The 57,671-nt window shown below is 36.2% G+C and carries 51 protein-coding genes (2 of these 51 cut by a window edge); 35 read left to right on the top strand and 16 right to left on the bottom strand.

The annotated features are described in order from the left end of the window. From ACOH2D_RS06825 to ACOH2D_RS06805, 5 genes are all read left to right on the top strand, one after another. Nucleotides 1–726 carry the 3' portion of a glycosyltransferase family 2 protein gene (locus ACOH2D_RS06825; RefSeq protein WP_449534796.1) on the top strand. Its footprint begins 264 nt before the window's first position, so the window shows 726 of its 990 coding nt (coding positions 265–990); its start codon lies off the left edge, out of view; the stop codon is at nt 724–726. Between the two features lie 100 nt (nt 727–826). Next, on the top strand, nt 827–1,798 hold the full coding sequence (locus ACOH2D_RS06820; protein WP_449534795.1) for a glycosyltransferase family 2 protein: 972 nt from the start codon (nt 827–829) through the stop codon (nt 1,796–1,798). 40 nt (nt 1,799–1,838) lie between these two features. After that, nucleotides 1,839–3,062: a glycosyltransferase gene (locus tag ACOH2D_RS06815; protein WP_449534794.1), complete on the top strand. Its 1,224-nt coding sequence runs from the start codon at nt 1,839–1,841 to the stop codon at nt 3,060–3,062. 56 nt (nt 3,063–3,118) lie between these two features. After that, nucleotides 3,119–4,012: a glycosyltransferase family 2 protein gene (locus tag ACOH2D_RS06810; RefSeq protein ID WP_449534793.1), complete on the top strand. Its 894-nt coding sequence runs from the start codon at nt 3,119–3,121 to the stop codon at nt 4,010–4,012. 32 nt (nt 4,013–4,044) lie between these two features. Next, nucleotides 4,045–5,058, top strand: coding sequence for an alginate O-acetyltransferase AlgX-related protein (locus tag ACOH2D_RS06805; RefSeq protein WP_449534792.1), 1,014 nt, complete (start codon nt 4,045–4,047; stop codon nt 5,056–5,058). A gap of 16 nt (nt 5,059–5,074) precedes the next feature. On the opposite strand, the gene ACOH2D_RS06800 is transcribed toward ACOH2D_RS06805, so the two are convergent. The 5 genes from ACOH2D_RS06800 to ACOH2D_RS06780 form a co-directional block, all read right to left on the bottom strand. After that, nucleotides 5,075–5,395: an LB_356 family protein gene (locus tag ACOH2D_RS06800; protein WP_449534791.1), complete on the bottom strand. Its 321-nt coding sequence runs from the start codon at nt 5,393–5,395 to the stop codon at nt 5,075–5,077. A 74-nt stretch (nt 5,396–5,469) separates the two neighbouring features. Next, nucleotides 5,470–5,724 carry a hypothetical protein gene (locus ACOH2D_RS06795; protein WP_449534790.1) on the bottom strand — a complete coding sequence of 85 codons (255 nt, stop codon included), beginning with the start codon at nt 5,722–5,724 and terminating at the stop codon, nt 5,470–5,472. Between the two features lie 323 nt (nt 5,725–6,047). Further along, nucleotides 6,048–7,052, bottom strand: coding sequence for a hypothetical protein (locus ACOH2D_RS06790; RefSeq protein ID WP_449534789.1), 1,005 nt, complete (start codon nt 7,050–7,052; stop codon nt 6,048–6,050). 2 nt (nt 7,053–7,054) lie between these two features. Beyond that, complete coding sequence (locus tag ACOH2D_RS06785) at nt 7,055–8,491, bottom strand: MBOAT family O-acyltransferase (RefSeq protein ID WP_449534788.1); 1,437 nt, start codon at nt 8,489–8,491, stop codon at nt 7,055–7,057. A 138-nt stretch (nt 8,492–8,629) separates the two neighbouring features. Next, the gene (locus tag ACOH2D_RS06780; protein WP_449534787.1) at nt 8,630–9,403 is read right to left on the bottom strand and encodes a class I SAM-dependent methyltransferase; all 774 of its coding nucleotides are present in this window, start codon (nt 9,401–9,403) and stop codon (nt 8,630–8,632) included. Between the two features lie 268 nt (nt 9,404–9,671). On the opposite strand from ACOH2D_RS06780, the gene ACOH2D_RS06775 reads away from it, so the two are divergent. The 9 genes from ACOH2D_RS06775 (at nt 9,672) to ACOH2D_RS06735 (ending at nt 19,722) form a co-directional block, all read left to right on the top strand. Further along, nucleotides 9,672–10,484, top strand: a complete 813-nt coding sequence (locus ACOH2D_RS06775; protein WP_449534786.1) for a hypothetical protein — start codon at nt 9,672–9,674, stop codon at nt 10,482–10,484. A 295-nt stretch (nt 10,485–10,779) separates the two neighbouring features. Then, nucleotides 10,780–11,709 carry a glycosyltransferase family 2 protein gene (locus ACOH2D_RS06770; protein ID WP_449534785.1) on the top strand — a complete coding sequence of 310 codons (930 nt, stop codon included), beginning with the start codon at nt 10,780–10,782 and terminating at the stop codon, nt 11,707–11,709. Between the two features lie 172 nt (nt 11,710–11,881). Beyond that, entirely contained in the window at nt 11,882–12,784 is a 903-nt protein-coding gene (locus ACOH2D_RS06765) for a glycosyltransferase family 2 protein (protein ID WP_449534784.1), read from the top strand. 19 nt (nt 12,785–12,803) lie between these two features. Next, nucleotides 12,804–13,571: a class I SAM-dependent methyltransferase gene (locus tag ACOH2D_RS06760; protein WP_449534783.1), complete on the top strand. Its 768-nt coding sequence runs from the start codon at nt 12,804–12,806 to the stop codon at nt 13,569–13,571. Between the two features lie 238 nt (nt 13,572–13,809). Continuing rightward, on the top strand, nt 13,810–15,198 hold the full coding sequence (locus ACOH2D_RS06755; RefSeq protein WP_449534782.1) for an asparagine synthase-related protein: 1,389 nt from the start codon (nt 13,810–13,812) through the stop codon (nt 15,196–15,198). Between the two features lie 74 nt (nt 15,199–15,272). After that, complete coding sequence (locus ACOH2D_RS06750) at nt 15,273–16,385, top strand: glycosyltransferase (protein ID WP_449534781.1); 1,113 nt, start codon at nt 15,273–15,275, stop codon at nt 16,383–16,385. 59 nt (nt 16,386–16,444) lie between these two features. Further along, a complete protein-coding gene (locus ACOH2D_RS06745) occupies nt 16,445–17,629 on the top strand; it encodes a glycosyltransferase family 4 protein (RefSeq protein ID WP_449534780.1) in 1,185 nt (394 codons plus the stop codon). A gap of 415 nt (nt 17,630–18,044) precedes the next feature. Next, nucleotides 18,045–19,253: a glycosyltransferase family 4 protein gene (locus tag ACOH2D_RS06740; protein ID WP_449534779.1), complete on the top strand. Its 1,209-nt coding sequence runs from the start codon at nt 18,045–18,047 to the stop codon at nt 19,251–19,253. A 187-nt stretch (nt 19,254–19,440) separates the two neighbouring features. After that, nucleotides 19,441–19,722 carry a hypothetical protein gene (locus tag ACOH2D_RS06735; RefSeq protein WP_449534778.1) on the top strand — a complete coding sequence of 94 codons (282 nt, stop codon included), beginning with the start codon at nt 19,441–19,443 and terminating at the stop codon, nt 19,720–19,722. A 76-nt stretch (nt 19,723–19,798) separates the two neighbouring features. Here the strand turns inward: ACOH2D_RS06735 and ACOH2D_RS06730 are convergent, their stop codons facing one another. Then, nucleotides 19,799–20,623, bottom strand: a complete 825-nt coding sequence (locus tag ACOH2D_RS06730; RefSeq protein WP_449534777.1) for a glycosyltransferase — start codon at nt 20,621–20,623, stop codon at nt 19,799–19,801. A 1,009-nt stretch (nt 20,624–21,632) separates the two neighbouring features. Between ACOH2D_RS06730 and ACOH2D_RS06725 the strand changes: the two genes are divergently transcribed. The 10 genes from ACOH2D_RS06725 (at nt 21,633) to ACOH2D_RS06680 (ending at nt 32,458) form a co-directional block, all read left to right on the top strand. Beyond that, entirely contained in the window at nt 21,633–22,718 is a 1,086-nt protein-coding gene (locus ACOH2D_RS06725) for a glycosyltransferase family 4 protein (protein ID WP_449534776.1), read from the top strand. A 5-nt stretch (nt 22,719–22,723) separates the two neighbouring features. Further along, nucleotides 22,724–24,049, top strand: coding sequence for a glycosyltransferase family 2 protein (locus tag ACOH2D_RS06720; protein ID WP_449534775.1), 1,326 nt, complete (start codon nt 22,724–22,726; stop codon nt 24,047–24,049). Nucleotides 24,050–24,485: 436 nt separating this feature from the next. Further along, on the top strand, nt 24,486–25,583 hold the full coding sequence (locus ACOH2D_RS06715) for a glycosyltransferase family 4 protein (protein WP_449534774.1): 1,098 nt from the start codon (nt 24,486–24,488) through the stop codon (nt 25,581–25,583). Next, a complete protein-coding gene (locus tag ACOH2D_RS06710; RefSeq protein ID WP_449534773.1) occupies nt 25,580–26,704 on the top strand; it encodes a glycosyltransferase in 1,125 nt (374 codons plus the stop codon). The genes ACOH2D_RS06715 and ACOH2D_RS06710 overlap by 4 nt, the downstream gene beginning before the upstream one ends. Before the next feature lie 133 nt (nt 26,705–26,837). Continuing rightward, nucleotides 26,838–27,593 carry a transglutaminase-like domain-containing protein gene (locus ACOH2D_RS06705; RefSeq protein WP_449534772.1) on the top strand — a complete coding sequence of 252 codons (756 nt, stop codon included), beginning with the start codon at nt 26,838–26,840 and terminating at the stop codon, nt 27,591–27,593. A gap of 89 nt (nt 27,594–27,682) precedes the next feature. Beyond that, the gene (locus tag ACOH2D_RS06700) at nt 27,683–29,047 is read left to right on the top strand and encodes an O-antigen ligase family protein (RefSeq protein ID WP_449534771.1); all 1,365 of its coding nucleotides are present in this window, start codon (nt 27,683–27,685) and stop codon (nt 29,045–29,047) included. Beyond that, complete coding sequence (locus tag ACOH2D_RS06695; protein WP_449534770.1) at nt 28,998–30,014, top strand: glycosyltransferase family 4 protein; 1,017 nt, start codon at nt 28,998–29,000, stop codon at nt 30,012–30,014. Before ACOH2D_RS06700 ends, ACOH2D_RS06695 begins: the two co-directional genes overlap by 50 nt. A 282-nt stretch (nt 30,015–30,296) precedes the next feature. Beyond that, nucleotides 30,297–30,644, top strand: a complete 348-nt coding sequence (locus tag ACOH2D_RS06690; protein WP_449534769.1) for a GIY-YIG nuclease family protein — start codon at nt 30,297–30,299, stop codon at nt 30,642–30,644. Nucleotides 30,645–30,862: 218 nt separating this feature from the next. After that, nucleotides 30,863–32,254: a sugar transferase gene (locus tag ACOH2D_RS06685; protein WP_348062826.1), complete on the top strand. Its 1,392-nt coding sequence runs from the start codon at nt 30,863–30,865 to the stop codon at nt 32,252–32,254. A gap of 15 nt (nt 32,255–32,269) precedes the next feature. Then, nucleotides 32,270–32,458: a hypothetical protein gene (locus tag ACOH2D_RS06680; RefSeq protein WP_449534768.1), complete on the top strand. Its 189-nt coding sequence runs from the start codon at nt 32,270–32,272 to the stop codon at nt 32,456–32,458. A 259-nt stretch (nt 32,459–32,717) separates the two neighbouring features. Here ACOH2D_RS06680 and lnt read toward each other — a convergent pair whose 3' ends face one another. Together lnt and ACOH2D_RS06670 are read right to left on the bottom strand one after the other, a co-directional pair. Next, complete coding sequence (gene lnt, locus ACOH2D_RS06675) at nt 32,718–34,304, bottom strand: apolipoprotein N-acyltransferase (RefSeq protein ID WP_449534767.1); 1,587 nt, start codon at nt 34,302–34,304, stop codon at nt 32,718–32,720. Nucleotides 34,305–34,345: 41 nt separating this feature from the next. Then, the gene (locus ACOH2D_RS06670; protein ID WP_449534766.1) at nt 34,346–35,416 is read right to left on the bottom strand and encodes a putative type IX sorting system protein PorV2; all 1,071 of its coding nucleotides are present in this window, start codon (nt 35,414–35,416) and stop codon (nt 34,346–34,348) included. A 659-nt stretch (nt 35,417–36,075) separates the two neighbouring features. Between ACOH2D_RS06670 and ACOH2D_RS06665 the strand changes: the two genes are divergently transcribed. The 3 genes from ACOH2D_RS06665 (at nt 36,076) to ACOH2D_RS06655 (ending at nt 38,141) form a co-directional block, all read left to right on the top strand. After that, on the top strand, nt 36,076–36,837 hold the full coding sequence (locus ACOH2D_RS06665) for a CDP-alcohol phosphatidyltransferase family protein (RefSeq protein WP_449534765.1): 762 nt from the start codon (nt 36,076–36,078) through the stop codon (nt 36,835–36,837). A 56-nt stretch (nt 36,838–36,893) separates the two neighbouring features. Next, nucleotides 36,894–37,769 carry a DUF808 domain-containing protein gene (locus ACOH2D_RS06660; RefSeq protein ID WP_449534764.1) on the top strand — a complete coding sequence of 292 codons (876 nt, stop codon included), beginning with the start codon at nt 36,894–36,896 and terminating at the stop codon, nt 37,767–37,769. Between the two features lie 126 nt (nt 37,770–37,895). Continuing rightward, nucleotides 37,896–38,141 carry an addiction module protein gene (locus ACOH2D_RS06655; RefSeq protein WP_348036559.1) on the top strand — a complete coding sequence of 82 codons (246 nt, stop codon included), beginning with the start codon at nt 37,896–37,898 and terminating at the stop codon, nt 38,139–38,141. A 300-nt stretch (nt 38,142–38,441) separates the two neighbouring features. Here ACOH2D_RS06655 and lptB read toward each other — a convergent pair whose 3' ends face one another. The 4 genes from lptB to ACOH2D_RS06635 all read right to left on the bottom strand — a co-directional run bounded on the left by lptB (nt 38,442) and on the right by ACOH2D_RS06635 (nt 41,401). After that, entirely contained in the window at nt 38,442–39,182 is a 741-nt protein-coding gene (lptB, locus tag ACOH2D_RS06650) for an LPS export ABC transporter ATP-binding protein (protein WP_348036557.1), read from the bottom strand. Nucleotides 39,183–39,256: 74 nt separating this feature from the next. Then, on the bottom strand, nt 39,257–39,607 hold the full coding sequence (locus ACOH2D_RS06645) for a carboxymuconolactone decarboxylase family protein (RefSeq protein ID WP_348036556.1): 351 nt from the start codon (nt 39,605–39,607) through the stop codon (nt 39,257–39,259). Continuing rightward, nucleotides 39,600–40,436, bottom strand: coding sequence for a twin-arginine translocase subunit TatC (gene tatC, locus ACOH2D_RS06640; RefSeq protein WP_449534763.1), 837 nt, complete (start codon nt 40,434–40,436; stop codon nt 39,600–39,602). The genes ACOH2D_RS06645 and tatC overlap by 8 nt, the downstream gene beginning before the upstream one ends. Beyond that, nucleotides 40,436–41,401 carry a KpsF/GutQ family sugar-phosphate isomerase gene (locus ACOH2D_RS06635; RefSeq protein WP_348035054.1) on the bottom strand — a complete coding sequence of 322 codons (966 nt, stop codon included), beginning with the start codon at nt 41,399–41,401 and terminating at the stop codon, nt 40,436–40,438. The genes tatC and ACOH2D_RS06635 overlap by 1 nt, the downstream gene beginning before the upstream one ends. Nucleotides 41,402–41,489: 88 nt before the next feature. On the opposite strand from ACOH2D_RS06635, the gene recQ reads away from it, so the two are divergent. Next, nucleotides 41,490–43,691, top strand: a complete 2,202-nt coding sequence (gene recQ, locus ACOH2D_RS06630) for a DNA helicase RecQ (protein WP_348035053.1) — start codon at nt 41,490–41,492, stop codon at nt 43,689–43,691. Between the two features lie 447 nt (nt 43,692–44,138). Here the strand turns inward: recQ and ACOH2D_RS06625 are convergent, their stop codons facing one another. Continuing rightward, nucleotides 44,139–44,690 carry a hypothetical protein gene (locus tag ACOH2D_RS06625; RefSeq protein ID WP_449534762.1) on the bottom strand — a complete coding sequence of 184 codons (552 nt, stop codon included), beginning with the start codon at nt 44,688–44,690 and terminating at the stop codon, nt 44,139–44,141. A 371-nt stretch (nt 44,691–45,061) separates the two neighbouring features. Here ACOH2D_RS06625 and lplA point away from each other — a divergent pair, with 371 nt between their 5' ends. Then, nucleotides 45,062–46,060, top strand: a complete 999-nt coding sequence (lplA, locus tag ACOH2D_RS06620) for a lipoate--protein ligase (protein WP_449534761.1) — start codon at nt 45,062–45,064, stop codon at nt 46,058–46,060. 192 nt (nt 46,061–46,252) lie between these two features. Here the strand turns inward: lplA and azu are convergent, their stop codons facing one another. Beyond that, nucleotides 46,253–46,756 carry an azurin gene (gene azu / locus ACOH2D_RS06615; RefSeq protein ID WP_449534760.1) on the bottom strand — a complete coding sequence of 168 codons (504 nt, stop codon included), beginning with the start codon at nt 46,754–46,756 and terminating at the stop codon, nt 46,253–46,255. Nucleotides 46,757–46,964: 208 nt separating this feature from the next. Between azu and ACOH2D_RS06610 the strand changes: the two genes are divergently transcribed. Beyond that, nucleotides 46,965–47,897 (top strand): peptidylprolyl isomerase, encoded by a 933-nt coding sequence (locus ACOH2D_RS06610; RefSeq protein ID WP_348035025.1) that lies wholly within the window; start codon nt 46,965–46,967, stop codon nt 47,895–47,897. An 896-nt stretch (nt 47,898–48,793) separates the two neighbouring features. On the opposite strand, the gene ACOH2D_RS06605 is transcribed toward ACOH2D_RS06610, so the two are convergent. Together ACOH2D_RS06605 and ACOH2D_RS06600 are read right to left on the bottom strand one after the other, a co-directional pair. Beyond that, nucleotides 48,794–49,030: a hypothetical protein gene (locus tag ACOH2D_RS06605; RefSeq protein ID WP_449534759.1), complete on the bottom strand. Its 237-nt coding sequence runs from the start codon at nt 49,028–49,030 to the stop codon at nt 48,794–48,796. Then, the gene (locus ACOH2D_RS06600; protein ID WP_449534758.1) at nt 49,023–49,478 is read right to left on the bottom strand and encodes an SRPBCC family protein; all 456 of its coding nucleotides are present in this window, start codon (nt 49,476–49,478) and stop codon (nt 49,023–49,025) included. The genes ACOH2D_RS06605 and ACOH2D_RS06600 overlap by 8 nt, the downstream gene beginning before the upstream one ends. Before the next feature lie 349 nt (nt 49,479–49,827). Between ACOH2D_RS06600 and ACOH2D_RS06595 the strand changes: the two genes are divergently transcribed. The 5 genes from ACOH2D_RS06595 to ACOH2D_RS06575 form a co-directional block, all read left to right on the top strand. Then, the gene (locus tag ACOH2D_RS06595) at nt 49,828–51,783 is read left to right on the top strand and encodes a peptidylprolyl isomerase (protein WP_449534757.1); all 1,956 of its coding nucleotides are present in this window, start codon (nt 49,828–49,830) and stop codon (nt 51,781–51,783) included. Beyond that, a complete protein-coding gene (locus tag ACOH2D_RS06590) occupies nt 51,758–52,630 on the top strand; it encodes a peptidyl-prolyl cis-trans isomerase (RefSeq protein WP_348035021.1) in 873 nt (290 codons plus the stop codon). The genes ACOH2D_RS06595 and ACOH2D_RS06590 overlap by 26 nt, the downstream gene beginning before the upstream one ends. After that, nucleotides 52,614–54,041, top strand: a complete 1,428-nt coding sequence (locus tag ACOH2D_RS06585; RefSeq protein ID WP_449534756.1) for a peptidylprolyl isomerase — start codon at nt 52,614–52,616, stop codon at nt 54,039–54,041. Before ACOH2D_RS06590 ends, ACOH2D_RS06585 begins: the two co-directional genes overlap by 17 nt. 4 nt (nt 54,042–54,045) lie before the next feature. Next, nucleotides 54,046–54,999: an AAA family ATPase gene (locus ACOH2D_RS06580; protein WP_449534755.1), complete on the top strand. Its 954-nt coding sequence runs from the start codon at nt 54,046–54,048 to the stop codon at nt 54,997–54,999. Between the two features lie 500 nt (nt 55,000–55,499). Next, on the top strand, nt 55,500–57,671 hold the 5' portion of the coding sequence (locus ACOH2D_RS06575) for an aconitate hydratase (RefSeq protein WP_449534754.1). Its footprint extends 93 nt past the window's final position; 2,172 of the gene's 2,265 nt are visible here — the first part of the coding sequence; it begins with the start codon at nt 55,500–55,502; its stop codon lies beyond the right edge, outside the window.

Here is a 57,671-nt window from a genome sequence, read left to right as displayed (position 1 = left end):
GAGTATGTGAATTGGTTTGATAGTGATGATTTGATGCAACCAGAGTTTTTGAATTCAAAAATGATTGCTTTTACAGAAAAGCTAGAACTAGTTATCTGTTCTGGTTGGTACGTAAGGAATAATTTATCTATTATAAAAGATATTGATATCAATGTAAATACGAGTTTATTTAAGGATTACATTTTAAAGAATGCAAAAATATTTACTCCTTCTGTATTATTTAGAAAATCATTTTTATTAAAAAAGCCCCTTTTCTCATGTAAGCTAATTCGTAGTCAGGAAGCAGAATTTTTTTCAAGAGTTTTTTTTAGGATTTCTGATAATGACTATAAAATAGTTAATGAACCTTTGTTTCTATATAGGCAACATCTAGCAACTAAGACAGGCTTAGATAAGGTTTATGATTTTAATTTTAAATATGCTCATTTCTTTGTGCATTTAGCTAATTTTAAACGTGGTGTTGAAATAAATGATCAAGATATAATACAATCTTGTTATGAAAATATCATTTTAATTTTAATTGAAGCCATCAAGAGTAACGACAAACGTTTAGTTAATGTGATTTTTGATTTTTTAAAAAAGTACATAATAAAAAAGCAATTTGTATGTATTAAAGTTGTGGTATTTCTCATGAAATCCACAAAATTCGCACGTTATAGGTGCAAGGCTTATTTAACTGGTTTAAATGTCGTGGTAAATCGGAATATTTTAATTGAGTTTAGTTAGTATATTGTAGAAGTTGTCAGTAAAATTTTATGTTGTCGTAGTCAGTATTTTAGTTTCTTCACAATAAATCCAACTTTTTAGGATGTTTTAAACAGTAATTATGAGTCAGCCCCTAGTAAGCATTATCATTCCAAGCTATAATTCTAAATCCTATTTAAAGGAAGCAGTAGCTAGCGCTTTAAATCAAATTTATAGGCCCATAGAAATTATCGTGATTGATGATGGTTCAACAGATGATACGAGAGACTTGTTTCCTCAATTTGAAACCCTAGGGGTGAAGTGTTTTTGTATAAACAATGGAGGTGCCTCCAACGCTCGAAATTATGGATTGGAAAAAGCTATTGGAGACTATATTCAATTTTTAGATGCTGATGATATTTTGTTGCCCTCAAAAATAGAAAAACAGCTCACACTGATGGGAATCCATAAAGCAGACCTTTGCTACACACCATGGGTAAACTTTAATCATAACATTAACGATGCTCAAAAGAAATTTAGATTTTTGCATTTAGACCATTCATTAAAAAGAACCGGCAAGGAATTAATGATGAGTTATGGTATGGACAATTGGTTTATACCTACATTGGCATGGTTGGTTAAAAAAGAATTGATAGTAAAAGCAGGATATTGGAATCCAGCCAAATGCCCAAATGATGATGGTGAGTATTTTTCAAGGGTACTGTTTTGGGCTAAACAGGTAGTTTGCTGTAATGAGGTTCTAGCCTATTACAGAGTAACATCAAATGATAGTTTAAGTAAATTAAACAGTCCAGAAAAAATAGACGCTTCTTATAAAAGTTTCCAGCAAATAGAAGCATTGTTGCTAACAGGTAATGAGATAAGTTTATTGAGCTATCCTAAACGTTTATATTATATGCAATATAAATTAGTCAAAAAGATGCATCCCCAATTAGCAAAACGTGCTGCCCGAAATTTTGATCGTCTAATAGCACCTAGTTTTTTAAGTAATAAAGTCTATTATTGGTGGTTTATTAATAGGTTTGGCTTGTACAACGGTACCAAGATGTATAAACTTCTACAACCCATTTGGGGTCTGTTAAAAAGAAACTAAAGCTCATAATTATAGAATAGTAAAAAATCATATCCACCTAATGAAAACCATTTGCTTTGTTGTTCCTATATTTCCATCGGTTTCTGAAACTTTTGTGACCAATCAGATTATAGGTGCCAAAAAGCAAGGCTATTCTGTTTTTGTTTTAACAAACAAGCTAGGAAATATAGAAAAGTCGTCGCAACGGGATCTCATTGAGAAATACGATTTATTAAAGGATACGATTGTTATTGATTATGGGATTCCAAAATCGATATGGAAACGATTAGTAGTTGCATTAATCCTGATAATTAGGTATTTTGGATATTGGATTAATCCCGCCAGAATACCATTGAAGCATCGCATTTTAAATTGGCCATTTCTACTTAAGTTTTATGGAGAATTGCGACACATAGATGTTTTTCATGTGCAATTTGCTATGGGAGGTCTACGGATTACAGAAATGAAAAAGTGTGGTTTATTAAAATCCAAATTAATTATTACCTTCCATGGACATGATGCACACTTTAAAAATGAAAAGGTATTTAAACAGTTACAGAATCATTATAAGATATTGTTTGATGTTTCAGACTTTATAACAGTAAATACGACTTACCTGAAAAATATAGTAGTTGCACTTGGATGTCAAGAGGAGAAATTGTGTGTTATTCCGATGGGGATTGATATTGATTATTTTAAAACTAACGTAACAAAAGAATTATCAAATCAAAACAATGTAAAACTCATTTCAATTGGTCGACTTATTGAGATAAAAGGCTTTGAATATGCCATTCACGCTGTGAGATTATTAGTGGATCGAGATGTCAGTGTGAACTATACCATTGTGGGGGACGGGGTTCTTTTGAAATCTTTGCAGAATAAGATTGAAATATTAAAACTTGAGAATCATGTAAAATTGGTAGGAGAAAAAAGTCAAACCGAAATAAAAAGGGCTTTGGGAGAGCATCATATATACTTAATGAGTTCAATTACTGACTCTAAAGGTAGTTCTGAAACGCAGGGTGTCGTTACTGCTGAAGCACAAGCAATGGGATTACCAGTTATTGCATTTAATATTGGCGGTATTCCTTATACAATACGTGATGGTGAAACGGGGATAATGGTTAGGGAGAAGGATGTTGAAGCTTATGCACAAGCGATATTAAAATTGATAAACCATCCTGATCGTTATCAATTGATGAGTGAACAGGCTCGGAAATTTGTGGTTACGAATTTTTCAAATAAGATAATGACTGCGTGTTTTACGTCATTATATGAAAAGTGATTTGAGTAAAGTAATAGGTATTCAGTTTAAATACCATAAAATAGTTGTTAAAACAGATGGTTGGTAATCCGTTAGTATCTATAGTCATTCCTGTTTTTAACAGGCTTGAATTGTTGAAAAACACTTTATCGTCAGTAAAAAGTCAAACATTTACCAGTTTTGAAGTATTGATAATTGATGATGCTTCAGATTTAGTTTTCAACATTAACGAACTTCAAGATATTCTCGAAGGGATTCCTTTAAGCTATTATAAATTAACTAAAAATGGTGGACCAGGAAAAGCCCGATCGGTTGGTCGAGGTTTGGCCAAAGGTACGTATGTTGCTTATCTTGATTCAGATGATTTATGGAAGCCTACATTTTTAGAGAAAACTGTTTCGGTACTTGAAAAAGATAAAACTGTTTCCATAGTTTTCACAAACTCACTTTTAAATAAAGCCAATGGATCTTCTTCTAAACGATTGACTTTGGATGAGGGAATATACGATTTTTATGATTTATTTTTTAAAATGAAAAAAAATTGGGCTACAGGTGCTGCTTTATGGCGAAGCGATATTAGTTTAAGTTTGAATTGGTATGGCTTTAGAGATCATGAAGATTATGTACATGATATTCTAAGTTTATTGCCTTACCCAAAGATTTATTGCATTTCAGAACCTTTGTGTGTTGTAAATAAAAATGAGGCTCTAGGAATTCCGCGCTCTAATATAGAAATGTTTAAAAGTTTGATATTAATTTCAAAATCTGAAATTGTATATCATGTCATGGCTACTAGCAAAAGAAAAGTAGATTTCTTAAGTTTTATATTATGGCGATTGTCTAAACGACGTTATAATAAAAAGGAATTTTTGTTATTTTTTAAATTATATGTTAGTTTGATTAGATGGTCTGATAATTTTAAAAAAATTAGTATCACTTTTATGAAGTTGTTAAAGAATAAGTTTAATTAAACATTGTTGTCTCCTTGTGAATTTAATTTTCAATGAAAAAGTTTATTTCCAAATACATTATATTTATACTTCCCTTAATAGGTCTGTTATCTGGGGATATCTTTTTGTCTGTTGATGCCTTCTCTTACAGACCATGGGAGGCATTGCTTTTCCAGTCTAATAAAAATATGTTTTTTTATCCTAATCAAATATTGGATATTCAATCGGTTGGCGATTTGTGTTACCGTACCCAGTTTGCTATTAAAAAGGATGAATTGTGGATTACGGATGAGTTAGGTTATAGGAATAATATATTTATTAAAGAAGCTGATATTCTGTTGATAGGTGATTCATTTGTTGTAGGTTCAAGTATCCCACAAGATTCGACTATGACAAATTCACTAAAAGAAAAATTAGATAAACACGTATATAATATTGCTCCGGCGGAATTCGTAGATTTTATTGAATTATTAAATCAAGGTATAATTAAGAAGCCTAAAATTGTTATTTACGCATTAGTTGAAAGAAGTAATCCAAAAACGATAAATATTTCGACCGAAGAAAGGTTTGCAGAAAATGTGTCAACATTTACGGTTTTTAAAGATAAAGTGGAGCGATTGTATTCCTTAGAATATTTAAAAGCTAGAGTTAGTGGGAAACAAGGGAAAGGAATAAAGGGAGAGATGGATTCACGGATGTTTTTTCTTAACGGAAAAAAACAAAAATATCATTATGATAAAATTTCAGATATCGCTAAAACTATTCAATCTTATAAAGAATATTGCGATTCAATAGGAGTCGATTTTATATTTTTACCTCTACCTAATAAGGAAACAGTTTATTTTGATGAAATTGCCTTAGAAGCGCAGCCTGATTATTTAATAAAGCTAGATTCAGTACTTATAGAAAATAAAATAGGAACTGTCAATACTTTGGGATTATTTAATAATTTTCGAAAATCAAATTCTGATATTATATACCATCTTGACGATACTCATTGGAATGGTAGAGGGATAGAGCTGGTTGCAGAAAAATTGACGGAATATATAAGAACAAACCGTAAATGAAATTTTAAAGGCTATATCATTGGTTTATAAGTTTTTCAAACCATATAGAAAATTTGTTGGCACCTTTATAATTCAGATGTTGTAAGTCTGCAAATTCAAAATTTTCAATCTCAAAATCTTTGCAATCCAAAAAATCAATATTTTCAAAATTCTCTTTTCTATACATTTGAAATAGACTTTCATATTTCCGACCAATGAATTTTTCATGATACGGACTTCTTACAAAGACTACTTTGACGTTGTTTTTTTTACACAATTCGATCATCTTTTTAAGATATAAAATGTCATAATTCGATGTTTTTTTTCTGCTCAGGTTTATATTGTGCTTTGTAATCATAAGTAAGTGTATCTAAAATAACTTCTGTATGACTCCAATCATTATAACGGTATCCTTCAATAGAATCAATAAAATTATAATGGTTCAGTGTCATTTCGTTTTAGATTTGTTTTGAGACCTTTCAGAATTGACTGCTGATAACCAATGGTGTTTTTAATAGCCAATAATTTATGTTCGGTGAGATCGAAAAACGCAAGATTGTTAGGTGCTTGATGCTTTATAAAACGGTCTTCCCAAATTTTATCGTCCTCTCTAATCAGAATAGTGGTTGGGTTAAACTCGATGTAAACGGTTTGGATTTGTGAGTTTTGTTTTAGGACCTGATTCAATTTCTGATACCCATAAAAATAGGATTCTCAGGCTCTTGCTAAATTTTTGAAATTTGAAATCAAAGAATCATTAAAGTTACCTTGTGGTTGTGAGTTCCCGATAATTATTTTGTTGATATCTGGTGATAGCTTAAAATACGCACCTCTATTGATTATATAGTTGCTTATTAGTGTGAGCACCAATACGCTGGAGTATAGTAATGCGAAAAAATAAAAAGATTTCTTAATAAAAAGTTTCATGCATTAAAATTGAATGTTGTGGCTTTTTAATTTTACATAATTGGAGAATCTAAAAGACATTTATAATATTTTAAACTTAGTAATTAAGGTGTTTTATTGGAGTGATTAATCATATTCTTTTCTTCTTCAATTTTAAGCAGATCGTGAGCTAGTAACTTAGAGAATATTTCTGAACCTGTTTTATTTAAATGGGTTACGTTATAAAAATTGTCTTTATTATAGCTTATACTGTTTTGAGAATAGTCTAAAAATGGAATATGATATTTTTGAGCAAAAGATTTGAATATCTTGATTGATGATTCTCTGCTTTTTATAAACTCTTGTCCTCCATTATATTCTGGAGTGTAAACTAAAGTCACTGATATGTCGCTTTGCTGACATTCCAGCAGAAATGCATCAAATAATTTGACTGAAGCAGGGTCTGATTTCTTATTAGCATTTCTAATTCTTTCCTTTATTTCATTTGGATTAATATTGCTTGACCATTTTAAATTTCGTGCCGTATAGCCCTGTACTCTGACTGGTAAATTTATATCATTGTGGGAGTATGATTTTAAAGATTTCCTTATTACTCGTGATTTTCCAATATACCTTATCAAGGGAATATCATAATCATAAAACCGAAAGCCTTCGTAAGACTCTGTAAAATGTTTTATATTCTTATTCCATAGCATATATGGTAGAAACTGCTCATATCGGTATAAATTATCTCTTTTATTCAGGCTTCCAAAATCGACAGCCAATATTATTTGCTTTGGTTTAGTGTTGTATTTTAAATATTCTAAATGTCTCATATATTCTAACCAAAAATTATGACCATTTAAACCTAAATTGTAGACGTTCGTATTTAGTGAATCCTCTAAAATTTTTGGACTGATGTTCACCCAAGCCCTAGATGAACCGGTAATTAGCATATTGGCTTTTAAATTGCCGTCATAGATATCATTCCAAACCTCAAATTCACCATCCAGCTCACTATTGATTATCTTCGATGTTTTCAAGCAATCAGAAATATATAAATCTAGAGGGTATGAAATAAGCAGTATGGGTAAGCTAAAAAATAAGATTTTTTTTAAAAATGAAAACATAGTTAAAATTGAAAATAGATAAATGTTTGTTCGTTTCTGCTAAACCAAAATATGATAATAATTAACCCATAATAAAAAGCAAGTCTAATGGGACGTTTCCATTTAAAGCCTAATCTTTCAATGGCGTATAAGTTACGTCTGCCAGCCCATTCTAACGTAATAAATAAAACCAAAAGCACTAGTATGTTTGTTGGCCTTATTTCTGGGATGGAGAAAAGGGACCTATTGAAAATGCCTTCAATGAATAAAAATGCATGATTGATGTTTTCAGACCTAAAAAATATCCATGCCAACGTGGTTAAGCCAAAAGTCAGGATAATATTTAAAAATGATTTTAAAGACGGTAAACATCTGTCTTGGGCAACGACTTCTAAATGATGCCTGTTTTTATTGGTCAATAAGAGCGGTAAAAAGTAAATTGCATTCAAGGCACCCCAAACAATAAACGTCCAGTTGGCACCATGCCAAAAGCCGCTGACTATAAATATGATGAACACATTTCGTATCACTTTGCTTTTGGTGCCACGACTGCCTCCTAAAGGGATGTACAGATAATCCCTAAACCACGTAGAAAGGGAGATGTGCCACCTGCGCCAAAACTCGGCAATATCTCTAGAAAAGTAAGGGAAAGCAAAGTTTTGCATGAGGTTAAATCCAAAGAGCCTGGCTGTTCCAATGGCAATGTCAGAATACCCAGAGAAATCGCCATAAATCTGAAAGGCAAAAAATACCGCACCCAATACAAGAGTACTCCCTGAATAGTCTTGATGGTTGTCGAATATGGTATTCACAACAACCGCACAATTATCGGCGATGACCATTTTTTTAAATAGCCCCCAAAGGATCTGGCGTAAACCATCTACAGCATTACTATACTTAAAGTTTCTTTTTTTATAAAATTGAGGCAATAAATTGGTGGCACGCTCGATGGGACCAGCAACTAGTTGAGGAAAGAAGCTCACAAATGCAGAAAAGGCGATAAAATCTTTGGTTGGTTCTAATTTGTAGCGATAAACGTCTATAGAATAACTTAAGGTTTGAAAGGTATAAAAACTAATCCCTACTGGTAAAATAATGTTTAAGGAACGCACACTAATTTCGGTCCCAAATAATGAAAAGGCTGAAATAAAGTTATCTAAAAAGAAATTATAATATTTAAAAAATCCTAAAAACCCGAGATTGACCAAAATGCTAGTCCATAATAATAGTTTCCTTTTGGATGCGTTATTTTCTTTGCCCAAATAGTAGCCAATTGTATAATCTACAAGCGTGCTAAATACAATCAAAGAAAGAAAACGACAATCCCACCAGCCATAAAAAACATAACTGGCGATGACTATCAATAGATTTTGAAGTTTTAGATTCTTATTGGTGGCAAACCAATATAACGAAAACACAATAGGCAAGAAAATTGCAAAGTCTATGGAATTAAATAGCATTTGGTCGTGTTAGTGGTTTTAGGTGCTATAAAGCTAAAATTAAAAAGGAAAGAATGATTTTTTTTCGGATATTATTCGTTGGTGAAAATTATTTTATAAAATGGCTGTCGGCTGACATCCTTTATATAGTTTAAACAATTAGTGCCCTGTGAGTTTTTTAAACGCTTTTCTAAATTTTTGAATGACGTAATATTGAATTGAGTGCGAATGGGCGTAAGTAATCTTCTTAGAAGCTGAATTTCTGGTTTTTTGTGCCCACACCCAATCTGAATCTTCTTGAATAATGAAATTCTTATAATCTGGATGTTGCATAACCAGCAATTCGAAAACCGCTTTGATGTGTGGGGTATTTAGTTCGTCATCAGAAAGACTTCTGTGCGTGATGCCATCGGTGGCTTCTTTTCTTAGGTCTGCCCTAGAATAGGTCCACTTATAGTCATCCCAAATGATCCATCCATTTTCGTTGAGCAATTTGTCACAAAGAAAAAATGAACTACTATCAATGGTCCAGTTTTTTGGGCCATCAATGATGATCAAATCATATTTAGGTTTACAGATATTATCAGAGTTTTTTGAACTTTCCTTAATATCGTCGTGCAAGAACCAGTTATAGCCTGATTTCATGCGATGTATTTCTACGTTTTTACTTAAGCCTAAACTATCTAACTGTTCTTCAATGGAGGGTTTAAAAACATCCTTCATATCAATCAAATCGACACAGGTAAGGGTTCCTCCTCTTCCTATTTCTTCAAGTGCCGCAGCAATATAACAACTGGCGGTGCCATGAGCAATACCAAGTTCGAGAATATGAGTTGGTTTATTTTTTATAATAAAATCGAATAACGATTTTGCATTGTTTTTTGAGATGTATGGTACATCTTTGACTTTATCATATACGTGGTCAAATTTCATGTAAGATATAATTATAATTGTGGCAAATAAATTTATATGAAGGGCTTTATGTGAATCTCTTTATCAAATCGTCAATCTATATTTTTATAATAATCAACTCTTTTCATGACGCTTTAAAAGGTTAATTGTTTAATCCTGTAATATAGTCAAAATCAAAAGTAAATTATTTTAAAAAGGTTATTCAATAAATTCACTATTTCAGTAATTATGGCAATTAAATACTTTTTAATTTAAAAAAATAATTAAACTGCAATCACAAAAGTTTACGATGGATAGATGTATTAATAAATCACTAGCGATTATAGTAAGGGCGACAGGGGAATCTACAACTCAAATTTTGTTTAATCAATTGACAAGGCAACTAACATCCGCAGACTGCCTGCATCTGATAGATAAAGAGGAATGTTTTGAAGACAAATTGAAACGAGGATTTGAGCTTGGTATACAAGAAGGAAAAGACTTTACTGTTTTTATTGATGCCGATATTCTTTTAAGACGAGATGCCATCAATAAAATTAAAAAACTTGTAGAGAAACTTGAGGATACAGACCTAGGGTTTGGATTGCGTTTATGGGACAGGTTCTACGAACAACCAAAATTTAGAGGGCTGCATATTTATAGAACGGCATTTTTGGAAAAGGCTATACCATTCGTTCCCGCTCATAATTTACAATTACGACCGGAATCATATACAAAACAGAAAATGGAAGAAGAAGGACATGCTTGGCGAAATGGAATCTCATTATATGTAGCAGGAATTCATGATTTTTTTCAGAAGCCTGATGATATCTATTATAAGTTTCTTGTGCGGTCTAAAAGATCAGAACAGGATTTAGACCAATTAAAACAAAAGTTTCGTTCAGATCGTGATACCGATTTTAAAATAGCACTTCAAGGCATAGAAGATGGAGAGGAAATGACAGAAGTTACAAATAACAAGTTATTGTATAAAAATACGAGTAGTAGATTGCTTGAGCTTAGCCAAGAGTCTATATATAATAGTCAATCTATAGACGTTATGGTATTAAAAAGACTTATTAAATACTATCGCTTTAACCGTTTGTTTTGGGGCTCCATTTAGCAAGTATGGAGAGGTAGGTCTTAATGGATTAAGTTTTAGAATTCGCAAGGAGTTGATGCAGGGCTTTAAGACTTCGTTTCGTTTAGTAGTTCAGTTTATTGTTTTAATGAAAATCAGTTGAACTGCCGACGCTAACGGCTAGAAGTTTTTAAATTGCTCTATTTTAGACTTATCCTTGTACTTAAAAGCCTTAGAGGGTTATTGTTAAATTCAATAAAACGTATATATTTGAAATTCGGTATCGGGTTACAATAACAGATATGATTATAATTAAAATCTGCATAAGGAAACACACATGAGTTTAAGTGTTATTACCCCACATTACAATGATTTTGAAGGATTGCAACGACTTTATGGTTGCTTAATTGGGCAGACCTATAATGATTGGGAATGGGTTGTTGTGGATGATTTTTCAGATAGAGCGGTGCTTTTAAATATTGACAAATGGATAACAGCGACTGATGATAATAGAATTCGATTTTTTCATAATGCACAAAAATCTAATGCTTCTGTATGTAGAAATAGAGGTTCCGAAGAAGCATTGTTTGAGAACTTGGTTTTTTTGGATGCTGACGATTTTATTTCTCAAGATTTTGTATTAAGTAGGCACATCGAGTTTAATGAGTTTGTAGTGTTCAAGAACACTGCGGTTATTGATAGGAATGGCACCCAGGAGATTAGGCCTCGATTAAATGAAGACTATTTGGATTGCTTTTTAAATGCTAAATTTATTTGGCCAATTACTGCAACTTTGTGGAAGAAAAAGTTTTTTATAAAGATTGGGAAATTTGATCCAAATTTGCAACGCTTACAAGATGTAGAACTTTCGATTAGAGCTTTGTTTGTTGGTGAAAACTATAAAATCATTGATAATGAGGTTGATTTTTTTTATTGTACAAAACCCATACGTTCAAAAGCTGATATTGTAAGAAAGTCTTGTACCTCAGTTAATTATTTGATTTTAAAGATTAAAAGTGATTACACATTGAGTGCGTATAGACACTCCTTGATCAAGTCCTACTACTATGCTTGTGTAAAGGGATTGCATCGTTGCAAAAACAGAAAGGATGTTGTTTATGTAAAGGAGAGCCTAAAACTGTTTTATAAGGAAAAATATATTAATACCTATGAATATGTTTTGGGGATTACCCTGTTGATTTTTCATCAATACCACCTAATTTCCAATTCGTTATTCATAAAAACAAACCGATATTTTTTTAAATAAGATCGATAGTATTTAGGGCGGATTGTCGAAGACAGATGATTGATTCGTGAAAATAAAAAATGAGACAAATAAAATGTAAATTACGTGATTTTCATTCCTTTCCTAATTTTGATTCAGATAGTAGTATTAAAGACTTTTGTGATTTGAAAGAAGAACCTATTAACATACACCAATGATTCAAGTTTCTGTCATATTGCCTATTTACAATGGTGCAAAAACGCTTTCAAATACCTTGGATAGTTTGCTGGCACAAACCTATAATGATTTTGAAGTTATTGCCTGTATTGATGGTACAACCGACGATTCTGAGTATATTTTAAAACAATATACCTTACAATTTAAAAGCCTCACTATTCTTAAGAATAAAAACAATAGAGGATTGGGGCCAACCATGAACCGTTTAATTTACCAAGCTAAAGGGGATTATATAGCTGTCGCTGAACAGGATGATTATTATTATCCTGAGCGATTACAATTACAAGTTGAATTGTTAAATAAAGACCAATCCATAGGATTAGTTTCAGGAATAGCTGAATTTATGAATGGCACACATGTAAATGGTCAATTTCCAGGTATTTTAGTTCATGGAAAACAATATCCTAAGGGAGTTGAGATGTTTATGTTGAACTATAAACACCATATAAAAGTTGTGAATAGCTGTATGATGTTTCGGAAAAGTGTTCATTTTGATAATGGGTTGTACTTTACACAACATTACCCTAGCATTAGTGTGGATTGGACCTATATTTTACGATTTTCACTTCTTTCTAACATTCATGGGCTAAATCAAGTACTAGTCGGTTTGGATCGTCGCCCTGAAAGAAATTCAGTGACGTCTAATAAAAAGAAACAATACAAAGCAACCAGAGAATTACTTCGATCGTTTGCCTATGAGTATCCAGAAATAATTAAGAAAGAAGATTATAACTATGCTTTGAGAAGTCAATATTTGCTAGAGATTAGCTCAAAATCTGGAATCTCTTATATTATGGTTTGGTTACTTCATTTTATTAATAACCCTCTTGAAAAGCGTTATATTGCTGACATTAAGAAAAGAATTTTGCAAAAGCTATAAATTTATTTTAACTGAGAATATGATGTTTTTAAAGCAATATGTTGTGGATTTGCTCAATAATTACCGTATAGGAAAACATATAAAATCTGATGAGTATTTTAAGAAAACCGCAGAATTATCTGTCCTTGAAAACTTAAAAACTCCAAGACGGACTTTCATCATAAACCATCTCATATCTTTTATAAACGCTCAAAATTATTTAGAAATAGGCGTGAGGAACCCCACGAAAAACTTTGACAGAATCCAGTGCAAAAACAAGTTTTCTGTAGATCCAGGGATTGAGTTTGAGGATAATCCTGTAGATTTTAAAATGACTTCGGATGTTTTTTTTGAAAACCTAAAGCGTGATAAATTGAGTATTAAATCTCATATTAAATTTGATGTGATTTTTATTGATGGGCTACATGTTTCGAATCAAGTTGAAAAGGATATATTGAATAGTCTTGAAATTTTAAATGAAAATGGTATCATAATTTTGCATGACTGCAATCCTCCTTCTGAATTTCACCAAAGAGAGCAATATGATTTCATGTATTCTCCTGCTAGGAATTTCTGGAATGGAACTACCTGGAAAGCATTTTACAAATTTAGACACCATAAGGATCTATTTTCAATTTGTTTTGATAGTGATTGGGGTGTGGGTTTGATCTCTAAAAAACAGTATCCCTTTTTTAATAACATTAAAGATGAAGTCCAAAATGGATTTTATGAGTTTTCAGTTTTAAATGAATTTAGAAAAGAACACTTAAATCTATTTTCTTTTGAGGATTGGGTAGAATTAAGGTGAAAATAAAAATAAACTATAGAGATCCAACTGTTGTTTTAGGAGATTAAATCATATCAATAGAAGTGTAATTTCAAAAATATAACTTTAGATTGATTACCATTGATATGTTTTCGCGTGTTAATTTCTGTGTTTTTAAACCCAAGGAGAACTTGATATTATTGATATTAGAACTTAAGTGTTTGTCAATTAACCTATATGATTGCATGATGTTTTATTATATTAGTCCCTAAATAGCACTATGACGATCACAACCCCAATTATACCTAGTAAGCTGCAGTTTGCTAAGAAACCAGAAACTAAGCACACGCTCAATTTAGAGGCTATTTGCATTTTCGTTGCTACAGGTTTTTTTATGGATGATGATAGCTATTGGCGTGATTTGGTGTGCTTAGCACCTGCTCATATGCATGAATTGGACGCCAATGGATATCTTATAAAAAGTACACCTACATTTCAATGGCATTACACTCCGAGAGATATAAGCTTTGAGACAGCACTAGAGGAATATATTGCTTTACTTACGAAGATAAGTAAGGAACAAGTGGGTAATTCGCGGGTTATATTACCTCTTTCTGGAGGGTTAGATAGCCGAAGTCAAGCTCTTATATTTAAAGATTTACCTAATACCGTGCAGGGTTTTAGTTATTCGTTTCAGAATGGGTTTGCCGAGCATCAGATAGCTGAAAAGATTGCCGCTGTTTGTAATTTTGATTTTCAGGCTTTTATCATTCCAAACGGCTACTTGTGGGATTCCATAATAGATATGTCGCAGCTACTCGATGGTTATTCAGAGTTCACACATCCACGACAAATGGCTATTTTGCCAGAATTGAAACAGATGGAAGGCGTTTTTTCATTAGGACATTGGGGGGATGTGTTTTTTGATAGAGGAGTGCCGGAAGGGATGCAAGAACTTGAGGTAATTCCTTTTTTATTAAAAAAGATGGTCAAACCCAAAGGTTTGAAACTCGCAGAAAAACTGTGGGAGCATTGGGAGCTTGAAGGCGATTTTAAGACTTATTTGAGAGCGCGTATTGGTTCAGGTTTAGACACTATCAAAATAAATGATTTAAGTGCCAAAGTTAGAGCGTTTAAAACCAGTCAGTGGGCTCATAGATGGACGACAACCAATTTGTGTATTTTTGAGGCGGCACATCCCATCACTATGCCCTTTTATGATGACCGTATGTGTGAGTTTATTTGTACCGTACCAGAAGCTTATTTAGCAGATAGGCGTATTCAAATTGCCCATTTAAAACAAGATACCGCCTTAGCAAATATCACTTGGCAAGAACAAAAGCCTTTTAACCTCAATAATTATCATTATAATAGGCCACCTTATAATTTGCCGTATCGTATTTTCAACAAGTTAAAGCGTGTAAAGCAAGGGTTTTTGGGAAACCCTTATATTCAACGCAATTGGGAATTGCAGTTTGTTGGTAATGATAATGCGAAGCAGTTAGAGCGATATTTGTTTGATAGACATTTTAATCAATGGATCCCAAATGATCTCATTAAGGGTTTTTATGAAGATTTTAAACATGGCGATGCTATTACAAGTTCACATGCTGTAAGTATGTTATTGACGTTGTCTTTGTGGCATCAACAGAATCATGTCAATTTTTAAGAGTCATCAATTTATGGCGATCAAACTAAAGCACTTTAATGTGGGAAATGCATTAAAGATATTAAACCGCATAGATGGGACATAAACGCATTAGAATTTTATATACCATTCCCAACTTTAATACGGCTGGGAGTGGGAAATCAGTTTATGATTTGGTGAAGGGTTTGGATAAAACCATTTTTGAACCTGAAATTTGTTGTTTTCATGATAAGGGGGCTTTTTACGAGGAGGTAGAAGCTTTAGGTGCCAAAATCCACATATTTCCTTTTACGACTGACTATAAACCACGATTAGGCTTTTTATCGCGGGTTTTAAGAATTCGCAATTTTTTTAAAACGCATCAATTTGATGTTATTCATTCTTGGCATTGGAGTTCGGATTTCACTGAACCTTTGGCTGCAAAATTAGCAGGAATCCCTTATGTATATACCAAAAAAGCTATGGGTTGGGGAAGTCGCAATTGGAAGTTGCGCTCAAAATTAAGCTCGAAAATTATTGTGGTTAATGAAGATATGATTACCGCCTATTTCTCCAGGATGTTACACAAAGTAGAAAAGTTTCCATTAGCTATCGATGTTAAGCGCTACAAGCCCATGTTACCTTCGGATACCTTGCAAAAGCAATTGGGGTTATTACCTGACGATTTCGTGATTATTTCGGTAGCTAACTTGGTTCAGGTAAAAGGCATTGAGACTTTAATAGAAGCTGTAAAAGGGCTGGAGAATCCAAAAGTGAAAGTCCTTATAGTTGGTGATGATTCTGGTAGCTATGCGCGAGATTTAAAATTTCGTTATGGGAATGAGAATCATATACAGTTTATAGGAAAACAATTGGATGTTAGACCTTATTTGGCCTTGTCAGATTTATTCGTGATACCAACGAAGGATGAGGGACGTCGGGAAGGGATTCCAAATGCACCATTAGAAGCCATGTCTATGGAGCGGATTGTTTTAGGGTCTGATATTTCAGGTGTTCGAGATATTTTGAAAGTGTTTCCAGATTTTATGTTTCAAGCAGATGGTATCTCAGAATTGGGAACAAAATTAAAAATGATAATCAATATGCCAGAGGCGGAACGGAACACTATAGAAAAACTAATGAGAGAACGGGTTGTAGATGTTTTTTCAATAGAAGACTTTATATGTCGACACCAAGTATTATATAAGGAACTAGTAACTGATAAATAATACATCTTCTTCCATACTTTTAATGAATGTTTGATTTCGAGAGCACTAAAATTGAAACTTTGAAAAAACCATTACGTATCGCTATCTATTCCGGAGAAATCCCAAGTACTACGTTTATTGAACGTCTTATTACAAGCGTTGCTGATACTGGAGCGGAGGTTATTCTTTTTGGAGCTCTACATAAGCAACCTAAATATAACCCTCGGGTTAAAGTTGTTGGGTACAGACCAACGCGATTCTCTAAGTTTTGGTGTTTATTTCGATTTACCGTGTTATTGACTTTATTTAAACGAGCAGAAAAAAAACGTTTAGAGACCTATTTAAAACAACAGCAAACTACCGATTTATACACCAAAGTGAAATATTATCCCGTGTTGTGGTATCAACCCGATGTGTTCCATATACAATGGGCAAAAGGACTGGACGATTGGATGTGGGTACAGGATTTTGGAATGAAATTGGTATTGAGTTTACGTGGGGCGCATATTAATTATTCGCCGATTGCCGATTCTAAGCTGGCAGGTATGTATCATAGAAACTTCCCTAAAGTGAATGGGTTTCATGCCGTGTCGGAAGCCATTGCTCTTGAAGCTGGTAAGTATGGTGCGAATAGGGCGGCTATTCGAGTTATAAAAAGTGGATTAAATTTGGAGGACTTCGCATTTAAACTCAAGGAGTTTGATTCAAACACGCCTTTAAATATTGTATCCGTAGGAAGAGACCATTGGAAAAAGAATTACCGCTCGGCTTTAGATGCCATGTTCATCCTAAAACAACAGGGGGTTCCATTCCAGTATCATATCATTGGAGTGGTAGAAAATGAAGCTTTGCTGTTTCAGCGTGCGCAATTAGGATTAGAAAAAGAGGTGAGTTTTATAGAGGCTATGCCTTTCAATAGGGTCAAGGAATTTATACAACAAGCGGATGTATTATTATTACCTAGTGTAGAGGAAGGGATTGCCAATGTAGTGTTAGAAGCTATGGCGTTAGGGACTTTAGTAGTTAGTACCGATTGTGGCGGGATGGCAGAAGTTGTTTTTCCAAACCAAACTGGGTTTTTAGTGCCGGTTCGGGATGCACAAGCTATGGCTATGGCTTTAGTTGAGGTGTCCCAATTGTCATTGGAAGATTATCGGGGAATTACTTTTAAGGCTCGGGAGTTTGTGGAGAGGAATCAGTCGGAGGAGACGATGGTGGCGGGGATGATGGAGGTTTATGAGAGGGTAGTGGGTAGGGGGAAGTAGTTTTCCTCCTTCGCTAAAGCTACGGCTGATAAATGAGGGATGAGGTTGTAGGTTCGAATATAGAGGATAGAAAATAGAGTTGAGAGGAGTGAGTAATGAATAACGAATAACGAATAACGAATGCTGAATAACGAATGATGAAGTTCAAGTTGAAGAACTCTTCTGCTTGCCTGTCCGGCAGGCAGGTCTTTAATTTCTTTTATGAAATCAAATCCAGCTTCTCTTTTTTTCGACAAGCTCAATGTAGAAGGGAAGGAATTTTTAGTATTGTTTTTAAATTAGATATTGCGTGAGTAAACGTTAAAAGAATTCTTTGCGAGGAGTGCAGCGACGTGGCAATCTCATGGAGTTAGAACATAATAACTTACAGATTGCCGCGGTCGTTCCTTCCTTGCAATGACGAAAACAAGGAAATATGACAAATCCTAAACAACATCCCCAGCGCATCGGGCTCGTGCTTTCTGTTGCACCGGGGTATTCCGAGACTTTTTTTAGGTCTAAAATAAAAGGTTTGATGGAGGCCGGGAATGCCGTGGTTTTGTTTTGTAGTGCGAATACTCAGAATTTTGATTTGTGTTCGGTGGTTTTGTTGCCTAAGCCCTCTAAAAACGTTTTCAAACAGATATTGAGGCTTATTTGGATTTATATTGGATTGGTGCCTTATTTAAAAACGGTATTGAGGTTTATACATTTGGAACGTAAGGATGGTCTAACCTGGCTTAATATCCTAAAGAGACTCTACACGCATGCACCAGTTTTTAAACATAATTTGGATTGGTTGCATTTTGGTTTTGGAACCTTGGCTTTGGGGTGTGAGAACCTGGCAGGAGCAAAAAATGCTAAAATGGCCGTAAGTTTTAGGGGCTTTGATATTGGTGTGTATCCTGTAAAACATCCCGATTGTTATGACAGACTTTGGAATAAGGTTTCTAAAATTCATGTGATTTCAGATGATATTACCGAATTGGTCTATAAAAATGGATTCAAAGATCAAGCACCCATAGTTAAAATTACTCCAGCTATTGACGCCCAATACTTCTCTGTATCCAATCAAAGCGTATTTGAAACCCCTATTCAAATAGTAACCGTCGCCAGATTGCATTGGAAAAAAGGCTTGGATTATACCATGGAGGCCTTGGCTTTATTAAAGCAAGCAGGTGTTTCTTTTGAATATCGGATCATCGGAACAGGGCCTGAAGAAGAGGCGTTGAAATTTGCTCGTTATCAGTTAGGGCTGGAAGCTGAGGTGTTTTTTTTAGGAAAACTTGAGCATGCCGATGTCAAGCAGCAATTAGAGAAATCTCATGTCTATATTCAGTACAGTGTGCAGGAAGGTTTTTGTAATGCTGTTTTGGAGGCGCAGGCTATGGGCTTATTATGTTTGGTGAGTGATGCGGAAGGGCTGTCGGAGAATGTGATACCTAATGTCACTGGTTTTGTGGTTCCTAAGAGAAAGCCTAGAGAATTAGCAAGCGCTATTGAAAAACTATTATATTTACCAAGCGGTCAAAAATCGAGCATGGCTGAAAATGCAGTAGAAAGAATAGGTCAAGATTTTAATCTCGTGAAACAGGGAGAAGAATTCGTGGATTTTTATTTAGAGAATAATCTTGATGATTTATAAAAGTTTTAGATTGAATGGGTCAATTGGAATAGTCAAATTCATGAAAAAAATATAATTAATCGTTGTGGTTTAGGGGGTTGTACGATTTAACGCCAGTGTGCCAAGTATATAATTGCTTTGACTTATTATAGTTAGACATAAAATGATGTAGATTACCACCGTTTTTCAAATCATAATTAAATAAAATATGCTTAAAAAAATATATTCAGGAGTTAGGGAAACGGTGAAGAAAATCGTAAAAACTAAACAAGAAAGAGGACATTCCCTTGTTGGAGCGCCTAATGTGTGGAAATATACACGCAAATTCCAATTCCAATTTCTGTTAGATCAAGGACTACAAAAAACGGATAAACTGATGGGTATTGGTTGCGGTACTTTAAGAGGCGGTATTCCCATGATTCAATATCTCAATACGGGTAATTATTATGGCATGGATGTAAGAGTTGGATTGCAAAGATGGCAGAAGTGAACTTAACGAAAGTAGATTAAACTATAAAAATCCTATCTTAATTTTATTCATTCATTTTGAGTTTGCTATTTTAAACTCACTTTTCAGGCGGGTATATGTTTAGGGTTTCCATCATTCGACTAATAACTTTACTTGGTGCCAATTGATTCTCAAAATATTCTTTAGCATTATTTTCAAGCTTATTGTGGAAATCTTTATCGCATATGATTTCCTTAATTTTTTTGTCCAAATCACTTATAGACCCATCACTAAATACTAAATGATATTTGTCAATTAAAGGTGTTGGTAGCAATCTTGAAAGATCTGTGGATATTATTGCCTTACCTAAAATTAAGTATTCTGCTAATTTCCATCCATGACAATCCCGAACAGCAGGAGTGTTAAAAGCAATCATTGAGGATTTCATTTTTTGTATGTACTCTTTCATAGGAATTCTGTTCTTGGTGGTAATATCAGAATAATCTTCCATGTCATTAAAAGATCTTGGTGCAAATCCACCTTCGAATCGAATATTTTTGTTTTGTTTGCAAGCCACAATGAAATTTGCTCGAAATCTATTTGTCATTAATTCTTTTTTCCATAAAGAACTCATAAAGAATATGTAGTCAGCTTGAGAATTCTTACTTTCATAATCGGATAATTTGGGTCTTATAAATTGACTTTTATAGTCAGAAAGAAATCTACGTTTATTCTTAATCCGAGATTTTGAATTATATAGATTGCTGAGAGCGTATCGAAAAGTATCTACTAAACTGAACAATTTTATTCCAAAGCTAGGACCAATCGGAATAACTTTATTTGAAGAAATTGCGCTAGAGTCCAGATTAACCTTTCCGTAAATATCACTCCATTGTAATGCCTTTTCATTTATTCGATTAACATCGGTGAAATCAATAATCATCTTGTACTGAATTAGATTGCATTCCAGTATAAATGCGAAAAAATGATTATTATGTTGGAATTGTTTAAAATTATGTGAAGAGAATTTAACGTTTTTTTTCCCGAATATTTCGTATAATCCCTGTATATAAAATGAGGAATATAGTATATCACAAGCAGGATCGATATACACTTTGAATTTGGAGGAATTGTATTGAATTAATTTCATGAACTTACTTTTGACTCATATTTATTTCGTTCAGATTTTTAAGATACTAATTCCTTCAAATCATGTTGTGTATTAATGTAACTATTTAAAACTTAATCGGAATGAGGGTGATAGATCTTATTTAAACATACTAACTATCAATTTCTCTTATAGTTATTAATTTTCAAATATATCAAATTTAGTATTTACACACTACTCAATCTAAAGAACTTCTTTTTTCCACTTCATAGGTGATTGAATTTTTTGAATTACTTTTATTTTTTCAGTTGATTATAAGCTTAAGGCCTCTAATTGCTATTAATATCTAAAAATGATTATAAAACAATATAGTACATCGTGAAAACTTTGAAACTTATCTCAATAGCAATCTTATCTCAAACCTTTATATGCTCATTTTTTACCATAGCAGGTTGTTCAATATATTAAAATTAAGAAAAATAAATATTTTAACTATGTATTTTATCTCTAGCGGATAGCATCTTTTTTAATTTTACTCCTTATAATTATCGCCGAGTTTTTTATCAAAATTTTTTTAAAAAATGCTTGCAAGATTGTCTAAACATCATGAATGAATGGATCGTATTGTCCAGTATTTGTTTAGACTAAAATACTAAAAAAGCTGTAAGTAATGAGTAAGTAAAATTATAATAAACATCTTAGAGTGGGAAAGTTTATCTACATTAGTCCACGATAAAAAACAAGTAGGTTGCTCATTGGAATTTATTACATATCGCTGGCCATGTGTAATTTGGGTGTTATATTTGATGTGAGTTATCTAATAAATCATCAATTTTAAAACTTTTTGAAAATCCTCATCCTATATACCTATAACAGTGGATTACTATCGCAATTCTATCAGGAGTTGTCTGAAAAGCTTTGTGCCGATGGTTTTGAGGTGGATAATTTTTATCTTAAAAACAAAAAAGCCTATTTCGAACAAAACGGGGTTGCTATTTATGGCGAGGAGCGTCGTGGGTTTGTCCATAATTATAAAGCTATTTATAAGATTATAAAACAAAGCAAGCCCGATGTGGTGGTTTCTAACTTCAGTTATATTAATCCCGCTATTCTTTTTGGTAAATTATTAGGTGTTAAACGCAATATTGCTTGGTTTCATACGGCTTTTGGGCATACAAAACCCAGCTTGTTAAAAGTATGGAATAAAACCATGTTTTTAAATATGGCAGATATGGTTTTGGCAAACTCAACGGTGTTGCAAAACGAAATGCATACGGTGTATAAAGTTTCCAAAGAAAAAATAAGACGCATTCCTTTTTGGACGAATATTGGTAATTATCGCTCTCATACTAATCAATTACAGATAACAAAGGATGAGGCGGTTATCAATATTGGCTGCCCGGGGCGTTTGGTCAGTGATAAAAACCATGCTTTGGTTATTGAGGCTGTATTTCAATTGAAACAAAGTCATGAGCAATCGGTTCGATTATATATTGCTGGCAATGGACCGTATAGAAAACAACTTGAAATATTGGTTCGAGATTTAAAGCTTGAACAAGAGGTTGTTTTTCTTGGGTTATTGGATGTTGAAAAGATGACTGCTTTTTATGAAGCCATGGATGTGGTGGTATTGCCTAGTTTTCATGAGGCTTTTGGTTTGGTGTTTATTGAAGCGATTGCTTTAGGGACACCTGTTTTGGTTTCTAATGCCTTTGGTGCTTTGGATTTTATTGACAGTGAGAAATTTCCGCTAGAAGACTTTAGTTTTAACCCACATGCTCGTCAAGAATTAATTGATAAATTAGAGCCCTATTTAAATAATGCTGGTAAAACTTCAGATTATTTTAAAACGATGTATGGAAAAACCTTTGAAAAAGAGGTCATTTATAATCAGGTCAAAACGGTTATTTTAAATCAAACAACACCTTAGCTTTTATGCCCTTCGCTTTTTTAACCTATTTACAGCCCACACACTATTTTCGATTGTTTACGAAAGCAGGGATAAGTGTATTTCCTAAAGTAGAGGTTTTACCAGAATTGGTTTTAGAACAATTACAGGTAGATTTAGGATATACCTCTGAATTGGCACGCGATTACGATTTGTCGTGGCAGGCTGTCCAAGCGGGTTATATTGGCAACGCAGATACCTACACTCATTTTGAACCCGTTCCTGTACGAGATAATTACCATTTTGTTCGGAAGCAGTTTCATCCAGCTTGGGTGTTTTATGTGTTGTTTGTTCGTTTAGTGACTTTTCATAATCCTATTAGAGAAATTAGGGGATGGTTGGAAACCTCGCCTATTCGTAGGCAAACTGAGAATGTAAAACCTATTTCGAATCCTAATTGGGAATCTTATCAATCAGCATTAATAACAAAAGAGCCTCTTGTCAGCGTTGTCATTCCCACCTTAAATCGCTATGACTACTTAAAAGATGTTTTAGAGGATTTCGAAAAACAGGATTATGCCCATATTGAAATTATAGTAGTCGACCAATCTGAACCATTTCAACCGGAGTTTTATAAAGATTTTGATTTGAATATTCGTGTGATCCGTCAGGAAGAAAAAGCTTTGTGGTTGGCGCGAAATACCGCTATTAAGGAAGCTAAAGGGGCATTGATTGCCCTTTCTGAAGACGATGTCCGCATTCAGCCTAATTGGTTATCCACACATTTAAAGTGCTTGGATTTTTTTGATGCCCAAGTTTCGGCGGGTGTATTTTATCCCGAAGGACAAAGCATCCCCACAGAGCGATCGTTTTTTGCCTTAGCATCGCAATTCGCAACGGGGAATGCGCTACTTTATAAATCTGTTTTTGAGCAGGTAGGCTTGTTTGATCGGCAATTTGAAAAACAACGTATGGGTGACGGGGAGTTTGGAGTCCGTGTTTATTTGGAAGGGATTCGCAGTGTTTCCAATCCGTTGGCGAGTTGTATTGATGTCAAAGCAGGCACTGGTGGTTTACGGGAAATGGGGAGTTGGGATGCGTTTAGGCCCTCCACATTTTTTGCGCCTAGACCGATTCCAAGCGTGTTGTATTATTTTAGAAAATATTATGGCAACCAAGCGGCACGTTGGGCATTATGGCGCACCATTCCGATATCGATTTTACCCTATCAGTTTAAAAAGAATAAGCCGATGTTGGTGCTTGGGGTGTTGTTGAGTATCTTGCTGGTGCCGGTGGTTTTGATTCAGGTATTTAAATCATGGCGATTGGCTAGTGAGAAGTTGAGTCAGGGAGAGATGATTGAGAGGCTGTGAGGGGTTGGTTTCTCGCTGAGGCGCGGAGACGCGGAGATGGGTTTGAATAACCCTTCCGTCTTTAAGCTCTTTTCTGAGCTTAAATTTACCTTCCCTTGAAAAAAGGGAAGGAGCTTTTGTGTTGGAATTAAATATAAATAGCGAATAAAGAATAACGAATGCTGAAGTGGAAAAAGCAGCTTATTAAGTGAAAACAAACAACAACGGCGTCATTGCGAGGAGTGCAGCGACGTGACAAATGCGGAGCATTCACGAAATCCATTTTATAAAAATAATAACGCGTGAGTAATCTCTCAGTTTGGGCGCCCCAATTTAAAGATTGCCACGTCGCTCCTGCGTCGCTTCTCGCAATGACAGCTAGGGATGCAATGACGGCGTGAGAAGCAATGACGCCAGTTTATAAAAAATATTAATATAGAATAAACAATAACCCACATTGAACAAACCAAAAATTCTCATAGTGACCTCCGAATTCCCGCCGCAACCTGGAGGGATAGGGAATCATGCGTATTATTTGGCTTTGTATTTGACTAAAAATGGCTACGCCGTTACAGTGATTGCTGATCAGCGGGATGTTGATAATACGGAAGAAATCGCTTTTGATGCGTTTTTGCCATTTGTGGTAAAACGGATTCAATTGAAAGGTGTTAGATTATTTATGTATTTGAATCGGATTGTAAAAACATTTGGAGGGTTGAAGCAAACGGATCATGTTATTGCCACTGGGAAATTCTCGCTTTGGAATGTGGCTTTCTGTTCATTATTTTATAAGCGAAATACAATGGCGGTGATTCATGGTTCCGAAGTGAATTTAAGAGTAGCTGTTTTGAAAAAACTGATTGATTTGTCCCTTAAACGTTTTGAGACTCTAGTGGCCGTATCAGGATATACCTCGCGATTGGTAGGGCATTTAGAACGCGATATTCAGGTCATTCCTAATGGTATTGATTTGAGCGAATGGCAGGTCAATACATCATCTGAAACAAAATTAAATGGGACGCCCGTATTAACAACAGTAGGTCGTGTGAGTTCGAGAAAAGGACAATTGGAGGTCATCAAACTATTACCTGAATTATTAAAAGTTTATCCCCATGCACACTATCATTGTGTCGGAATTCCGACCGAAGCCCCCGATTTTATAGCACAAGCTAAAGCGTTAGGTGTTGACAATCATGTGACCTTTCATGGGACAGTATCGGATGCAGACTTAAAATCGCTATTATTGGCTACGGACGTGTTTGTCATGTTAAGTGTTGAGAGTAGCACTGGAGATGTGGAAGGTTTTGGCATTGCGATTTTAGAAGCCAATGCCTTGGGGATTCCTGCAATTGGTTCCAAAGGTTGTGGGATTGCCGATGCGATTAAAGATGGCGTTTCAGGATTTTTGGTGGATGTCCAGGATGTGGCTGCTTTTGGCTCGAGCCTTAATACTTTATTAAACGAACAGGATAAATTTAAAGCTCAGGCGAAAGCATGGGCCGCCCAACACGATTGGAACCAAATTGTCAAACGGTATCTCCTACATTTGTCATGAGAAGCTTAACCATTATATCCCATACCGAACATTATATGTTGGCTGATGGCAGCATAGTGGGTTTGGGGTCGACAGTGACTGAAATCAATCATTTATTGGAAGTTTTTGATACGATCACCCATGTGGCGATGCTGCATGATACTGTAGCGCCTTCAAGTGCTTTGCCATATATATCAGAGAAGATTCGTTTTGTGGCTTTGCCTGCGGTAGGTGGTACAGCCTTAAGTGATAAAATGGCGATCGTATTTATGGCACCTAAAATTGTAATGACGATTCGCAAGGTTTTAAAAACATCCGATTATTTTCAGTTTAGAGCCCCAACGGGGATTGGTGTTTTTGTGATTCCTTATTTGATGCTGTTCAACTCAAAAAAGGGATGGTTTAAATATGCCGGGAATTGGAAACAAGAGGATGCGCCTTTGGCCTACAGATTCCAAAAGTGGCTTTTAGAAAAACAATCCCATCCCGTGACCATTAACGGGTTTTGGGAAAATCAACCAAAGCAGTGTTTTAGTTTTGAGAATCCTTGTTTGACTGATAATGAAATTAAAGCAGGGCAATCCATTATCGCCTCTAAAACGCTTCAATTTCCGTTAGAATTTTGTTTTGTGGGACGTATGGAAGCCGCGAAAGGAGTGGGTTTAATTATTGATGCCTTAGCAAGTTTAGATGCAGAATCACTTGATAAAATTGGAGTTATTCATTTAGTTGGCGAAGGAGGCAGGAAGGCAGACTACGAAAAGCAGGTTGAAGATAGGGCCTTGCCAATAGTTTTTCATGGGTATTTATCTAGGGATGAAGTCCATCAAATTTATAGGAGATCACATGCTGTTCTATTGCCTTCCGCATCTGAAGGATTTCCTAAAGTGATTGCAGAGGCCATGAATTATGGCTGTATTCCTATTGTGTCGGACATATCTTCTATAAGTCATTATATAAGCAATGCTGAAAATGGTTTTTTAATGACGGATCTAACAGCATCGTCATTAAAGACTTGTATTCTAGAATTATTGGCTTTGAAAGCACCTGCATACTCTCAAATGATAGCGACCTCTTCTGAATTTATTAACCAGTTTAGCTACGCTTACTATAATCAACGCCTATTGAAAGATATTTTATAAGGTGTCATTTTTTTAAAAAGCCCCCATGGTTTAAATAAAAATTGATATTTTTAAGGTGAACTAATTCTATGTCATTTAGTTAATGCTTCTTAAGAAACTACATTGGACTTTAAAGCGACATCCTTTTTTGTACATGACCCGATTTCGGTTATTGTCCAAGAACTCTAGTGAGACTGCTATTGCTTCCATTTCCTATAATATCCTTAATAAAAAAGAAGAAATTCCTCGTAATTTTTATGATATTAATACTGAGATTTTCCATAACGGAACCCCGGAGACAGATTTAGCTCTAATAAAACACCTCGTATCTTGGCTATATGAGCATACCAAAGTAGGTCCTGGTTTAAGTGAGCCCTCGGATAAGGCGCTTGAGATTATGCTCTATGGAAAGGGAGGTGTTTGTAGTGATATGGCACAAATATTTAATAATTTTTGTGTGATTAATGATATTCAGGTCAGAGAATGGGGAACGACGAGTGCACCGTTTAATCGTGCCAATGGCGGACATTCATTTAATGAGGTCTATATAACAGAATTGGGGAAATGGCTATTGATTGATCCATCATGGGGGGTGTTGTTTTATAATGAACAAGATGTGCCCTTATCAGTTGTTGAGTTGTATCAATTATCCCGATCAGGTCAAGCCGTACTCTATCGTTCTTTTATTGAGGATAAGGTTATAGATAAGGGACATGTGAATAAAAACTATTTGAATGTCGATATTACTCCTTTTTTAATTTGCAATTATCGGAATACTATTTATGATCGGTATTTAAAAGTGGCGAGACCTTATGTGCCCGTTTTTATGATCCATTTTTTTGTTTACCTCTCGGGCAAAAGCTATCATTATAAGTTTCCGATGGACGACTATAAAAAGATATTTTCTTAAGCTTTTCGTTCGCGTTTTTAGTGCCAAGGATTTAGCAATTATATAGTAACTTGCAACACATTTTAATTTAATATCTCAACTGTTTTAGTTTGAAAACTAATATTACTTACGCCAGTGCTGTTGGTTTCCATGTGGCTTTAGGGTTTTTAATATTTCTTAATCGGGATATTGCCAAGCTTTATTTTTTAATAGCCTTTTTATATTTCTTTTATCGGATCATTACTGTTCCAGGGAATAGGAAAACTATAGAAGTCCTGCAGGCCTGTGCTTATTTTGTTGGTGCTGAGGTGTTTTTTAGAGCCACCAAGGGTGCTATTACCTATGAGGCTGGAAAATATATGGTCATTCTTTTTATAGTGATGGGGATGTTTTATCAAGGCGTCTCTGGTAAAGGTTACCCGTATTTTATTTATCTGATGTTTTTGATTCCCTCTATTTTTATTGCCTCCACCACCCTTAGTTTTGATGCGAATTTTAGGACAAACATCGCTTTCGTGTTGAGTGGTCCAGTCTGTTTAGGTTTGTCGGCCTTGTTTTGTTATGACAAAAAAGTAACATTTAAACAGATGTCGCATATTTTATTATATATGTTACTTCCTATCATCGCACATACGACCTATATTTATTTTTATGCACCTGATTTGAGAGATGTCTTAACAAGTACGGCATCGAACCGTGCGGCCGCTGGTGGTTTTGGATCTAATCAAGTCTCAAGTGCCTTGGGATTAGGTATGTTCATCATTGGTGTTAGGATATTTATGAACTCTCCAACATTAGGTCTTAAGTTGTTAAATTCAGTGCTTTTGGTTATAATCTCCTATCGTGCTGTGGTAACCTTTAGCAGAGGAGGGGTGCTTACAGGTGTTATATGTATTGCTGCTTTTTTGGTCATGTATTATGTTCAAGCTAAACCAAGGGCTCGAACCCAAGTATTAGGGGTCTTTGTTTTGTTTGTAGGTGCGTTGGCATCGGCATGGATAATAAGTTCTAATCAATCAGGTGGGCTTTCCGAGAAACGTTATGCCAATCAAAATGCAGCAGGGATTGAAAAGGAAGATATTACTACAGGGCGCACCGAGTTATTTATAAATGAGATAGAGGGGTTTGTTGATAGTCCTTTTTGGGGCATAGGATCCAGTCGTGCTAAAGATCAGCGTATTGAAGATGATGGTCATGGGGTAACCTCCCATAATGAAATTAGTCGCACCTTGGCAGAGCATGGGATTTTTGGAGTAATGATTTTGGTCATCCTTATATTCAAACCTCTAAATATGAGAGCTAATAATAGACAGAATTATTATTTTTATGCGCTTTTGGCTTTTTGGTTTGTTACAATTAACCATTCCTCCATGCGCATTGCCGCACCCGCTTTTATATATGGATTAGCCTTATTAAATGTCAGAAATGAAAAACCTGCTTTACATCGGAAACCATCTCCAAAACTCGCAGAGTAACGCCACTTACAGTGCTGTGTTGGGGCCTTTGTTGGAACAAAGTGGCTATGCCGTGCGTTATACTTCCAACAAAACCAATAAAGTATTTCGGTTATTGGAGATGTTATGGACAACGTTTAGAACTCATAAAAAAACGGATCTTGTGTTGATTGACACCTACAGTACCCAGAACTTTTATTATGCCGTTTTGGTCAGTTGGTTATGTAGGCTGTTGAAGTTGCGGTATGTGCCGATTCTTCATGGTGGCAATTTGCCAAACCGTTTAAGGAATTCTCCGAAACTGTCCAAAAGGCTTTTTAAAAATGCTTATGCGAATGTCTCTCCGTCTTTATACTTAAAGACTATTTATGAGGAATTTGGTTACGAGAATGTCGTTTATATTCCGAACACGATTATTATAGATAATTATCCATTCCACAAAAAAAACTTTGACACCCCCAAGCTTTTATGGGTGCGTTCCTTTTCTGAAATTTATAATCCATCTTTAGCCGTTGAAGTTTTGCATGAGTTGAAGCAACGCGGTTATGATGCCGTCTTGAGTATGGTTGGCCCAGATGCCAATGGCAGTTTATCTAAAGTTAAAGCCTTGGCTGATCATTTGAATGTATCTGTGACGTTTACTGGGAAACTTACTAAAGCAGCCTGGGTTGAGCTTTCTAAAGATTATAATGTGTTTATCAATACCACCAATTTTGACAATATGCCAGTCAGTGTTATTGAAGCTATGGCGCTGGGGATTCCTGTGGTGTCTACGAATGTTGGCGGAATGCCGTATTTGATAGAACATACTGTTGATGGAGTTTTGGTGGCTCCCAATGATAAGAAGGCGATGGTGGATGCTGTGGAGGGGCTTTTTGGGGATGTGTTGCGAACTGAGGGGATGGTCGTTGAAGCTCGGGGGAAGGTGGAAGGGTTTGATTGGGAGATGGTGCGAGGGCTTTGGGAGGAGGTATTGAATGATGATTGATGATTAACGATTAACTATTGATGATTGTTGATTGGTGATTTTTGAAGTTTGAATTGAAGTTAAGGATGTAGCTTTTTTAAATAAAAACGTACAACAAAATGTGGTCATTGCGAGGACGTAGGACGAAGCAATCTCGTGAAATTACGATATAAACTTACAGATTACTCACGTATTTCTATTTTTAAATAAGGGTGTTTGTGAATGCTTCGTATTTGCCGAGGTCGATAACTTCCTTATGTACATTTATGAAACTTCGTTTCCTTACATGAAGCCCTCGCAGTGATGAACACAATAATAATAATAATAAGTCCTATGAAACCTGGTTTTATCTACATACTCACCAACAAAAACCACACTACATTATATGTCGGTGTAACATCGGCTATTGTGATTCGTGTAAAACAACACAAAGAAAAGTGCCATACAAAATCCTTTACTGCGAGATATAATTTGGATAAGCTGGTATATTACGAAGCTTTTCAAATGATAGGGGATGCAATCGGCAGAGAAAAGCAATTAAAAGCGGGAAGTAGAGCAAAGAAAGTGGCATTGATTATAAGCATAAATCCCGAATGGTTTGATTTGTATGAGGAGGTTAAGGAAATGTTTAGACATTGCGAGGAAGAATAACGTCAGCCAGTCAGGCAACCTCACGAAATTAAGAGTACAGTGTCAAATTAGGATATAATAACTTAGAGATTGCCGCGGTCGTACCTCCCTCGCAATGACGCTCAAACTTGAAACTTTAAACCTGAAACATTTAATCCGTTGGTGTTCACTATAAAAACCAATTAAAACTTGTACAATAGTGAAGACTTAGTATCTTCGCTTTAAGAATATTTTAACACATGTCAAAAAACGGAATCCATTTTCAAGTTTCAGAGCGTAAATTACTGCTCCGAGCAATGGATATGACCATGGTTGTTTTTGGTTTGTATGTTCTGGGACTCTTTTTTGAATATGCTTATTTAGAGATTAGTTGGGAGAATAACGTTGCAATCGCTGTTCTTTTGCTTTATTTAAGTGTTTTTGGGACTGTTTTTGAAGCTTATGATTTACAGAAGTCGAGTCAACTTGATGTGACGTTCAGAACCATTGTGCTTGCAGTCTCCACAAGTTTAATATTCTATTTTTTGACGCCCGTATTGACGCCTTTTTTACCTGAAAAACGTCTTCAGATTGTCTATTTCTATGTCACGATCATCGTTTTTATATTTTTATGGCGCTTGGCTTATACCACTTTAATTGCATCGCCCCGGTTTTATAAAAATGTTTTATTGGTTGGGGAGATCGATTACGTGGAAAACTTCATCAATACACTTAGTCAATCAGATCCCCACTACAAAATTGTTGGATTTATCAATTGCGAACTGCCAAAAGAAGATCCTGTCAAATTGAAGGCTATTAAAGAATTTGACGCACACGAATTGCTGCAGATTATTAAGGAGCAAAAGATTTCAGAAGTAGTCGTGGCCAGTTATGACTCAGATACCATTACTGCGGAGATTTATACGGACTTAATGACGCTCTTGGAACGTGGATTTACCATTAGGGAATATACCCAGGTTTATGAAGAGATTACGCATCGTGTTCCTATTCATTTTATAGGGAAAGATTTTTATAAATATTTTCCTTTTAGCCGAAGCAATCAAAATACCTTGTACCTGTTTTTCCATAGATTATTTGATATTGGCTTTTCAATCGTTGGTATTATTTGCGGGACTTTGATTTTACCATTTATATTGATAGGCAATCTTTTGGGGAATAGAGGACCTTTATTTTATAGACAGGAACGGGTGGGGAAAAACGGAAAAGTATTTAAGATTGTCAAGTTGCGAAGCATGATCATCAATGCCGAAACCAATGGGGCTAAATGGGCGCAAGTGGATGATGTTAGGATTACCAAGTTTGGAAAGTTTTTACGCAGAAGTAGAATTGACGAAATCCCTCAGTTTTTAAATATCATCAAAGGTGAAATGAGCGTGATTGGACCACGTCCTGAACGACCATTTTTTGTAAATGAATTGTCTCAGGTTATTCCTTTTTATGAAACCCGACATATCGTAAAACCAGGACTAACGGGATGGGCGCAAGTGAAAACCCGCTATGGTGCTTCGGTTGATGAGAGTCTTATTAAGTTGCAGTATGATTTATTTTATATCAAACACAGGAGCGTTTTTCTCGATTTGAATATTATGGTAAAGACCTTGAGTACGGTTTTGTATTATAGAGGACAGTGAGTTGATTGGAGATGGATGATTTTTGATTTACGATTTACGATTTACGATTTACGATTTACGATTTTTGAAGTTGAAATTGAAAAGGCTGGGCTTGTCATACGAGTAAAACAAACAACAACATGGGGTCATTGCGAGGACGGAGGACGACGCAATCTTATGGAAGCTTGGGTAGTTTTATTGAACGTATTGCTTCACTGTATTTGAATACTGAATACTGAATATCGAATATTGAATACTGAATAATGAAGTTTTAAATATGGCTAGGGGAGTGTTTGATTAACGATTGATGATTAACGATTTTTGATTTTTGAAGTTCAATATCAACTTAATCCCTCATGCTTCAAATCTCTGATTATTTACAGATATTGGAGTATTTCGAATACCGATTACATAATCCCTCAGACCTCAGACCTCAGACCTCATTCCTCATTCCTCATTCCTCAGACCTGATGCCTGACTCACCTCAAACTCTGGGCTTCCTAAACATGGTAATCAAGAACACAAATAGTGCAATAAAAATCGCTATCCGCGCTATATAATCACCTGCTCTTGTGTAAAATGTTATTTTGTCATTAGCGGTCACTGTTCCTGATAAAGCCCCTTGAGTACCATAGGCTAGTGATGATGAGATTTCTCCTTTGGCATTGATCAGTGCGGAGATTCCTGTATTTGCACTTCTCACAATGTCTCGACGTGTTTCTATCGCTCGTAAGCGTGCATAGCTTAAATGTTGTTTATGGCCTTGGGTTTCGCCCCACCACGCGTCATTAGTGATGATGGCTAAAACGCTGGCGCCATTTCGGATGTAGCCGGTGACGAATTCGCCATAAACCGATTCGTAGCAAATGATGGGGGCCACTTTTAAGTTAGGATTGTTTGTATCAAAAACACTGCGTTCTTCCTGTGTGGTTTTCATGGCCAAGGTGCCACCCAGATCAATCATAAAATCGCCAATCAGAGGTTTTAAAATGCTTTGATATGGGAGTGTTTCCACCCCAACCACTAATTTAGATTTGTGATACAATTGGATACTATCGTTCGTTTTTAGCAACATGGCAGAATTGTAGTCGTCATACCAAAAACCGTTTTTATGGAAATTGGATTGCTTTTTCACCAGTGATTCGTCAATAATAAAATTGACAAAAGAAATTCCGGTTAGGATGCTGATATTTGGGTGTTCAGAAATATAAACATCCAATTTTCTTTTAAAATAAGCCTCTTCCAGCTGATTGATTTTAACATTGTCGGCAAAGACTGTTTCGGGAGCGACGACAAGATCGGTTTGTGGAGTGATTTTGGTGTCGGTCAACTTCAATAATAAGTCGGCGATATCTTCATTAGGCACGTTGTATTTTTCAGAATACGGATCAATATTTGGCTGCAAAGCAATCACATTCATTTGTTCGCCTTCCATCTTATAAGTGTAATAGATTGCCAAGGAGATTAAAATCGGTAAAACGATCACAATCAAAATAACAATGCCATTGGTTTTAATGCTTTTTATAGAGTTTTGAACTTGATATTTCAGAACCAGTTTATACACCAAAATATTCACGAGCCATACCCATAGCGTGCCGCCAAAAGTTCCTGTGTATTCATACCATTGGATCCAAGTGAAATATTCGGAAAAGCCATTTCCTAAATTTAGCCAAGGCCATGAAAAATCCCATCCTAAATGTAGTTTTTCAAAAGCCATCCATAAACACATCAAAAACACGAGACTGATGTTGATTGTGGCGCGTTTGGCAATGCTGTGATAGATGACCATTAACAATGCCATGAGCATGGAGTTTACCAAAATGGCGAAACTGGCCCCAAATACATCCGCATATTGCAGCCAATTGGTGGTTATAAAGTTCCAAATAACAAAAGAGAGATAGCTGTACCCGAAAATCGACCATTTCTTCCATTCAACATCAGAAGTCCTGATATTTCGTTCCACTAATAAAAGCGGTACAAATCCAATGAATAAGAAGACTGGAAATCCGTAGGTTGGCCAACCAAAGGCTAAAAGTAATCCTGAAAATAGGGCTAAAAGGAAGTGTTTCATTGTGGAAATTTACAAACTAAATATGACATCATTGAAGCTGGCTATCTAAAAACACTAAAATCTAATTTTATAGAAAACACGTTGGAGTAGAGGGCGGCACTTTGATCGCCAATATCCGTAAAGGCATAATCGATGGCAATGCCTCGGTATTTAAAACCGACGCCAAAATTAGGCTGAAAAGTCAAGTTTTCCGAATGGTCCAATTGCAGTTCATTTTGAAAATTACCGACACCTGCTCTTAAAAAAACCAGATCGGTATAGCCAAATTCAAATCCTAGAGACGGTGTAATACTGGCGATTGAAGATGAGATGACATCATTGTTTTGTTCAAAACGCACATTAAGATCTAAAGCAGTGACCAATGAATAATCATAGTGGAACACAAATTTTTTAGACATTCCCAATTGGAGTTTAGGAATGGTAAGCTCTGTTGATTCTGGTACTTCCTGATTTTGACCTTCAACGGCATCTTTTATAGTGGCGAGTTTATCTTTATCAAAAGTCCAGGCATTGAAAGTCGTGGTAATATCTCTGGCCATTATTCCGAATTTCCAATTGTTCTGTGATTGGAATTGAATGCCTAAATCGAGACCAAATCCCCATGAAGAAGCGAAATCCCCAATAATCCGACGGATTACTTTTGCATTGACGCCATAGCTAAAACCATCCAACGGGATTTTTCGTGCGTAGGAAAATGTCAAACCATAATCGGCAGCCGAAAAGAGACGAATACGGTCGTAGTTAATATTGCCCTGGGCATCGATTAATTGTGTGGTGTCTAAAATGTCGTCTACGCCAAAACGGATCAACGAAATTCCAACGGCGCTTCTATCATCCAAAGGCATGGCGAACGCAGCATAGTTGTAATTAGCAATATTTGCGAAATAACTGGAGTGCATGAGGGCCATTTGATTGTCTTCGAGCCCTACCAAACCCGCAGGATTCCAATAGCCAGAATTCACATCGGAAGTCTGCGATACCACAGCATTGCTCATTCCCAAGGCAGCGGCATCAACCCCAATATTCATAAACTCATTGGAGTATTTGCGGGTAGATTGACCATAAGTCAATATAGTAAGTAGAAAGAACGCAATAAAAGTAGTCGTTTTCAATCGCAGAATTTTTACAAAGATGCACAATATATTTTATTTTATTGAACTTGAATTTGTGGTAGATATTGTGTTTGTCAGTGATTTGAAGAGAATCAAGACCGCTTCGCTGTTAGAACCAAGAATCAAGACACAAACCTCAAAATATTTAAAACATAGCTTTTATAATTTTATATCTAGTAGGAAATTCGTATTTGTTAGCATTTAACAAAACTGAAAAATGAGGACATGATGAATTTAACCTTGATAATTATTTATCAGCCATAACTTTTGAAGGCCGACGAAGTTTTTAATCGGACAACAATAATAATTTATTGGGATATTAAGATTTTGGAGGTGTATTTGGGCTCATAGAGCGCTAACCTGTCTGTCCGTTCAGGCGGTTGACGCTGATTTTGCGGATTTCTACTAATAGAACGCAGATGACGCTGATTTTGGCTGATTTTCACGGATTTATTTGGGCATAAATCGGATTAATTGCTTAGATTTTAAGTTGTGATTTAGATCCTACCCGTTCCACAAGCGCGTTAGTACTTAATTCTTTGTACTTAATTCTAATTAATTCCTGCATCTGCCCAACATTTTATGCTTTACGATTCCAATAAATGGTTTTAAGCATATTCTTATAAAAATAGTTTGCTATTTTTACACAAAATTATATCATGGCCATAAAAAGACATCTTCCCAATATCATTACGCTCCTCAATTTATTTTCAGGTAGTATCGCAGTTTTATTAGCGGTACAAAACTATTTTGTGGGTGCGGCCCTATTTATGTTTTTAGGGATCTTTTTTGATTTTTTTGACGGACTTCTCGCCCGAAAATTAAATGTACAGAGTGAATTGGGTCTCCAGTTAGATTCTTTAGCAGATATGGTCACCAGTGGATTGGTGCCTGGAGTGGTTATGTTTAAGCTTTTGAATATGTCTTTAGGAACTCCGGTTTCTGAAAACTCTGAAGCGCTTTGGAGCAGCACCAACTTATTTGAAGGTCTGCATCATTATGCGCCTTTAGCCTTTGTGGGCTTTTTTATTACGCTGGCTTCTGCCTATCGTTTGGCTAAATTTAATTTGGATGAAGATCAGCAGTCTTCTTTTAAAGGATTGCCGACCCCGGCCAACGCCCTTCTGATCGTGTCGTTGCCATTGATTATGGAGTTTCAAAATAGTGATGCCATTAATGCATTTATTTTGAATCCGTGGTTTTTGATAGTGATGACGGTTTTGAGTTGCTATATCCTCAATTCAAGTGTCAACTTATTTGCATTAAAATTTAAGGATTGGAGTTTTAAATCGAATGCGGTACGTTATATTTTCATCATTTTAAGTGTGATCTTTATTGTTCTTTTCAAGTTTTTGGCAATCCCAATCATTATTGTTTTTTATGTTTTATTGTCTTTATTTTCGAAATCACTGACGAAATAAGAGATTCTTATACTTAATTTAACAAGCGCAGTCTAATACCTAATTCACATAAATAGATGGCTTCAGGATTTTTTGCACTTTTAGATGATATTGGAGCACTTATGGATGACGTGGCATCCATGGCTAAAATTTCTACAAAAAAAACAGCCGGAATTCTGGGTGATGATTTGGCCGTTAATGCTGAAAAGGCTTCAGGATTTGTGGCCTCTCGAGAACTACCTGTTTTATGGGCCATTACGAAAGGCTCTTTTGTTAATAAACTCATTATACTGCCGGTGGCCTTTTTGTTAAGTGCCTTTTTACCTGTTGCCGTTACAGTGGTTTTGATATTGGGAGGAATTTATTTGGCTTACGAAGGTGCCGAAAAAGTTTATGAATATTTGGTGCCGCATCATCATAAAACAGAAAATGTATCGAAGGAGAATCTTAGTGAGGGGGAAATTTTGGAACTTGAAAAATCAAAAATTAAATCGGCCGTTGTTACTGATTTCATTTTATCCGTAGAAATCGTGATTATTGCTTTGGGCAGTGTCATGGGGATTCCACTTCTCAATCAAATTTTAGTGGTTACCATCGTAGCTTTGATTGCAACGGTTGGGGTTTATGGGATTGTAGCTTTAATTGTGAGAATGGACGATTTTGGTTATAGTTTGATAAACTTCAACGATAAAGATAAAAGTATATCAGACTTTTTTGGACATTTGTTGGTCAACGCCTTGCCTTGGGTTATCAAAAGTTTAGGCGTTATTGGTACCATTGCTTTATTGCTTGTCGCTGGTGGTATTTTTATCCATAATCTAGATTTTCTGCATCATTTTTTAGAAACTTGGCCTTCCCTTATCAGAGAGTTTATTGTGGGTGTCGCTTTTGGATTTGTGGCTCTGTTGGTTTTTGCTGGGATTAAAAAGGTTGTTGGATTGATTAGGAAGTGAGTTTTTGTTATATGAAGTTGTTGGTGGAAAACACCAACAACGGCGAAGATATCATAGGTTGGCAGTAAGTTACGATTTTAAGAAAGCTTCGGTTTAATTTTGTATTTTAGTTAAAATAAAAAGACTATGGAAACACTTAAATTAAGGAGGAAACTGATTAGGCAATTTGAGGTCATGATAAAAAATGATGATAAACTCAAGGCTTTGGAAGGTGTTTTTGACGCTTTAGATTCTTCTGAATCAATTTCTAAAGTTCCAGATGAGCACTATGATTTAATCAGTGAACATCGTGAGCAATATTGGAATGGTGCTGTTGAAGGGAAGAGTTGGGAAGAGGTGAAGCGAAGTCTGAATTCTAAGTATGGATTATAGTTTAGTGATTCTTCCACTTGCGCAGAAAGAAATTGACACTGCATTAGGTTGGTACGAATCCAAACAAAAAGGAGTAGGAGTAGAGTTTTTAGCTTATTTGGAAAGTTATTTTTTGGCACTTAGAAGGTGGTGCTATTTTTTAAATAAAAAGAGGACCCTGTTTTAGAGAGTTGCCATTGAAAAAATTTCCGTTCGTGATTATTTATGAAATCAGAGCCAATGAAATAATCGTTTTCTCAGTATTCAACACCTATCAAGATCCAAACAAGAAATTAATATGATCCAAAAAAGGTTCAGCCTTTAAAAGTGCAACTTCTTTTTACGTAATTCAAAATTCTGACCCAAATATACTTTACGTACCATTTCATCTTCGGCCAATTCTTCAGGTTTTCCGGCTTTTAGAATATTACCTTCAAACATCAAATAGGTTCTATCCGTAATGGCCAAGGTTTCTTGAACGTTATGGTCAGTGATTAAAATGCCAATATTCTTTTTGGTCAGTTGCGCGACGATGCGTTGAATGTCTTCAACCGCCACAGGATCCACCCCGGCAAAAGGCTCATCCAATAAAATAAAGTTAGGATTTGTGGCTAAGGCACGTGCGATTTCTGTACGTCGGCGTTCGCCACCTGATAATAAATCGCCTCTACTTTTACGGATATGGCCCAATCCAAATTCGTCGATCAAAGATTCCATTTTATCCTGCTGCTCTTTTTTTGACAGTTTGGTCATCTGCAACACGCTTAATATATTGTCCTCGATACTTAATTTTCTAAAAACCGAAGCTTCCTGCGCTAAATAACCAATCCCGTGCTGGGCACGTTTGTACATTGGGAATTTCGTGATTTCCTGATTATCCAGAAAAATTTTGCCGCCATTGGGTTTAATTAGGCCAACAATCATATAAAATGACGTGGTTTTACCAGCACCATTTGGGCCGAGTAAGCCTACAATTTCTCCTTGATTGACTTCTAATGAAACATCCTTGACCACTTGACGGCCACCGTAGGACTTCATTAAATTTGTTGCGCTTAATTTCATAGATATAATTGATTGGTTAAAAATAGTATAATCCTTTCGGACAGTTATTAAACCAATTTTTTTTTATAATAAGTTTAATTTTGGGCCTCCAAAGCTTCCCAGAATTCGTACGCCCGACGTAAATGTGGAATCACGATTGTGCCTCCAACCAAGGTCGCAATTCCAAGCGCTTCGTTGATTTCGGCTTTTGTGAGACCTTGCTTATAGCTCGTTTCCAAATGGTATGCAATGCAATCGTCACATCGCAACACCGCAGAAGCTACCAAGCCAAGTAATTCTTTGGTTTTGACATCCAGAGCACCTTCCGCGTAAGCGTTGGTATCTAAATTAAAAATACGTTTAATGATTTTATTGTTGTCATCACCCAAAATTTTATCATTCATTTTGGTGCGGTACTCATTAAATTCTTTGACAATATCAGACATGTTTTTTGATTTTATTTCCCTCTTTTCGGGATTGGTTTCTAACTACAATGGCAGAAATATAAATACTTACTTGATATAATATGAGGATAGGAATCGCCACAATGACCTGACTTGCCACATCAGGAGGCGTGATGATCGCCGATAGTATAAGGATAATCACCAGAGCATATTTTCTATATTTTTTAAGCATTTGAGGATTAACGACTCCAATTTTGGTTAAAAAATAGATAATTATGGGCAGCTCAAATACCAAGCCCGCAGCAATAGATGCCGAGCGGACTAAACTGATATAGGAACTGATGTCAAATTGGTTGCTCACTTGACTACTAACCGAATAGGTGCCCAAAAAGTTAATGGAAAGTGGCGTAATGACGTAATAGCCAAATAACACCCCTAAAAAGAATAGTAAAGACGATACAACAATAAAGCCACGTGAGCTTTTGCGTTCGTTTTCCAATAATCCTGGACTTATGAATTTCCATAACTGATAGATGATATAAGGGAATGCAATAATGAAACCCGCATAGATAGACGTCCATATATCGGCTGAAAATTGGCCTCCCATGGTTCTACTTTGAATGGTGAACGGAAATTCATCGGCGCAAAATGTAGAATCGACATTTAAAAAGGTCGATAATTTACAGAGATATTTATAAGTCGGGAAATCCATACTTTTTGGCCCAAAAATAATGACGTCAAAGATCCATCTTGAAAAAATGAATGCGCCAGTTCCGGCTATAACGATGCTTAAAGTGATCCTGATTAAGTGCCAACGTAAATCTTCAAGATGATCCAAAAAGGACATCTCATTGGAGGTTTTTTTTGCCATTAGATGATGCCTTCTTTGATAAGGTCGTGGATATGTACTACACCCGCATAGTTACCTTCGTTTTCTACTAAAAGTTGAGAAATGCCATTGGTCTCCATAAGTTCTTTCGCGTCAACAGCCATGGCATTGTCATCAATCCGTTTGGGATTTGAACTCATAATGTCTTTTGCAGTGAAGTGGATGAAAGCATCACTCTTAGTAAGCATCCGTCTTAAATCGCCGTCTGTGATGATGCCGACGATTTTGTTGTTTTCTACCACCGCGGTAACGCCCAACATTTTTTCTGAAATCTCAACAATGACCTGTTTTACATTCGTGTTTAAGCCTACTTGTGGCTTTTCATTCATGGATGACAAGTCGCTAACGCGCATATATAAACGTTTGCCTAAAGCTCCTCCCGGATGATATTTTGCGAAATCCTTGCTTGAGAACCCTCTTAAATCCACCAGACAGATAGCAAGAGCATCGCCCATAACCAATTGTGCTGTGGTGCTGGTTGTAGGTGCCAAATTATTTGGGCAGGCTTCCTGTTCAACATAAGTGTTTAAAACATAATCTGCTTGTTGGCCTAAAAACGAGGTAATATTACCGGTAATGGCAATCATTTTGTTTTTGGCATTCTTAATTAAGGGTACCAACACTTTTATTTCGGGAGTATTTCCACTTTTAGAAATGCAAATGACCACATCATCCTGCAAAATAAGTCCTAAATCGCCGTGAATGGCATCTGCAGCATGCATAAAAACGGCTGGTGTGCCTGTCGAATTTAAAGTGGCAACAATTTTATTGGCAATTATGGCGCTTTTTCCAATGCCTGTAATAATGACTCTGCCTTTTGATTTGTATATGAGTTCTACGGCATTAGCAAAATCATCAGTCAATAAAGTGGCAAGATTGGAGATGGCTGAACTCTCTAAGTCGATGGTTTTTTTAGCAGTATTTAAGATGGAATTTTTAATATTCAAAATTTATTGATTTTTGGGTTTGATGCTTGTAAAGAATTTTAGTATCTTTATTCCTATGCAAATGTATATAAAATACTAATAGGGATTAATGGGTAAAGAAGAAATTGACTTACATGCAGAACTAAAAAAATACTTTGGATTTTCCAGATTCAAAGGTCTTCAGGAAAGCGTTATAAAGAGTTTAGTAAAAGGAGAAAATACTTTCGTAATCATGCCAACAGGCGGCGGAAAGTCATTGTGTTATCAATTGCCAGCACTGATTGAGGAGGGTACAGCCATTATTGTATCGCCGTTAATTGCACTTATGAAAAATCAGGTGGATGCCATTAGAGCGGTGTCCCAACATCATGGGGTTGCCCATGTACTGAATTCGTCATTGAACAAAACCGAAATTAAACAGGTTAAGGAGGATATTAAAAGTGGGATTACAAAACTGCTTTATGTGGCTCCGGAATCTTTGACCAAAGAAGAGAATGTTGAATTTTTACGATCGGTAAAAATCTCTTTTATGGCCGTCGATGAGGCGCATTGTATCAGTGAATGGGGGCACGATTTTAGACCTGAATATCGAAATCTGAGACATATTATAAAGCGTATTGGCGACAACATTCCTATTATAGGATTGACGGCCACGGCGACTCCTAAAGTTCAGGAAGATATTCTTAAAAGTTTGGACATTACCGATGCCAATACGTTTAAGGCCTCCTTTAATAGACCAAATCTTTATTATGAGGTGCGTCCAAAGACCAAAGCCGTAGATTCTGATATCATCCGATTTGTAAAACAAAATGAAGGGAAATCAGGTATTATCTACTGTTTGAGTCGTAAACGTGTTGAAGAATTAGCGCAGGTTCTCCAGGTCAATGGCATTAAAGCGGTGCCTTATCACGCTGGATTGGATGCGAAAACCAGGGTCAAACATCAGGATATGTTTTTGATGGAAGACGTGGATGTGGTCGTTGCTACGATTGCTTTCGGGATGGGGATTGATAAGCCCGATGTGCGTTTCGTGATTCATCATGACATTCCAAAAAGTATAGAAAGTTATTACCAGGAAACAGGACGTGCAGGGCGCGATGGTGGCGAAGGTCATTGCTTGGCGTTTTATGCCTACAAGGACATTGAGAAATTAGAAAAATTCATGTCTGGTAAACCTGTGGCTGAACAGGAAATAGGGCATGCCTTACTTCAAGAGGTGGTTGCCTTTGCGGAAAGTTCCATGTCAAGACGGAAATTCATCCTTCATTATTTTGGGGAAGAATTTGATAACGAAACTGGCGATGGTGGCGATATGGATGACAATGTTCGTTTTCCTAAAAAACAGCACGAAGCACAGGAGGATGTTGTGATTTTATTGGATACGGTAGCCCAAACGAACGATAAATATAAATCAAAGGATTTAGTACATGTGATCACAGGAAAATCGAACGCCTTGATTGTGTCGCATAAAACAGATACGATGCCGTTTTTCGGAATTGGACAACATGAGGATAAACGCTATTGGATGGCCATGATCCGTCAGGTTTTAGTGGCTGGATTGTTGAAAAAAGATATCGAAACTTATGGCGTTTTGCGATTAACTGAAAGTGGTCGGGATTTCTTGAAATCACCACACTCTTTTATGATGTCTGAAGATCATGTGTTTGATGATTCTACAGATGACAGCATCATAACGGCTTCAAAAGGAGAAGGAGCCGTAGCTGATGAACGTTTGATGGGCATGTTGAAAGATTTAAGAAAGCGTAATGCCAAAAAATTAGGTGTGCCACCGTTTGTGATTTTTCAAGATCCTTCCTTGGAAGATATGGCCCTAAAATACCCAATTACTTTAGAAGAATTAGGCAATGTGCATGGTGTAGGGGATGGAAAGGCCAAAAAATATGGCAAAGATTTCATTGCGCTCATTGCCGAATATGTTGAGGAAAATGATATCATTAGACCCGACGATTTGGTGGTTAAAAGCACGGGAATGAACTCCGCTTTAAAGCTTTATATCATTCAAAATATTGATCGAAAATTGCCTTTAGATGATATTGCGTCCGCTAAAGGGATGAGTATGAGGGATTTCATAAAGGAGTTGGAGGCGATTGTCTATTCAGGAACCAAATTGAATATTAATTACTGGATCGATGATATTTTAGATGAGGAGCAGCAAGAAGAAATCCATGATTATTTTATGGACTCAAAAACTGATAAAATCGATGTGGCGATAGATGTCTTTGATGGCGATTACGATGATGAAGAATTACGATTATACCGTATTAAATTTATTAGTGACGTAGCGAATTAAGTGATCAGTCTTCAGTTGGCAGTCTTCAGTCGACAGTATTAAGTGCTTAGACTGCCGGTACCATAAAGTGTTATAAATAATGACAACTGTTCTGACGAGAATGGAACGCTGACCTGCCCGTCCGTTCAGGCGGGCGACGCTGATGTTTTATGATTTAATCAGACGTGAATCCATCTACAAGAGATAGATTTTAGGAATTGAAATGATTAGTTCTTTGGGAGTTTTAAATATTTCTACTCTGCGTCTCCGCGGCTCTGCGAGAACTATACTCTAGCGCGCTCTTGACACGGATTTACACGGAATGCTGAGTGTTATTACACAGAGGTTCGCAGAGATTACACGGAGATACACGGAGATACACGGAGAATTTTGATTATTGTGGAACTGTAACTAATCCCTCATTCTTAATACCTTTTTCCTTTGCGCCTTCGCAACTCTGCGTGCTATTTATTTCTCTTTCAGATTTTGAACGTCTTCTGCCAAGACTTCAACTTCCAACTCCACATCTGCTGATTTTTCATCTACAAGTTCCTGATCCGTTAGTTCTTGATCATAATCGCCCTCAATAATAGAAAATTTTACGTGGTTCTTTTTAGCAATCACTTCGATGCTTTCAATGGCTGTTCTTGAAATTTTTGAAATATCTTGATGATCGATTTCGAAATCAATTCGGGTGATATTTCGATTGGGGATATTTGAGGATTCAGATTCTAGTTCCATGGAGTCCGAACTAAGCTCCAATGTAAAGTCGCCACCATTTACAATTAATTTTGCCCCTTGGAAGGTTTTTACTTTAAAAGTGCCGATGATAATCGTTTTGAAATAATGATAGCCTGCCAATTCACTTAAGCCGGCATAAAGGACATTCGTTTCTGAGAGGGCAAAAGGATTGCCATCCACATCATTAATAATTGCTTCTGTAAAAGCATCGTTATTTGGTTTGTCGGCACTCTTGCTTTCGCTAAAAGCAGACTTTAACTTTGTGATAAAAGACTTCATGTATTTAATTTTTGTAAAACTAAACTTATAAAATAGAAATTCCAAAATCTAAATATTCCAAAGCATAGGTAGAATATGGAATCCTGAAATTGTACAGGGATTGCTTTGTGAAACTTATTGGTACCAAGTTTAGTTAATACTATTTTCTTTAGTGCATAGGTTTAGCTTCTAATAATTTTTGACACGAATTTCACGAATTTTCACAAACTTTATCGTACACTAAAAATGAATACTCAAATTTTTCAATATAAATTTCACGAATGTATCAGACTTTTAAACCTCAAACCTTCTCCCTCAAAGCTTCTCCCTCACACCTCAAACCTCATTCCTAATCGGCAATTAATTATATTTGTATAAAACACCGTCATATCATGATTTTTATAGAAAACGAAGGCAATACCAATCCGAAACTTAACTTGGCTTTGGAGGAATATGCATTGCGGAATTTTAGTGCCGAAAATGATTATTTACTGTTCTACATTAATGAGCCGTCCATCATTATAGGTCGGAATCAAAATACTTTAGAGGAGATCAACCATAACTATGTTGAAGATCACAATATACATATTGTAAGACGCGTGACTGGTGGCGGAGCGGTATATCATGATTTTGGTAATCTTAATTTTAGTTTCATAACCAATCATGATGTGAAGAGTTTGAGTAATTTCAAGAAATTCACGGCTCCTGTCATAAAGGTTTTGAACAATTCGGGTCTTGATGCCGAGTTGAAAGGTAGAAACGATATTGAGGTTAATGACAGGAAGATTTCGGGCACTGCACAGTTTTCTACGGGCAAGCGGATGGTGAGCCACGGCACCTTGCTATTCAATACCGATTTGGGTGAAGTCGTCAATGCGCTCAACGTAAAAATGAGTAAGATTCAATCGAAAGGTCATAAATCCGTACGCAGTCGAGTGGCGAATATCTCTGAGTTTTTAAAGTCGCCTATGGATATTCAGGAATTCCGACAATTATTGCTGGAAGGACTTTATGAGGAAAGCGAACCTTTTGAAAGCTACCATCTCACACCTGAAGAATGGAAGGCAGTCCACCAATTAAAAGAGGAGAAATATGACACTTGGGACTGGAACTATGGCCGTTCGCCAAAATTCAATGTTCAACGTACCAAACGTTTTCCGATTGGGGAAATCGATCTTCGGATTTTTGTTGAAAAAGGACATATCAAGGATTTTAAAATCTTTGGCGATTTCTTCGGAAAGGAGCCGGTGGAACAACTCGAACAGCTTATAATCGGAGTGCGGTATGAGTTGGAAGATATTGCTGAAATATTACAAGATGTTGATATCAAGGAATACTTTGGAGACCTTCCGAAAGCTGATTTTATCGAATTAATTTATGGGGAGGATTAGTGATGAGTTTTCAGTTGGCAGTGTTCAGTCTTCAGTCATCAGTCTCAGTTTTTAACTTATTAATAAACTGATGGTCAGGGTATCTTATGGGAATAATAAATAATAAGAATAGAAAATAGAAATTCGAATAAATCACATGAAAAAAGGCCGTAATATAAATTACGGCCTTTTTTTATGTTTTTAATGTCGTGATTATTCCACGATAAACTGACCTTTCATTAAGGCATAATGGCCTGGGAAAGTACACATGAATGTGTAAGTTCCTGGCTCAGTTGGAGCGTCAAATTCAATAGTGTCAGATTGGCCACCACCAATCATTTTAGTATGAGCAATGATTTTATTGGCCATATCAGCAGGGATATAGTCGTTATCTTTAGCCATTGCGGCAGCATTACCAATTGTAGCTACATCAGCATCTTTGGCAAGCAAGGCCCAGTTGTGGCCCATTACTGCTTTATCCATTTTACCGACATGTTTCAAGGTAAGTTTTACTTTTTCACCCGCTTTTACGCGAATTTCAGTTTTGTTGAATTTCATTTGATCATTACCCTCGATGACAATAACGCCCTCTTTGGTGTCAGTTGATGCCGCAGGGAATGCTGGTCTCTCAACTTTTGTTTCAGTTTTTTGATCTTTTTTGTTGTCGCCACAGCTAAATGCAAGAGCAACTAAGAATACGAATACAATTTTTTTCATCTTAAAATTAATTTAGATTGATTTTAAACTATTTACAAATTTAAGGGCAATTTGTAGAATAGCAAAATCATTCGTCTGATTTTTTTTACAGATTTTTACCAAATAGTTACAATACTCACACCTTATTCCTCACACCTAAACCCTAATTTGTGAATCATTTTTCGCAATCAATTTGTATCTTTGTAGCTTCAAATAAAAACAAGAAACAATGCAAGACGGTTTATATGCAAAATTCATCACTAATAAAGGTGATGTTTTGGTTAATTTAGAATACAAAAGAACACCGGGAACGGTTGGTAATTTTGTTGCTTTGGCAGAAGGGAATTTAGAGAACTCTTCAAAACCACAAGGCACACCTTATTATGATGGTTTAAAATTTCACCGTGTGATTCCTGATTTCATGATTCAAGGTGGTTGTCCACAAGGCACGGGTACTGGTGATCCAGGTTATAAATTTGACGACGAGTTCCATCAGGATCTACGTCATGATACGCCAGGCATTTTGTCAATGGCCAATTCAGGACCAGGATCAAACGGCAGTCAATTTTTTATTACCCATATCGCGACGCCTTGGCTAGATGACAAACACACTGTTTTTGGTAACGTTGTGGAAGGTCAGGATGTGGTTGATGCTATTGTTCAAGGCGATTTAATCGAAAAGATTGAGATTGTTAGACAAGGAGCAGAAGCTGAAGACTTCAATGCGGTAGAGGCTTTCAGAATTTTTGAGGGTTCAAGAGAAAAACGGATTGCTGCAGAACGCCAAGCAAAAGAAGCAGAACTTGATCAATTGGCAGCAGGATTTGAGCAAACGGAAAGTGGTTTGCGATACAAAATCATTCATAAAGGAGACGGGAAAGCAGCGGTTAAAGGTAAGACCGTTTCTGTACATTATAAAGGTCAGTTGGCCGATGGGACTGTTTTTGACTCCTCATACAAACGTAAAGATCCGTTAGAGTTTCAAGTGGGTGTAGGTCAGGTCATCTCTGGATGGGATGAAGGCATTTGCTTATTAAACGTAGGTGATAAGGCACGTTTGGTTATCCCGAGTGATTTAGGCTATGGTGCACAAGGTGCCGGTGGCGTGATTCCTCCAAATGCCATCTTGGTGTTTGATGTGGAATTGATGGATGTGAAGTAAGCAGAGAACCAATCCCGATGAAATCGGGATTGCGTGAATCGCTTATGCTGAGCTTGTCGAAGCATTTTGATAAGCTTGAAGCACGAAGCACGAAGCTTGAAGTTAGAAGTAAAAAAATGCAACCTTCCAATGCTATTTTGGATGGGTTGCTTTTTTTTTGTTATGAGTTTTTCTCACTTTTGATTTATTCAGAATTCACGTGTATGTGATGCTGTTTTAGAGCAACTTGATGAGCTTGAAGCTTGAAGCTTGAAGCACGAAGCACGGAGCAGGGAGCACGGAGCACGAAGTTAGAAGTTAGAAGTAAAAAAATGCAACCTGCCAATGCTATTTTGGATGGGTTGCTTTTTTTTTTGTTTTGTGTTTTTCTCACTTTTGATTTATTCCGAATACACTTGTACGTGATGCGGTTTTAGAGCAGTTTGATGAGCTTGAAGCACGAAGCACGAAGCTTGAAGTTAGAAGTAAAAAAAAGCAATCTTCCAATGCTGTTTTGGATGGGTTGCTTTTTTTTTGTTATGTGTTTATCTCACTTTTGATTTATTCAGAATACACGTGTATGTGATGCTGTTTTAGAGCAACTTGATGAGCTTGAAGCTTGAAGCACGGAGCACGGAGCACGAAGCACGAAGTTTGAAGTAAAAAAAGCAACCTTCCAATGCTATTTTGGATGGGTTGCTTTTTTTTTTTGTTATGAGTTTTTCTCACTTTTGATTTATTCAGAATTCACGTGTATGTGATGCGGTTTTAGAGCAATTTGATGAGCTTGAAGCTTGAAGCACGAAGCACGGTGCACGGAGCACGGAGCACGAAGTTAGAAGTAAAAAAATGCAACCTTCCAATGCTATTTTGGATGGGTTGCTTTTTTTTTGTTATGAGTTTTTCTCACTTTTGATTTATTCAGAATACACCTGCCCACGATGAGGCTTTAAAGCGTCCCGTAAAGGTTTCATCTCATCTTCAGAGACCACTAAGAAAGCAATCGCATGAAATTCATTTAGGGCTTCAAAACCAGTGATGGGATCTTTGTGATTTTTTGCGTCCATATATTCTTTTAAATGGATGGCGTGATGTTCTGCTGTTTTTATGCCGTCGGGACCTTTAAAATCCCAGATTAATTTTAGTTTACGCATGGTTAACGGAAATTCCTTTTTCTACAAAGTTCTTGTAATCTTTCATGTAAAGCAACGACTGTTTCTTAAATGTTTTTGGCATTAACCAAAGCATGAGATGCATCTTGAAGTTCAAAGGCATAAACTCATTGATACTGATCCATCTGGTAAAGTTTTCAGGAGTTGCTTCAAAATAATTCTCTTGAAGGTTGCTCATTCCTTCTGTTGAATAAGTGCCATGAACTTCGTTCGGTAAGTTTTTATAAGTAATGGTTTCAATAAGAGGAATCTGGCTTTTTCCAATTTTGAACTTCATTTTCATTTTTGAACCGAAGGCTCTTGGCGTTCCGGATATATGTTCAACGCTAATCAATCCACGTTGCCAATGTTTCAAGTTTTCTGTGGCGTCGAACTTTTCAATGCACGTCTCTAGAGGTGCTTTAATCAGTATGTCAAGAGTATATTTCATAGAATAAATAAACTAGTAGGAAATATTTTAAATAAAGATACACGGTTTTCACAATGTAGAGCCGTCTCATAGTTCAACAGATAAAAAATACTGTTGAGAGGTTGTTGGCAAGGATGATGAGGATTATATGAGGCAAAAGACCAAGGTTTCAATATCCTGAGTCCTAATTATTTTCCATGGATTCATATACTAAACACAGATGTGCTTCGTTTGAAAAAAAGCATCTTGTTTAATGCACTAATTATATTATTTTTGCAACCATGTCAATTTATTTTTAACAAAAAGAGAAGCGGTTCTTTTAAACATATTGGGCACCCCTCATCTTACAATGAAAATATCAAATAGCATAATGAAATTAAAAGTCAGTTTATTACTGCTTTGGCTAACCACCTTTGCAAATGCACAAATATCTTCTAAAGAAGTTTTGTTAAGCATTGATGACGAACCAATCAAAGCCGAAGAATTTATCAGGATTTACAATAAAAATTTAGACTTGGTAAAAGATGAAAGTCAGAAAGATGTTGATGGGTATCTGAAGTTGTTCGTCAACTATCAATTAAAAATAAAAGAAGCCCGTCGCATGGGGTTGGATAAGGATCCTAAATATATCAAGGAATTTTCATCGTATAAAAATCAGTTGGTTAAAAACTTTCTGTCCGATTCAAAAGTGACTGAAGCCTTAATGAAGGAAGCTTATGACAGAATGGGCTATGACATCAAAGCCTCGCATATTTTAATCCGTTTGGACGAAAACGAAACTGATACCTTGAAAGTGTATCAGGAATTGATGAAATTGCGAGATCGCGTTATTAAGGAAGGTTTTGAGCCTGTAAAGAATGATGTACATGATGGCAAGACTATTTTTGCTGAAGATTTAGGTTATTTCTCTGCTTTTAAAATGGTTTATGAATTTGAAAATGCAGCTTACAACACGCCAGTGGGCGATATTTCCAAACCTTTTAGAACTCGTTTTGGTTACCATATCGTAAATGTGGAAGATAAACGTGCTTCACAAGGCGAGGTTACTGTTGCGCACATCATGATAACATCCAGTGAAAACGATAGTATTCCAGATCCTGAGAAACGCATTAATGAAATTTATAAAAGGATTAAACAAGGTGAGAATTTTGAATCCTTGGCCAAACAATTTTCTGACGATCAAAGTTCTGCCAGTAATGGTGGAAAATTGGCTCCTTTCACAAGTGGACAATTAAGTGCTCCTGAGTTTGAAAAAGCGGCTTTTGGGTTGAATGCCGTTGGAGACTATTCAAAACCATTTAAAACCAATTATGGGTGGCATATTGTAAAGCTTTTGGATAAAACAGAGCCACTTCCCTATGATGATGTTAAGTTTGACATCGAAAATAAAATTCAGCGGGATTCGCGTTCGAGTTTAATCAATACCTCATTGGCAAATGACTTAAGAGCGAAATATCAAATCGTCGTCAATCCTAATGCGAAGGGGTATTTTGAGTCTATTTTAAATGCTAACTTTTTCAATCGCGCATGGGTGTTGCCTAAAAACTTCACAAAAGATCAAATCTTATTGACCATTAAAAAGGACACGATAAAATATAATGATTTTGGACAACGTTTACTGAGTATTCAAAACGTGTATGTCGGTCAGAAAATGCCTTTTAAAACAGTCATTGAAAAGGAATATAAAAACTTCGAAGAAGCTGCTATTTTAAAATATCATGAAGATAATTTAGAGTTTGAAAATGTGGATTATGCTCAAATATTAGGAGAGTATAGAGACGGCCTCTTGTTGTTTGACCTCATGGAAAAAGAAGTTTGGAATGCGGCCGCATCAGATAGTATTGGGCTGCAGAAATATTACAGGGCACATAAGGACGACTATTATTGGGATGATCGTGTAGATGTTGATATGGCAACTTCAGCTAAGGATGCTGATATTAAGGCTGTTGCTAGACTTTGGAGAAGAGGAAAAACATCTGAAGAAATCAGCAAAGAACTCAATACCGATAAGGAGCAAAAAGTCATGTTTACCAAAGGAATTAAACCTTCAAACGATCCAAGTTTCCCTAGTGAAGGGTTGGTTAGAACAGGACTTTCAAAAACATACCATTACAATGATGCTTATCATATAGTAAAGGTCAATGCATTGTTGCCGAAAACAAATAAGACCTTTGATGAGGCAAAAGGTAAAATTATCAGTGATTATCAAAACACTTTAGAAGCCGATTGGTTGAAAACTCTCCATGAGCGCTATGAAGTTAAGGTAAATGCTGATGTGTTACAAAAAGTAAAATCTCAAATTGAAGAACAAAACAAAGTTGATTAAAAAAGCGGTTTATATTCTCGTCGGATGTTGTTTTCTGATCTCTTGTGATTTTTTCAAGCGAACTGATGATCGCATACCTATTGCCCGAGTTGGAGAATCTTATCTTTATATGGACGATGTTAAAGATTTGGTAGCAGAAGGAACTTCTGTAGAAGACAGTACACTTTTAGTCAATGGTTTTATAACCCGATGGGCCACGCAGCTGTTGTTGGTGGACGGCGCAAAAAGAAACCTGCCCGAGAACATCCAAAATGATTTCAATAAACTGATCAATCAATATCGCAATGATTTGTTTACGAAAGCCTATGTGGAAGCCTTGGTAAAAAGGAATATTGATACCGCAATTTCTTTATCTGAAGCAAAAAATGTTTATGAGAGCAATAAGGAATCCTTTAAACTTAATGAGGAATTGATTAAGCTGAGATATCTTAATGTTGCTCAAAATGCATTGAATAGGGATGATGTTGAAAAACGTTTCAAAAGATTTGACAAAAAAGATAAAAGATTTCTCGATTCCATAGCCGTTCAGTTCAAATCCTATTCCTTAAACGATTCTCTTTGGGTCAGGGCCTCTCAGGTCGTAGAGAAGATTCCGGTGTTGAATGCCGATAACAAAAAAGAACTGTTAAAAAAATCTAATTTTATACAACTCAAAGATTCATTAGGCCTATATTTGATCCAAATTAATGAGGTCCTGCAACATAATGATTATGCACCGTTGGAATATGTAAGGCCAACGGTCAATCAAATCGTAATCAATCGTAGAAAATTAGAACTCATCAAGCAATTTGAAAAAGATATCACAAGAGATGCCATCAAAAACAATCAATTTGAAATTTACAACTAACCTTAAGCTTGCCTTAACCTTTGTTGTCCTATTATCCTATACGTTTACTTCTGCTCAAGAAATTATTGACGATGCCGTTGTGAAAAAGCAAGTCATAAAGGACACGTCTACTCACAAACGCGTTAAAATAGACGGAGTCGTTGCCGTTGTTGGCGATTATATTGTTTTGGATTCGGATCTCGACAAACAATTTGCTCAGTTGGAAGCCTCTGGTGTTTCTAAGTCAGATATGCCAACCCGTTGCCAATTGTTTGGGAAATTATTGGAAGATAAATTGTATGCCCATCATGCCGTACAAGATAGTATTGTGGTCAATGATTTGGAAATCCGCTCTCAAGTAGATCAACAATTCAATTATATTTTGGAGCAAATGGATGGCAGCTTGCCGAGAATGCTTAAGTTTTATAACAAAGATTCCGAACAAAGTTTACGTGATGAGATGTTTGCAATCAACAAGGATCAGCAACTTGCAGGTAAAATGAAAGAGAAAATCGTTAAAGATATTGAGGTCACTCCTGAAGAAGTGAGACAGTATTTTAATGATATTCCTAAAGACGAACGTCCATTTTTTGGTACGGAGTTAAAGGTGGCGCAAATTGTTGTGATTCCTAAAATTTCTGATGTTGAAAAACAGAAAGTAATCGATAGACTAAAAGAGTTTAAGGCTGATATTCAGGAACGTGGAGCAAGTTTTACTTCAAAAGTAGTTTTATATACCGATGATGTTTTGTCTCGTAAAACAGGAGGATTATATACCTTAAATAGAAAGCGTCCACAAATGGTAAAGGAATTTAATGATGTGGCTTTCTCTTTGCAGGAAGGTGAGATATCTGATCCTTTCGAAACTGATTTTGGATATCATATTATTTATTTAGAAAAAATAAGAGGTCAAGAGTATGACGTGCGCCATATCTTATTGCGTCCAGAAGTAACTCAGGCAGCCATCAAGGAAGCTAAGGAAAAAATTGATTTGATCCGTAAGCGTATTGTGGAAGGCGAAATTACTTTTAGCCAAGCGGCAAGAGAGTTTAGCGATGAAGATGAAACCAAAAATGACGGCGGACAATTGATCAACCCAAGAACTCAAGATTATAGTTTTGAGTTGACTAAAATGGATCCAGAGCTTTATACGCAAATTCAGAGTTTAAAGGACGATGAGGTCAGTTTAGTGCTTCAAGATGAAGACCGTGTCAATCCAATTAAATTCAAAATTCTTACGGTTACAGGTAGAGTTAATGAACACGAAGCTGATTTTGCCAAAGATTACTTGAAGATTAAAAATTTAACAGAACAGGACGAGCAATTTAAGGCCATTGAAAAATGGGTTAATGAGAAAATCATGGATACTTATATCAATATTAATGGCGAGTACAGAGATTGTGAGTTCAATAGTAATTGGTTAAAAAAGTAATACTATGTCTGACGTTGCTGCCATACAGCAGTTTGTTGAAAAATATAACGCCTTAAGAAGCGAGGTTGCCAAAGTAATTGTAGGTCAGGATGAGGTGGTCAATCAAATCCTGATTTCTATTTTTTCTGGCGGACATGCGCTATTGATTGGCGTTCCGGGATTGGCAAAGACATTAATGGTCAATACCATTGCTCAAGCCTTGGGTCTCGATTTTAAACGCATCCAATTTACGCCAGATTTAATGCCGAGTGATATTCTTGGAAGCGAAATTCTCGACGAAAACAGACATTTTAAGTTTATCAAAGGACCTATTTTTGCCAATATCATTTTGGCAGATGAGATTAACAGAACGCCTCCAAAAACGCAAGCAGCCTTATTGGAAGCCATGCAGGAACGTTCGGTAACCGTCGCAGGACACAATTACCAATTAAGTTTACCTTATTTTGTTTTGGCCACACAAAACCCGATTGAGCAGGAAGGAACTTATCCTTTACCAGAAGCGCAGTTGGACCGTTTTATGTTTGCCATCACTTTAGAATATCCCTCTTTTGCCGAAGAAGTACAAGTAGTTAAATCAACGACTACCGATCGTGCCACAACGGTCAATCCCTTATTTACAGCTCAAGAAATTACCGATTTTCAAAATTTGATTCGTCGTATCCCAGTAGCCGATAATGTTATTGAATATGCCGTAACCATGGTTGGTAAAACGCGTCCAAAAGAAGCCTCTGCTTCCGCTTTGGTCAAAGAATTTGTCGATTGGGGAGCCGGTCCAAGAGCTTCACAAAACTTGATTTTAGCTGCCAAAACGCATGCGGCCATCAATGGTAAATTTTCTCCAGATATTGAAAATGTACAAGCGGTTGCCAGTGGTATTCTGCGCCATAGAATCATTAAGAACTATAAGGCAGAAGCGGAAGGCATTACCGACGAACAGATTATTAAAAGTTTGTTTTAGGTTATCTAATGGCTTTTAACTTTCCTTTGATTTAAATCCAACGTTTTCATTTTTAAGAACGCGTTGTAATTCTTTTTTATCACTTCAATTTATTTAAATTTTATTTCGGAGAGGTTCTTTAATTGATTGCGAATTGTCTATTTCCTTAGTTAAAAAAATTGACTTAAGTAAGTTGTGTCTAATTCTTACAATTGCACCTTCAAACCTGCTGTGTTTTTCTTTTGAAAAGCCGATTTTGAGATGTCCCGATCGATATTTCTTATTGGTAAAAGACTTTTCTAGGTTACTTTTCTTGATCAAAATTACCAATTTGTTGTTATGCACTTTAAAATATTACGAATAGTTTAATTTTACATAGTACAAATGGATATTTGTCAATTTATACGCAGCGGATTCTAGATGCCATTACATATTTTTAAAAGTCTTTGAAATTTTGTAATTTTGCATACCCGAAACTTCGCGGAAATAACTAAATAAACAACAACCTTAAAATATAATCTATGGCATTTGATATTGATATGATTAAGAAAGTTTACGAAACTATGCCTGAACGTGTGGACAAAGCGCGTGCAATAGTTGGTAAACCTTTAACTTTATCTGAAAAGATTTTATACACTCACCTTTGGGATGGCAATCCAACAACCGCTTTTAGAAGAGGAGAGGACTATGTAGATTTTGCTCCAGACAGGATTGCGTTACAAGATGCTACAGCTCAAATGGCATTGTTGCAGTTTATGCAAGCCGGTAAACCTAAAGTTGCCGTGCCTACTACCGTACATTGTGATCACTTGATCCAAGCAAAACAAGGGGCTGCACCCGATTTATTACGCGCCAACCAAACCAGTAGTGAGGTATTCGATTTTTTAGCGTCAGTATCTAATAAATATGGTATTGGTTTTTGGAAACCAGGTGCTGGTATTATTCACCAAGTGGTTTTAGAAAATTATGCCTTTCCAGGAGGAATGATGATTGGTACGGATTCACATACTGTTAATGCAGGTGGATTAGGGATGGTGGCTATTGGCGTTGGTGGTGCCGATGCTGTTGACGTGATGGCAGGAATGGCTTGGGAGTTGAAGTTTCCTAAGTTGATCGGTGTGAAATTAACTGGAAAATTGAATGGCTGGACGGCTTCAAAAGACGTGATTTTAAAAGTGGCTGGTATCTTAACCGTTAAAGGTGGTACAGGTGCGATTGTTGAATATTTTGGACCTGGTGCAAAAAACCTTTCTTGTACAGGAAAAGGGACCATTTGTAATATGGGTGCTGAAATTGGTGCAACCACATCAACATTTGGTTATGATGATTCAATGGAGCGCTTTTTAAGAGCTACCGATCGTTCGGAAATTGCTGATGAAGCTAATAAAATTCGTGAGTACTTGACAGGTGATGCTGAAGTTTACGAAAATCCTGAGCAGTATTTTGATCAAGTTATTGAAATTGATTTAGATACGTTACGTCCACATTTAAACGGACCGTTTACGCCAGATTTAGCAACGCCAGTTGGACAACTTGGTAAGCTTGCCAGAGAAAATGGTTGGCCAATTAAAGTAGAGTGGGGCTTGATTGGATCTTGTACGAATTCTTCTTATGAAGATTTAACGCGAGCCGCTTCGATTGCGAAACAGGCCGTAGATAAAAATATAAAATCGAAAGCAGACTTCGGTATTAATCCAGGTTCTGAGCAAATTCGATTTACTGCCGAACGTGATGGCGTATTGAAGATTTTCGAAGATTTGAATGCTACCATTTTCACGAACGCCTGTGGACCATGTATTGGACAATGGGACAGAAGTGATATGAAGGGCGATGAGAAAAATACGATTGTACACTCATTTAACCGTAACTTCTCAAAACGTGCCGATGGTAACCCAAATACTCATGCGTTTGTAGGATCGCCAGAAATGGTCGCTGCCATCGCAATTTCAGGACGTTTGGATTTTGATCCGATGACTGATACTTTGATCAACGAAGATGGGGAAGAAGTGAAATTGGAAGCACCACAAGGTCTTGAATTGCCGCCATTAGGTTTTGATGTGATTGATTCAGGCTATGTTGAACCAGTTAAGGACGGAAGTAAGGTTGACGTTTCTGTGAACCCAACTTCTGAGCGCTTACAATTATTAGAACCATTTCAACCGATTGGTAATAAAATCACAGGCGCTAAATTATTAATTAAAGCCTTTGAGAAATGTACGACGGACCATATTTCAATGGCGGGACCATGGTTACGTTACAGAGGACATTTAGATAATATCTCAAACAACATGCTTATTGGAGCAGTAAATGCTTTTGGTAAGAAAACAAACTTTGTTAAAAATCAATTGACAGGAGAGTTTGGTGGTGTTCCTGATGTAGCTCGTGACTACAAGGCAAAAGGTATCTTTTCTATCGTTGTGGGTGACCATAACTATGGTGAAGGATCATCTCGTGAGCACGCTGCAATGGAGCCAAGACATTTAGGTGTTGCCGCAGTAATTGTAAAATCTTTTGCACGTATCCATGAAACAAACCTTAAAAAACAAGGAATGCTTGGATTGACGTTTGCTAATGAAAGCGATTACGACTTAATTCAGGAAGACGATACGATCAATTTCTTGGACTTGGATCAATTTGCACCTGGCAAGCCGCTTCATATTGAGTTTGTACATGCCGATGGAAGCAAAGATGTG

Source organism: Gelidibacter sp. (genome assembly GCF_053579655.1).
This window is presented reverse-complemented; position numbering and strand designations above follow the sequence as displayed.

Coding starts and splice junctions, on each gene's coding strand:
- ACOH2D_RS06655 (WP_348036559.1), top strand. CDS start 37,896: ATGGAAACACTTAAATTAAGGAGGAAACTGATTAGGCAATTTGAGGTC.
- ACOH2D_RS06750 (WP_449534781.1), top strand. CDS start 15,273: ATGGGACATAAACGCATTAGAATTTTATATACCATTCCCAACTTTAAT.
- ACOH2D_RS06645 (WP_348036556.1), bottom strand. CDS start 39,607: ATGTCTGATATTGTCAAAGAATTTAATGAGTACCGCACCAAAATGAAT.
- ACOH2D_RS06820 (WP_449534795.1), top strand. CDS start 827: ATGAGTCAGCCCCTAGTAAGCATTATCATTCCAAGCTATAATTCTAAA.
- ACOH2D_RS06770 (WP_449534785.1), top strand. CDS start 10,780: ATGAGTTTAAGTGTTATTACCCCACATTACAATGATTTTGAAGGATTG.
- ACOH2D_RS06660 (WP_449534764.1), top strand. CDS start 36,894: ATGGCTTCAGGATTTTTTGCACTTTTAGATGATATTGGAGCACTTATG.
- ACOH2D_RS06755 (WP_449534782.1), top strand. CDS start 13,810: ATGACGATCACAACCCCAATTATACCTAGTAAGCTGCAGTTTGCTAAG.
- ACOH2D_RS06765 (WP_449534784.1), top strand. CDS start 11,882: ATGATTCAAGTTTCTGTCATATTGCCTATTTACAATGGTGCAAAAACG.
- ACOH2D_RS06780 (WP_449534787.1), bottom strand. CDS start 9,403: ATGAAATTTGACCACGTATATGATAAAGTCAAAGATGTACCATACATC.
- ACOH2D_RS06595 (WP_449534757.1), top strand. CDS start 49,828: ATGAAATTAAAAGTCAGTTTATTACTGCTTTGGCTAACCACCTTTGCA.
- ACOH2D_RS06705 (WP_449534772.1), top strand. CDS start 26,838: ATGACCCGATTTCGGTTATTGTCCAAGAACTCTAGTGAGACTGCTATT.
- ACOH2D_RS06810 (WP_449534793.1), top strand. CDS start 3,119: ATGGTTGGTAATCCGTTAGTATCTATAGTCATTCCTGTTTTTAACAGG.
- ACOH2D_RS06610 (WP_348035025.1), top strand. CDS start 46,965: ATGCAAGACGGTTTATATGCAAAATTCATCACTAATAAAGGTGATGTT.
- ACOH2D_RS06665 (WP_449534765.1), top strand. CDS start 36,076: ATGGCCATAAAAAGACATCTTCCCAATATCATTACGCTCCTCAATTTA.
- ACOH2D_RS06735 (WP_449534778.1), top strand. CDS start 19,441: ATGCTTAAAAAAATATATTCAGGAGTTAGGGAAACGGTGAAGAAAATC.
- azu (WP_449534760.1), bottom strand. CDS start 46,756: ATGAAAAAAATTGTATTCGTATTCTTAGTTGCTCTTGCATTTAGCTGT.
- ACOH2D_RS06690 (WP_449534769.1), top strand. CDS start 30,297: ATGAACACAATAATAATAATAATAAGTCCTATGAAACCTGGTTTTATC.
- ACOH2D_RS06580 (WP_449534755.1), top strand. CDS start 54,046: ATGTCTGACGTTGCTGCCATACAGCAGTTTGTTGAAAAATATAACGCC.
- ACOH2D_RS06625 (WP_449534762.1), bottom strand. CDS start 44,690: ATGAAGTCTTTTATCACAAAGTTAAAGTCTGCTTTTAGCGAAAGCAAG.
- ACOH2D_RS06790 (WP_449534789.1), bottom strand. CDS start 7,052: ATGTTTTCATTTTTAAAAAAAATCTTATTTTTTAGCTTACCCATACTG.
- ACOH2D_RS06720 (WP_449534775.1), top strand. CDS start 22,724: ATGCCCTTCGCTTTTTTAACCTATTTACAGCCCACACACTATTTTCGA.
- tatC (WP_449534763.1), bottom strand. CDS start 40,436: ATGGCAAAAAAAACCTCCAATGAGATGTCCTTTTTGGATCATCTTGAA.
- ACOH2D_RS06680 (WP_449534768.1), top strand. CDS start 32,270: ATGATTTTTGATTTACGATTTACGATTTACGATTTACGATTTACGATT.
- ACOH2D_RS06600 (WP_449534758.1), bottom strand. CDS start 49,478: ATGAAATATACTCTTGACATACTGATTAAAGCACCTCTAGAGACGTGC.
- lnt (WP_449534767.1), bottom strand. CDS start 34,304: ATGAAACACTTCCTTTTAGCCCTATTTTCAGGATTACTTTTAGCCTTT.
- ACOH2D_RS06695 (WP_449534770.1), top strand. CDS start 28,998: ATGAAAAACCTGCTTTACATCGGAAACCATCTCCAAAACTCGCAGAGT.
- ACOH2D_RS06800 (WP_449534791.1), bottom strand. CDS start 5,395: ATGATTACAAAGCACAATATAAACCTGAGCAGAAAAAAAACATCGAAT.
- ACOH2D_RS06685 (WP_348062826.1), top strand. CDS start 30,863: ATGTCAAAAAACGGAATCCATTTTCAAGTTTCAGAGCGTAAATTACTG.
- ACOH2D_RS06805 (WP_449534792.1), top strand. CDS start 4,045: ATGAAAAAGTTTATTTCCAAATACATTATATTTATACTTCCCTTAATA.
- ACOH2D_RS06605 (WP_449534759.1), bottom strand. CDS start 49,030: ATGCGTAAACTAAAATTAATCTGGGATTTTAAAGGTCCCGACGGCATA.
- ACOH2D_RS06785 (WP_449534788.1), bottom strand. CDS start 8,491: ATGCTATTTAATTCCATAGACTTTGCAATTTTCTTGCCTATTGTGTTT.
- lplA (WP_449534761.1), top strand. CDS start 45,062: ATGATTTTTATAGAAAACGAAGGCAATACCAATCCGAAACTTAACTTG.
- ACOH2D_RS06760 (WP_449534783.1), top strand. CDS start 12,804: ATGATGTTTTTAAAGCAATATGTTGTGGATTTGCTCAATAATTACCGT.
- ACOH2D_RS06775 (WP_449534786.1), top strand. CDS start 9,672: ATGGATAGATGTATTAATAAATCACTAGCGATTATAGTAAGGGCGACA.
- ACOH2D_RS06815 (WP_449534794.1), top strand. CDS start 1,839: ATGAAAACCATTTGCTTTGTTGTTCCTATATTTCCATCGGTTTCTGAA.
- lptB (WP_348036557.1), bottom strand. CDS start 39,182: ATGAAATTAAGCGCAACAAATTTAATGAAGTCCTACGGTGGCCGTCAA.
- ACOH2D_RS06740 (WP_449534779.1), top strand. CDS start 18,045: ATGACAAATCCTAAACAACATCCCCAGCGCATCGGGCTCGTGCTTTCT.
- recQ (WP_348035053.1), top strand. CDS start 41,490: ATGGGTAAAGAAGAAATTGACTTACATGCAGAACTAAAAAAATACTTT.
- ACOH2D_RS06710 (WP_449534773.1), top strand. CDS start 25,580: ATGAGAAGCTTAACCATTATATCCCATACCGAACATTATATGTTGGCT.
- ACOH2D_RS06730 (WP_449534777.1), bottom strand. CDS start 20,623: ATGATTATTGATTTCACCGATGTTAATCGAATAAATGAAAAGGCATTA.